Raw genomic sequence first — 55,869 nt, forward strand, 5'->3', positions numbered from 1 at the left:
ATGCCGAACAAGACGATCGCGTATGATCTGGGGATCAGTCCGCGCACGGTCGAGATCCACCGCGCCAATGTCATGAGTAAGATGGGCGCGAGCAGCCTGTCGCACCTCGTGCGTATGGCGTTGATCGCCGGATCCAAGGGTTGACCTATATCGCCAAAGCGTGCGGCGGTTTTCGGATATATCTACAAAAAACAGGAACTTGACTTAAAGCGCATCGCATGAAGCGGTTCAAAACGCGACGTCCTATTAAGGCAGGTCGCGGAGGGACTCTCCAATGTTTGCCGGTGCCGTCCCGGACTCCCAGTCGCGCCAGTGGGTCGGGTGGATGTCGACACGTGCATCGGTGGCGGCATTCCTCCAGCCTTCTCCCCCTCTCACACAAGGAAATATAAGCGCAGTTTGGCCATCCTCGTCGAAGACGGCGAGTTCGAGGTTGCGCCCAAAAGGAGCGGTTGAGATTGGCTTCCACATATTTTAATGGTCGGCGCAAGTGCTAGGCCGCGCCTTGATTTGAATCATTTTTTGAAAATGCTCGACGCAGGATCCCGCTGAGACACATGCGGTGGATGCTTTCGCTTCTTTGCCCGGAAGGCTCAGCTCCTTGATCGTGATCAATGAGCGCCCTCGCGAGCCGCGTATAGTTTCGATCGCAAAGGAGAATTGCGATGCAGGATATCAAGGTCGATGCAGCGCTATGGGCATCCAGCATGGTGCCCGAAGGCATTGTGGAGAGATGGTTCATTGCCAGCGGCGCCGTGATCCGCGTTGGCGAACGAATAGCGGAAGTTCGAATTGAAGACGCACTGCATGAGATCGTCGCCCCGGCAAGCGGACGCGCGACCATTGTCGCCGACGCGAACGCCGTGATCGAACCCGGTTCGGTACTGGCGACTGTGACCGATATCGGGCAACCCGGCTGACCGGGACAACGATCTGCCTGCACCTCAACAACAATTTCGAGGAAATATCATATGCTCACCCGCCATGCGGTCGCTTGGCTCGACCATCGCGAAGCCAAGGTCTTCTTCTTCGATCGCGATGAGGCTGAAAGCGTGAGACTTGCGACCGCGCTCACGCATCGCCAGACTCACAACAAGGCGGGAACCATGGAGGGGAAGCGTGCACAGGAAGACCAGTCCTTCTACCACGACGTCGTCGGCGCCTTGCGGCCGGCAAGGGAATGGCTGATCGTGGGACCGGGCTCGGCCAAGGACGAGCTGGTCAAGCATATCCGCAGCCACCACCCGCAGCTGAAGGACCGCATCGTTGGCATTGAACCCGCGGATCACCCGACGGAAGCGCAGATCGTGGCGCACGCACGGAAATTCTTCCGCGCCGCCGACCGCATGTTGCCGTAAAGCACGTTAATGCATATCGCCCAAAAATGCGCAGCGGTTTTGCGATAACGACATGCATGAAACAAGGACTTAAAGCGCGTCGAATGAGGCCGGTTAAACGCCACGCGCTTTAGGAGCGGAACTCAACAAGACAGCCGAGACCGTCGCAACGATCACGGCTGTTGCAGGCTTTCAATATAGGCGAGGATCGCCTCGATCTGATCCGGGCTGGCAACCACTCTGGCATATCCGGGTGGCCGGTCGAAATACCCTCGGCGATGGCCTCCTCGAGATCAGTGGCGCGCGCAACGAACCGTTTGGATCAAAGCCCTTTTCGGCCATACCGGCTAGCTGTAGCGCGAGGTTTGGGCGAATGCGTTTTCCGATGTGCTCGCCTTGCATTGCGAATTTGCAGCCCGGCCAATGGAGAACTTGATGAGCTATTATTTCAGCAGGACCATCGACATGCCGTTCGACGCGGCGGTCCGCCACGTGACCGAAAATCTCGCAAACAAAGGTTTCGGCATCCTGACGTCGATCGATGTCCAGAAGACGATGAAGGCCAAGCTTGGCGCCGACTTCAAGCCATACGTCATCCTCGGCGCATGCAATCCACATTTCGCTTGGCGCGCGCTGCAGACCGAGGACAAGATCGGAACAATGCTGCCCTGCAATGTGATCGTAACGGAGGTCGCGCCCGGAAAGGTGGAGGTAGCGGCCGTCGATCCAGTCGCGTCGATGGGGGCGATCGACAACCGGAGCCTTGCCGAGGTTGCGAAAGATGTGCGGCTGCTGCTGCAGGAAATGGTCGGCGAACTCTGACGGCAAGCAACCGTCAAGGTCGAGGAGCGGCACATGAACGAGTCGATCCTGCGGCGTGCACTCCTGGCCATCGCCGTACTGGGCCTGGTCGTTGGGATCGGGATTTGGCGAACTGGCTTCGGACCGATCGAGGCAGGCGTGATCTGGACGGCGGCGACCTTGCCTGTCGTGGCGGCGCTCGCCATTTCCATGTTGCGCGATTTCTGGATCGGCCGCGTCGGCGTCGATGCGATTGCGCTGGTTTCAATGTCCGCGGCACTGCTCCTTGGCCAGCCCCTGGCGGCCGTGGTAGTCGCGATCATGTATGCCGGCGGCACTGTGCTCGAGGATTTTGCTCGCGGCCGGGCGGAGCGGAATTTGAGGGCCTTGACCGACCGGGCGCCTCGTTTCGCGCATCGCAAGTCGGCGCAAGGGACAGCCACGATTTTCGTGGACCAGGTTGCGGTCGGCGACGAGCTTCTGGTGCGTGCCGGCGAGCTGCTGCCCGTCGATGGAGTCCTGCTCGACGCTTCGGCCTCGCTCGATGAATCCGCGGTGACAGGCGAGCCGCTGCCGGAACGGCGAAGCGCGGGCGACATGCTGCGCAGCGGCACCCTCAATGCCGGTGAGCCCTTCAGCATGCGCGCTTCGGCCCTGGCGGAACAGAGTACCTATGCAGCCATCGTGCGCATGGTCGCGGCGGCACAGACCGCGAAAGCCCCATTCATCCGCGTGGCCGACCGCTTTGCCTTGCTGCTGCTGCCGGCCACCTTGCTGGTCGCCGGCATTGCCTGGTACGTCTCGGACGATCCCGTCAGAGCCCTCGCCGTGCTGGTGGTCGCAACACCTTGCCCGCTCATCCTCGCTGCCCCTGTCGCTTTCATCGGCGGCGTGTCGCGGGCCGCGCGGGCCGGCATCCTGATGAAGGGCAGTGCGGCCCTGGAAGCCCTCGCGCAAGTCCGGACCGCGATCTTTGACAAGACAGGCACCTTGACCGTTGGTGGCGCCGCGCTCATCGAAATCGAAGCCGCGCCCGGCGATGACGCCGACCGCCTGTTGCGGCTGCTGGCGTCCCTGGAGCAGGCCTCGCATCATGTGCTCACCGACTCGATCATCCGGGCAGCTCGAGCGAGAAAGCTGATGCTCTCGCATCCTTGCGATGTTCGCGAGTATCGTGGGGCCGGCCTGAAAGGCCGGGTCGACAATATATCGATCGCGGCAGGATCACGAGGACTGGTGCTCGCCGACAAATCTCTGCCCCACTGGGCAAGAAGCGGTGAAGAGCGGTACCGGGGCCAGCCGGTGCTCAGGGTTTTCGTAGCACTCGACGGGCGGCTGGCCGGCATATTCACCTTCGGGGATGCGATCCGTGCGGATGCCTGCGAGGCACTTGGCAAACTGCGCTCGGTCGGAGTCGCGCGCACGGTCATGCTTACGGGCGACGACGATGCGGCGGCGAAACGGGTTTCCACCTTGCTCGATCTCGATGCTGTCGTCGCCGATGCGACTCCGGCAAAAAAAGTCGCTACGGTCGAAGCAGAGAAAGCCCTGGCGCCAACGATGATGATTGGCGACGGCATCAACGATGCCCCCGCACTTGCAACTGCAACGGTCGGTGTTGCCATGGGCGCGCGCGGCGCTACGGCCTCCTCGGAGGCTGCTGACGTTGTCGTGCTGACCGACAGGCTGCAACCGGTCGCCGAGGCGGTTGGGATTGCCCGACGAACCCGAACGATCGCATTGCAAAGCATCATTGTCGGGCTGGCGCTCTCGGCCATGGCGATGATTGCTGCCGCCATGGGGCAGATCACGCCGGTGGCGGGGGCATTGCTTCAGGAGGGCATCGACATAGCCGTTATCCTGAACGCGCTGCGCGCGCTCGGCGATGGACATTTCGAACGCGCATAACTGAAAACAGGTTGAATGGCCATGACACAGGAAATCTGGTGGTTTGCAGCAAATGTGGCGGAGTCAACCGCCGGCCGCCAGCGCGAAATGCGGGGGTACGCGAAATGCGGCAAGTGCGGTGTGAGGCTGTTCTCGGGCCACCCGGAAGATGTCGACGCAGAGATTTTCGATCGTCAGATCAGGCGAAGCAGCCTTCCCGTTGTCGTCGATATCTGGGCGCCGTCGTGCGGCCCCTGCAAGATGATGGCACCGGCCTATCAGACAGCGGCCAACGAACTGCCGCCGTATGTTCGCTTGATCAAACTCAATTCCGACAATGAGCAGGCTATCGCTGCAAGCCTCGGCATCCGCGGCATCCCGACGATGATCCTGTTCCATGGCGGGCGTGAGCTTGCGCGCACACCCGGCGCGATGACCTCCTGCGCAGATCGTCAGGTGGGTTCGCGACCGTCTGCCGATGGCCACGGCCTGAAAGCCGCCACGCCATGGATCCGCTCATAGCCAGGCTCGGACTCCGCCCTGGCAATAGGCTTGCCTGTCGGACTGGAGCGCGGTGGCGGGAGCGGGATGCGCCTCGGCGCGTAATCCATTTGAATTGGGCCCGCTGCTGCTTTTTGCCCTGCTTTTCGCAATCGTTTCCACCGCCAGCGCTGCATTGGCCGCTCAATTAGGCAGCAGCGGCTTGCTGGCGAGCTCGGCGATTGCAGGTACGTTCAAGGTCGATGTCTCGGTGCTTAGCGCACTTCGCCTGGTCCAGCATTCGGTCTCGATCGAGGCGGTCGGCCAGGCGGTGCTGGCGGCACTCGCGGCAAACGCGATCGGCCGCCTGTCGCTGGCGGTATTTTCCAGTCCGGTCAGGTTCTGGTTGCCGTTGGCCGGTATGATCGTGATTGCGGCGACCGCGGGGCTATTTTGCCATGCCGTTGCCCAGGCCCTGACGGTGCCTGAGCCCGCAAGCTTCTTTGACGCGGATCAAAGGCCAAATCCGGTCGTCGCGTTATGAACTGCCTCAAAGGAGTTCACCATGACCAGTTTGCAGGAGCTTACCCCAAAATTCAGGCATATCCGCCTGCTGCTTGCCCGCGAGAAAGGCCACCCGGAGGGAGACCGCGAGGAGGGCTACGACGTGCTCGCTCCGCTAACCAACGAAAGCCGGATCGATGCGGACGAGTGGAAATCACATCGGGCCTCCTGCCGTGTTCGCCGCTTTCGCATGGGCGAGGAAGATCGGATCGGCCGGTTGCGGCGCAAGCCAGGCGGGCAATGGTATTTCGACTATGCCGAAGGCGATCGCGACGACGAAATTGGTTTCCATCTTGGCGAAGAACGCTTCGTGACTGGCGAATATGTTTCGATCGAGCGTAACGGAGCCATGCACACCTATCAGGTGGCACGGGTCGAACAGCCTTAGGTTGAGGACTCATCCAGATCCAGGATGAAATGATTGCAGCGAGAGCCAGGGCTGAGAGGTAATTCTGTACATGGTGATCGTATCGTGTTGCGATGCGGCGCCAGTTCTTGAGCTTGCAGAACATGGGCTCGATGAGGTTTCGTCGGCGATATGCCTTGTGATCGAGCGGATAGGGCGTACGCCGTGCGGCGGTTGATGGAATGACCGCCTTCATCCTGGCCCGCTTCAGCCAATTGCGCAGACTGTCCGCATCATAGGCTTTGTCGGCCAGTAGCCTTTTGGACTTGGCCACCATGCCGATCAAGGGAATGGCCATGGTGATGTCGGCGATGTTGCCCGGCGTCAGCGCGAAAGCGACCGGTCGGCCGCGATAATCGGCCAAAGCATGGATTTTGCTCGTTCTTCCACCACGCGAGCGGCCAATCGCTTCGCGGCGAGGCTGCTTGTGGCTCCTGCCTTCCTGGTGATGGCGATCGGTCTGGCAATTGTTCCGGCAATTGCCGGGCTCACGGAAATGCCGTTTGCGGTTTCCGTTGTTTCGGCTTCGGCCGGGGTGATCAGCCCGCTGCTCGCCTACTGGGTGTCGCGCATCGGCGTACGAAGCCAAGGTATGGAACTCGGCATGCAGTCGGCGGCGGTCAGCCTCGGGCTGTCAGTGGGCTCGGCGGCCGCCGGCCTGCTGTTCGGTTCCCACCGTCTGGAAGGCGCCGCCTTCCTCGTCGCTGCCGCTGCCATGGGTCTCGCCGCGATCGCAAGCCTGAAGCTGCTGCTGTCATTGGCGCCCGCGCATCACGAAGCGCGGCCGGCCCCTGCTGACGAAACGGACGCAGCAGTTTGATCCACGTCATTGCGAGTGCAGCTGCCAAGGTGTGAAATATAAAAAATAGGAGATCGCATCGATGCTGGTCCGCACGCTCTCCAATTTGGAATGCACGAAGTTACTGGCGGCTAATCGCGTCGGCCATTTGGCATGCGCGAAGGACGGACAACCCTACGTCGTGTGCTTCAACTACGCCTACGCCGATAATCACCTCTATGCGTTCTCCTTGCCGGGCAAGAAGATCGACTGGATGCGGGCCAATCCCCTGGTGTGCGCCCAGATCGACGAACACACCCAGGGACGCGGATGGAGAAGCGTGATTGTCGACGGCCGCTTTGAAGAACTGCCTGACCGGATCGGCCACAAGGTTCAGCGCGACCATGCGTGGTCAGTGTTGAGCAAGCACACGGACTGGTGGGAGCCTGGTGCGCTCAAGCCTGTCATGCCTCCCGTGTCAGATAGCTTGCCGCAGGTTTTTTTCCGGATCCTCATCGAGCAGGTGTCGGGCCGGGAAGCAAGCGAATAGGCTGTTTCCACCGTTCGATGCATGCGCCGAACGGCCAGTGGCGGACCGGCAGTAGATTGCGCCATCACGATCGGCAGTAATTGATCCTCGAGCATCATCATCCTGCCCTTTCTTATCCCAGTGCGCGCCCATGTCACAGCAGCGCGGGTCGAAAGGCAGTGCCGATTCCGAAAAGCTGATAGGGAAGATGGCGGCGATGGTGGTTTTGCCGTCGATGCGGCGTCGATGCGCATCAATTCGGATTGAGGATGACCCTCGTGGTCCCCGATCGCGAACGGGATGCGAGTGACCTATGGCAAGGGAGAAGCTCTCTGAATCGGGCTCAGCCCGCTTTCGACGGGCCAAGCCCACGCCCAACTCACGCAAGTTTCTCTCTACTTGCCCTGGATGAGGTCCATTACAGGCGGGAAGGTCAGCAGTACACCCACTGCCAACAAGGCGAAGGATACAGAAACGACCTTTCCCATTTCCACGTTCTTTCCGCTCCACCTGCGCGAAAGGACAAACCAGGCAACCAACCAGACGATGACTGCGCTGGTCGAGACGCCGGACAGGCCACCGGTTGGCTTGTAGAACGTGAAGAAGTGGTTGAGTGATGTAAACGCATCGCCGGCTAAGGCGAATATCCCCATCGCGGCAGATCCAATCCCCGCGGCCAGGATGGCGGCCGCACCGGGACCATTGGGAATCTCGTCAGTCTTGATAGGCGTGATATTGGCCATGATTATTGGCCCTCCTGTTCACCAGCGATGATCTCGATCATTGCGCCACCACGAACTGGAGCATACTTGTTGAGAAACGCTCCAAAGGCTCCCGCGACTCCTGTCGCCACGAAAGCAACGACAGCAAAGCCGATGACGGCAGTGCGGATTTGCTTCTGCTTGGCCAAAGCCGGCCCATATTTGGCAAAGACGTAGGCGACCATGGTCATGGCAATCGGAGCAAGCCAGGCCACGTGCTCCTTCCACTCCATCCCCAAGCTATGCCACGCGGACGTCTTCGGGCTGGAGGTCAGCAGGAACTTCGGATAGTCGGTCAGATCGATAACCCCTTCGGGCACGACCGCGCGATACCACGGATATACGATGTAAGCACCTGATAGCACGGCGCCCCAGGCAAGGACGACCATCACCGAAAGGTAAAGCAAAAGCAGATTGTGTTCTCTGGCGCTTGGGACTGATGCGGCTCCAGGCGCAGACATTCGATAAAGCTCGGCAAGTGCTGCTGAAAACGCGAGCATAAAGAGCGCTCCAAACCCCATGCCGTGGAATACTGTCATAAGATCGCGGAAAGAGATTTCCATGATGTCACCTCCTACATCGACACGCCTTCGATTAGAAACCGATGGGGCATTTTGCTTTGACGGGAATCAATTTGCAGTATTCGATGGCATTATTTTGAAGCTTTATTTTGAACAACTTTGCCACTACCTGCTTCGCCATCCAAGACGCCTACGCGCAGTTATTGGCGGCCGGTGCAGGCAAGATGCGTGAGCACGGACCCGATTCCGCATCCGACGAATGCGATTTCCATCGCCGACTTTTTGCTGGCCGAGGCCAGCGCCGAATTGTTCGGGAACGCTTCGCAAAGGAGAGGTCGCGATCACAACGCTCGCCTGTGTCACGGCCTTTGGTTTCATTCCGGCCCAACCGATCAAGCAGCTGGCGTTGACCCTGGTTCAAACTGTTTCAGCCAGCCGCCTTCAAACCCTGCCCGCTGCAGGCCGCTGCGGATATATTGGCACGAGCGCATCAACCGCCACAGGAGGCCGCTACGCTCGTTCTCAATTCGTATCCACGATCCGCGAGCAGGATCGTTGGTGGGAGCAGCGCGCAGAGGAAAACCGAACACAACCGATTGTCGTGCGCTTCACCGGGCGTGAGAGCGAGATGGACCACGATCGCGTGAATCTTGCTCGTCAGGTCCCCCGCGAGCGACCCATAGTGATTGTTGGCCGCGATGCTGGCTCCATCGCGTTCGAAAGACCTCCGAAAAACGAGGCCGAAGAAGTAAGAGGCATCTCCTCGTGCCATTGCTTTGCCTGACTTTACAGGCCCTCCAACACCTTCGTCAGGAAATACTCAGCCTCGTCATCTCCTCGCCGGGAACCGGCTTCAAAACCGAAAATCGACGTTCGCAACTCCAGGACGAGATATTCTGACGGAGAACAAGGAATTGATCTGCGTCCGAGGTGCTGGCGTCTCCGATGTGCTTGTGAACGCGCGCAAATACCCTGCCCATGTTCACCGGACATGCATGACGCTGTGGGTTGTCTTTTAGACTCTTCTAGAAACCGCTTGTCCTTGAAGTGCAGTTCCTGACCATCTCACCCGTCGGGATTGAACCTTGGACGGCAGCCAGTCGTGTCGACGCCGGCGTCATATCGGCGCGTTTCATTCGTCTGCATAGTTGTCAAATTGGATCGACAGCCATCCAACAGGGAATGAGGCCGGCTAACATTGATCCTCGTCAACAAGGGACGAAAACGCGTTTGATGCGCATCAAGGCCGATCGAAAACCTGCCTGCTAGGTGAAACGACAGAATAGGTTTTGGAGACGGTCATGGCCCATAAACAGGTGTTGTTCCGCTCTGCGGCGCGCGAAAAGATCCTCCGTGGCGCAACCCAGCTCGCCGACGCCGTGCGCGTGACGCTCGGGCCGCGCTCGAAGTCGGTCCTGATCGAAAAAAAGTGGGGTTCACCGATCGTCTGCAACGATGGGGTGACCATCGCCAAGGAATTCGACCTGAAGGACGCCGAGGAGAACCTCGGTGCGCGAATGCTAAGACAGGCAGCCGAGAAGACCGGCGACATGGTTGGCGACGGCACCAGCACCTCGACCATCCTTGCTCACGCCATGTTTGCCGACGGCGTGCGCAACGTCGTTGCCGGCGCCAGCGCTATCGACATCAAGCGGGGCCTCGACCGCGCGACCAAACGGGCGATCGAGACACTCAAGCAGATATCTCGGCCAGTCTCGACCCGGCGCGAGAAGGAGCAGGTGGCGACGATCTCCGCGCACAATGACCCGCTGATCGGCGAACTCGTCGGAGAGGCAATGGAGAAGGTCGGCGGCGAAGGCGTCATCACGGTCGAGGAGTCGAAGACCACGGAAACGGTTCTCGAGGTCGTCGAAGGCATGCAGTTCGATCGCGGATTCCTCTCTCCTTATTTCGTCACCGATGCCGAAAAAATGGAGGCGGTCCTGGAAGAGGCGGTGGTGCTTATCGTCGAAAAGAAGATCGCTTCGCTCAACGACCTCATCAAGCTGCTTGAAGCCGTGGCGAAATCGGGTTCGCCATTGCTGGTGATCGCCGAGGAAGTCGAAGGAGAGGCACTTGCGACGCTCATCGTTAACCAGATCCGGGGCACGTTCAAGAACTGCGCCGTCAAGGCGCCGGGCTTTGGGGATCGTCGCAAGGCCATGCTGCAGGACATAGCTGTCCTGACCGGCGGACAGGTCATTTCCGAGGATCTCGGTCTCAAGCTCGAAAATGTCACGATGGCGCAGTTGGGGCGTGCCAAGCGTGTGGTCGTCGACAAGGACAATACGACGATCATCGGCGGCAGCGGCGATCAGAAGGCGATCAAGGGTCGCGTAGAACAAATCCGGCGCGAGATCGACAACACGACCAGCGACTACGATCGCGAAAAGCTGCAGGAGCGGCTGGCCAAACTTGCAGGCGGCGTCGCCGTCATCAAGGTTGGTGCGCCCACTGAGGCCGAGATGAAATCGAAGAAGGAAGCGCTCGAAGACGCCATCAGCGCCACCAAGGCCGCAGTCGCCGAAGGCATCGTGCCTGGTGGCGGGCTTGCCTTGCTGCGCTGTATCGCAGCCGTGGCGGACGAGGAGACGCGTTGCGAGGGCGACGAGCGGACCGGCGTACAGATACTCAAGCGGGCGCTTGAAACGCCGGTCCGGCAGATTGCCGAGAATTCGGCTGTCGACGGCGGCGTGGTCATCGCCAGGATGATTGAAGGCAAGGGAAACTTTGGCTTCGACGCCGGAAAGAAGGAATATGTCGATCTGGTCGAGGCCGGCATCATCGACCCGACCAAGGTCGTGCGCATCGCGCTGGAGAACGCCGTCTCGGTCGCCAGCGTTCTGCTCTTGACCGAAGCGACTATGACCGAGCTTCCGGAACCGTCGAAGGAACGGACGCTGGAACCGGAGATGACGATGTAGGCAACACGCGAGGAGATCGGCGATCCGACGTATCTCCTGGCGATGCATGCCCGCGCCGCGGATCTAATCGCGTCAAGGCGAGATCGGAAGTCTGGGGGGCGGGCATCCGGAGGCAGGCCAGGTCATCACCGAGCTTGCCCACGAAATGGGCGCTGAACTTGTCGTCTCAGGCGGCTACGGTCACAGCCGCACCCTCGAATGGGCTTTCGGCGGCGGCGTGTCTCGCTCCATGCTTAGACAAGGTTCGATCAACCGCCTGTTTTCTAACTGATCTGACAAGGCTCAGTGGTCGTCGATGTCCGAGCCCGACAGGGTCAATTGCGACTGCCTTGACACCCTTCCTCCATCGCCTTCAGTCGCACCGCTGAGACCGAGCAAGGGGCTGAGCCACAGCTTGTGGCCGAAACTGGCCGGACTGGTCGGATGAGCCAGTCGGCGCTCTCGCAACGAACCGGCAAATCTGCGCGCCCTGAGGCTGGTCGACACGCGGTGTGACGCGCAGCATGTTTACTACCGGCTGGCTTCGACCGAGGCTCGCGGCAATCCGACGATCAGCCTTGGCGAAGGCACCCCCTCTCGCCAGAAAATGCCCGACAATGCCGGGCCAAACGCCCATCGCGTGGACGGCATCGACCGGCTGGCGACCGCCCAGCCGTCAGGAGGTGACGACAGCGCTTGCAAGCCAATGGTGCCGCATGCTGTCCAGTGTTTCGGCGATGTCTCCAGCTTCGATCTTGACGAGATCGGTGTGACCGAAGCCGAGGGAATAGTCGAGCACCGAGACGATCGTGGGCCGTACCTTGAACAGCTTCACCGGTGCAGCCTCGGTTGGCTGAATGGCCGAAATCTGCGGAAAGCGCCGCAGCATCAAGCCTCCCACCTCGGTGAGTTCCGAAGGCGCGACGACTTCCGTGGCGGTGGCGGCAATCGACAGTCCCTTGATCTCCAGCCAATTCTGATACGGCGCGGTCATCGCGACCGAAACGCGCGGGTCGCGAGAAATATTCATGGCCTTCTGAGAGCCGGCCCCGCAACCGAAATAGAGGAGCAGACCATCGTGAACGAAGGAGACCACCGTCGCCTGGGGCGATCCGTCGGAGCGGATCGTCGCAATCGTCATGTCCATGCAACGTTCGAGGATTTCGACCATCTTACGTTGGATCTCGTGTTTCATGACACCATCCTCTCTGTTCAACCCCCGGCCGACGCCGCTATCTCCCGCGCTCCGGCGGCGGCCGTCCACGCCGCCGGCGCCAGTTCGACCGCTCGCTGCAACGGCGCGAAGTCGTCGGGGGTCAGGGTTTCCTTTTCGAGCAGCAATACCGCGCCGGCGCGCAGATCGGTGATCCTTTCGCGGAGCATATCCCTGGCACGGGCAAAGGCCTCGTCGATCATACCACGGACTGCTACGTCGACCTCCCGTGCCGTGGCTTCCGAATAGTCTCTCCGGCTTGGCGCGCCGGGGCCGTCACCCAGCCATTGCAGACGCTGCTCTTCGAGAACGGCCTGTCCCACCGTCCCATCCATGCCGAAGCGGGTGACACATTGGCGGGCAATATCCGTAACCTTGGCGAGGTCGTCGGCCGCCCCGGTCGAAACGTCGCCAAATATGATTTCCTCGGCGGCGCGACCGCCCATGAGGACGACCATCCGGTCCTTCAGTTCGCCAACAGTAATCAGAAATCGATCCTCCGTCGGGCGCTGCATTGTGAAACCGAGGGCGCCGATCGAGCGAGGAATGATGGACACTTTGTGCACCGGATCGGCGCTTCGCGTCGTGACCGCCACCAGGGCATGGCCCATTTCGTGGAAGGCGACACGCTCGCGCTCTTGCGGTTTCAGCAATCGGCTCCTGCGCTCCGATCCCGCCACGATGCGCTCGACCGCATTGGTGAAGTCGTCCATCGTGACCTTTTCGGCGCCGCGCCGAGTGGCGATGATGGCGGCCTCGTTGACCAGATTGGCAAGATCCGCGCCGGTGAAACCGGGCGTGATGCCAGCGATCTCTTCTGCCTTGACTTCAGGCGCGGTTGAAACGTTCTTGATGTGCACCCTCACGATCGCCTCCCTGCCCTTGCGGTCGGGGCGGTCCAGCACGACCTGGCGATCGAAGCGCCCCGCGCGCAGCAGGGCAGGGTCCAGGATTTCGGGCCGATTGGTGGCGGCAAGCAGAACGATGCCGACGCGCGGATCGAAACCGTCGAGTTCCGACAGCAGCTGGTTGAGTGTCTGCTCCTTTTCGTCGCCGCCGCCATAACCGGCGAATGGGCTGCGAGCACGGCCGAGCGCATCGAGTTCATCGATGAAGATGATGCAGGGCGCCGCCTGCCGGGCTTGCTCGAACAGGTCTCGAACCCGGGCCGCTCCCACGCCCACGAACATCTCGACGAACTCCGAGCCGGAGATCGAGAAGAAGGGCACGCCCGCCTCGCCGGCAATGGCGCGTGCCATCAAGGTCTTGCCGGTTCCGGGCGGTCCGACAAGCAGGATCCCTTTCGGGATGCGTGCGCCCAGACGACCGTATTTATCCTTGTCCTTGAGGAAGGAGACAATTTCCTGCAGTTCGGCTTTGGCTTCGTCGACCCCCGCCACATCTTCGAAAGTCACCCCTGTCTTGCGCTCCAGATAGATCTTTGCCTTCGACTTGCCGATATTGATCAGCCCGCCCATGCCCTGACGGTTGGCGAAGCCACGAAACAGAAAAGCCCACAGGCCAAAGAAGACAAACGTAGGCAGCACCCAGGATAGGATCGTGGTCAGCCAGTTGCTGTCGGTGGCGCCGGTGATCTGGACCCCGGCCTTCTCGAACAGTTCGGCCATCGCGGGATCGACACGGTTCGTGACAAAATATTGTTTTCCCTCTTGCGGCGCCGAAAAACGACCCTGGATGGTCGTTTCGGTCACCGTGACCGACGCGATCTTGCCACCTCCGAGATAGCGAATGAGGTCGCTGTAGGAGATCGAAGCCACATCGCGATATCCGAGCCAAAGCTGGAAAAGCGCCATGAAGACTAGCGCTACGATGAAGTAGCCGATGTTGAAGGTGTGCTTGCGATCCATGACATCCTATCGGGCGGCTGTGTTTGGTCGCAAGCATGGCACGAACCAGGGACAGGTCCTTGATGCGCATCAAAGATGGCGATGCGGCGGCTGTCACTGTCTCGGCAGTGGCGATCCCAGATCATCGACCGTGTCGGATTCAGCCGATCAATGCGTGCCGATGGTCCGCCTTCAGGATTGCAAGGGTTTCGATGCCAAACTGGCGCCGGGCTGGTAAAGTCCATCGCCGCTTTGTCCGGTCAAATCGACGACAAGAACAGCGCTACCGTGCCGCCTCTGTCGAGGTCTACGCAATTCCCCTTAGGGACATAACCGAATTTCGCGCCCCCCGGATTCGCGCGATTGCTGTTGTCACGGATCAACCGGGAAGACAGCCATGTACTCTCAAGCGACCTCCAAGATTGCACTGCCGTCACACCTCCCTCAGCCGCATCTGCCGGCATTCGATGGCGCGCCGCTGCAACCGGTCAGTTTCTTTCCGGCCGGAGCTGAAATCTATGCCCAGGGCGAGAAGGCCGGAGCTCTCTACCAGGTCGAGTTCGGCGCCGTCCGCGTCTATCGTCTGCTTGCCGACGGCCGCAGGCAGATCAGTGCCTTCCATCTTGCCGGAGAGACTTTCGGCTTCGAGGCGGACACGACACATCATTTCTTCGCCGAGGCGATCAACGCCACCGGTGTCCGCGTCTTCCGGTTCAGTTCCAGGATCGACATGTCCCGTCAGCTTCTTCCCTTGGCGCTGAAGGGACTGACAAGAGCCCAGGAACATCTCCTGGTGCTTGGACGCCAGAACGCCGTCGAACGCGTCGCCGCATTTCTGGTCGACATGGCGGAGCGGCAAGGCGGGCTGCGGCAAGTCGAATTGCCGATGTCGCGGATGGACATCGGCGACTATCTCGGCCTCACCATCGAGACCGTGTCGCGGGTCTTCACCCGCCTGAAGGACAGAGGCGTCATCCGCCTGCTCAACCTGCGCAGCATCGAAATCATCAAGCAGGATGCTCTCAACTATATGAGTGAGTGAATTGCGTTGATTCAGATCTGGCAGGGCATGGCACAATTTCGCAAAAGTCGGATCTGTTGCTTGCCGTGCAGGCCGAACTGGTGCCCGGCCCCCCCCTGGTGACTCGTGCCAAGTGTCGTTGATTGCAGGGATGGGCAACCAATGGTTACTTGCAGTTGGTGAAATCCGCTATTTCGGGCGAGCAGCCTCAGCAAAATTCACCGTTATTGACGACTTTTCTTGTGGCGTCTCATGCAGGCGTTATGCCAGCGCCCCCGTGATTTCGGCGGCCGATGATGTTGCCCGTCATCACGGCAACAGCTGGTGGACAACTCGCGCTCACCGGCTTGGCGAGCTCATGGATCTTGCCGTTGTTCATCAGCTTTGACAGACCTCCGCAGGTCGAAGCTCGCTGACAGCCAATTGTCAGCTGTCTCGTGGGATATTGCGTCCGAAGCGGTTCCAAAGCGGAGCCGCGGGTGCAAGAACCAACGTGGAAATGCAGCTCCAATGAAACAGATTGCCCTGTCGCTTTTCGTGATCGCCGCTTCCGGCGCTTATGTCTGGAACCAGGCCGACAAAAACCCAGCCGACGACATGCTCGATTCCGCGCTCCCGGCTGACGCCGGCGAGGCGCGTGCCGCTCAGCCCAGGGAGCCAGTTCGCAGCGCCGCCCGGCCAGCGTTCCAGAACCAACCGGTTCCCCTCGAAACACCGTTCAGTGCCCCCTTTCCCACTACCAGGGAGACCACGGCCGGCATTGCCGCACCGACCGAAAGGCCGACCCTGCCGGTGAAGCAGGCGGCGGTCTCAATGGTGCAATCTTCATCACCAACACTATCGGAGCAACCAGTCGCGGCTGTGTCCGATGCGCTGTCAACAGCGTCATTCGCCGTGACACCGGCCGTCTATATACCGATCCCGCAGCCGAGGCCCGCATATCCGGATCTGTCAGCGCGCGTGATCCGGGCGGGCATGAAGCCCGCCTCACACGGCCATGCCGACGGCGTCTACACCGGCCCCTCGGCCGATGCCTACTATGGTATTATTCAAATTCAGGCCCTCGTTCAAGGTGGCCAGCTCACGGCGCTGAAAGTGCTGAAATACCCATCCGATCGCCGCACCTCCGTCAGCATCAACAGGCAGGCGCTACCCATGCTGCGCGACGAGGCGATCAGCGCACAAAGCGCCAATGTCGACATAATCTCTGGCGCAACGCTGACCAGCAGAGCCTTCATCCAGTCGCTTGGGGGCGCGTTGAAGAAGGCATCGTTGTAGTCGATGCGTGAAACGCGGATTCTGATGGGCATGCCCATCACGGTCGACGTCTGTGATGCGTCGGGTGGTGCGATTGTCGGCATAGTCTTCGACTATTTCGAACAGGTAGATCGACGATTCAGCCCCTACAGGACCGACAGCGAGATCGCCGCCATCAATCGCGGTGACATTCCGGTCCGCGAGTGGAGTGCCGAGATGCTGGAAGTGCTGGCCCTTGCCAAACAGACAAAAGACGAGACGCAAGGATACTTCGATATCCGCAAGGCGGACGGTTCGCTGGACCCTTCCGGCATCGTCAAGGGTTGGGCCATCCGCAATGCCGCGGGAATCGTTCTCGGAGCCGGGATCAGCGACTTCTTCATCGAGGCGGGCGGCGACATCCAGGCGTCCGGAAAGAACGCATTCAGAAAGGATTGGAGCGTCGGCATCCGCAATCCATTCAAGCCTGACGAGATCATCAAGGTCGTCTACCCGCGTGGCCACGGCGTCGCGACATCCGGCACCTATATCCGCGGCCAACACATCTACAACCCGCATGGAATTGGCAGCTCGATCCAGGACATCATTAGCCTGACCGTCATCGGCGCCGACGTGCTCGAGGCGGACCGCTTCGCCACCGCCGCCTTCGCCATGGGCCGGGACGGTATTTTCTTTCTTGAGCACACGCCGGGCCTCGAAGGCTACGTCGTCGACATCAATGGCCGCGCCACGCCGACTAGCGGCTTCGGAGTCTTTTGCGAACAATGATCAAGGTAGTCGACCGATTTCTGGATCACCTGACCATGTACAGGCTGGTCCTGTATTATCTGATGGTTCTGGTGGCCACAGCCCTTGTGTTCGGATTTGCCGGCCTAGCGCCACATGATCCGATAACGCTCGCGTTCACCACGGCGCTGGCGCTGGCAGCTTGCTGGATCGCCAACAAGGTTTTTGCCCGCATCTTCGAAGTTCCGGCCAACAACGAGTCGGTCTACATCACCGCCCTCATCCTTGCGCTCATCGTCGATCCGGTAGCTGTCGCGGACCCTAGGGGCATCGGGGCGGTGGTGTTCGCCTCCGTCTGGGCAATCTCATCCAAGTTCATTTTCGCGATCGGCAGAAAGCACCTGTTCAACCCGGCAGCGTTCGGCGCCGCACTCTCGGCACTTCTGCTTGACCAGCCTGCGACCTGGTGGGTCGGCGGAAGTCTTGCGTTGCTTCCCGCGGTGATGGCCGGCGGAATTCTCATCGTCCGGAAACTGCGCCGGCTCGACCTTGTCGCGACCTTCGCCGTAGTGACCCTGGCAACTGTTCTGGCGACCGCCGATCCGTCGCAGTACGGGACCGTCCTCATGGAAACCCTGCGTTCCTCACCAATGTTCTTCTTCGCGTTCGTCATGCTGACCGAACCGTTGACGGCGCCAACGATGCGTTGGCCGCGTATAGCCTTTGCCGGCATCGTTGGTCTTTTGTTCGCGCCGAACATCCACATCGGCTCGTTCTATTTCACACCGGAACTGGCCTTGCTCGCGGGCAACCTCTTTGCCTATGCGGCGGGCCCGAAAGGACGCCTCGTGCTGACACTGGAGCGCATCGAGCAATCGGCAGCCGACAGCTACGACTTTATCTTCAGGTCGCCGCGCAAGCTCGCCTTTGAGGCCGGCCAGTATCTCGAATGGACGCTTAGCCTCGACCGTGCGGACAATCGCGGCAACCGCCGCTATTTCACGGTCGCCTCGGCGCCGACCGAGGAGACGATCCGGTTGGGTGTCAAATTCTATCCAGCGGCAAGTGCCTTCAAGCGCGCGCTGCGCACCATGAAGCCGGGCAGTTCCATCCATGCCTCTCAGTTGGCAGGCGACTTCACGCTGCCAACCAATCCCGACACCAAGATTGCTTTCATAGCAGGGGGCATCGGCATCACACCGTTCCGCTCGATGCTGCAGTATCTGCTCGACCGGAAGGAGGCACGGCCGATTATCGTCCTCTACGGGACCGAAAACCAAAAGGACATCGCCTATCGTGACGTGCTCGCAGCTGCCCGGCGGGAACTCGGTATCAAGACGATCTATGCTGTGGCCCGAGATGCCGAGCCTGGCCAGTATGCCGGCAATATCGACGAGCGTCTGGTGCGTGCGGCAATCCCCGACTACCTCGAGCGCACCGTTTACATTTCCGGTCCACAGGCGATGGTCAAGGCGTTGCGCCAGAAGCTGCGCGCCATGGGTATTCATCGTTCAAAGATTAAAGTCGACTATTTCCCCGGCTTTGCCTGACGTGACGGTCAACTGTGTGGTGGCAAGGAAATGGTCACGACCAGGCCGGGATCGGCGTCGGTCATCGCCAGACGCCCGCCATAGGCTTCAACGATGTCTGAAACAATGGCCAGGCCAAGGCCACTGCTGCCGCCTTTGCTATCGAGCTGGACACCACGCGACAGGGCGGATTTCCGGTCCGCATCCGGGATGCCCGAGCCGTCGTCGACGACTGCGATGATCACCTGGCCAGCGGTGACGGATGCGTCGACACGGATTGACGACCTTGCGAAACGCGCGGCGTTCTCGACGAGATTGCCGAGTATTTCCGACAGATCGCCTTCGTCAATCGGGGCCACAAGATCTTCCGCGACATTGATGGTGAATGACAGCCGCTTGCCGCTTGGCGTGCGTTTGACAACGGCGATGACGCCGGCTGCAGCCTCCAATACGCGGCACGATGCCTTGCCGGAGACACCGGGCGCGAGGCGGGCAAGCGCAAGCTCCCGCTCGACATGACGTCGGATCGCTCCGGCGCTTTTCTCGATTTCGTCGGCGAGCTCCGTCTCGCCTTTTTTCCGCAGCGCGCGGATGTCGGCCGACAACACCTGCAACGGTGTCTTGAGGCCGTGAGCGAGGTCGATGGCGCGTGATCGGGCACGCACAAGGGCCTTTTCCTGAGCATCGAGCAGGCGATTGATTTCGTCGGCGAGCGGCTGCACTTCGCGCGGTGCAGCCGCGTCGAGCCGTGCCGCTTGCTGCGCTATGACATTTCGGACAGCGTGGCGCAGGGTTTCCAACGGCGCAAGGCCGACGGTGATCTGGATGAAGAACGCCGCCATGAGAACAGCCGCCAGCAGGAGGAGAGATGGCGCAAGGTCACGAACATATTCGCCTACCGAAGCTTCGACTGTCCGGTGGTCTTCCGCCACGATAGCACGAAACGAGCGGCCGCCGGCGTCGATGATCGTGCGCTCGACCGCAATGCTGAGCTTTCCATCAGGACCTTTGAACTCTTCAACCTTCCTCAGCTCGCCACTCGCCTGTGGACCAGGCAAGACGAGGGTGGCGTCCCACAACGACCGTGAGCGTTGAAGGCTGCCGGTGGCGATGTCCTGGACCTGCCAGTAGTAACCGGACAGCGGATTGGCAAAGCGCGGATCGGTGAGAACCGGCGCCACCACAAGGCGACCATCGGTGGTGAACGTCGTCGCGCCGATCAACTCATTGAGATCAACCGTCAGTTCGCCAACGACGCGCCGTTCAACATGAAGTTCAAACAGATAACGCAAGCCGGCGCCGGCGATGGCGAGCGCGACAAGAATAGAGATCGTTGCTGCCGACCAGAGCCTGAAGCGAATGGAGTTGCCCATCAGTCGGAATCATCGGGCACGAGGTACCCGAAGCCGCGCCGCGTTTCGATCACATCGCTGCCAAGCTTCCGGCGCAGGCGCGCGACAATCACCTCGATCGCGTTCGGGTCGCGGTCATTGCCGGAATCATAGAGATGCTCGGCCAGTTCGGTCGGCGCGACCACACGTCCGGCGTGCTGCATCAGGAACGCCAGCAGCCGGTATTCCAGCGGCGAAAGCGCGATGGGAATGCCGCGGAGCGAGATCCGCATCTGGCGCGTGTCTAGGAAGCAATGGGCCTGACTTCAGCACAGGTGCCGCCTGCCCTGTTGAACGACGCAGAATTGCCCGCAGCCGGGCGAGCAGCTCTTCCATTTCAAAAGGCTTCGGAAGATAGTCGTCAGCGCCGGCATTGATGCCGTCGACACGCTCGGTCCATATACCCCTGGCAGTCAGGATAAGAACTGGGAACCGGCGAGCATTGGCCCGCCAACGCTTCAGGACCGTGAGTCCATCGAGCTTGGGTAACCCAAGATCCAGAATGGCTGCGTCGTAGTTCTCGACGTCGCCTGCAAACCAAGCTTCTTCGCCATCCCTGACGATGTCGACCGCCATTCCGGAGGCTTTGAGGGCAGTCGCTATGTCGGTTGCGATGCGCGACTCATCTTCCGCCAGGAGGATCTTCATCAGTCGCCCTCCCCATCACGCATAATGACACCGGCGCCGGCGTCAACGTCGACAATTGTGCGACGGCCGTCAGTGGCAACGATCTGGAACCGGTAGACCCATTTGTTGCTCTTCCGGATGAGATCGACCGCTATGATATCGCCCGGGGCTTGGGCGCGAACGATGTCGAGGATATTGGAAAGGCCCCTTATTTGGCCATGCTCGTAGAGATTGCGCGCCCGGTCGTGATCATCGTCGTCATCATCGTCAGCGCGAGCGGCCAGTGGCTGGACCAGGACCAGCCCGACCAGGCCCATCACCGCAAGGTGCTTTACAGTGGCTCTCATGAACAAGGCATGTCGCACGCGGAAGCTTTCAATTTGCTGTCAATCATCCTCAGCCGGCAGCAAGCAACGGTTCTCTATCAAGTTCATCGCGTCCAATCATGGCCGCGCTGAGAAGGATATCGAAACCATGCGCAATTCCATGTTCTTGCTTGCAGTATTTGCGGGCCTCACGAGCTTTGCCCTACCGGCGGCCGCTGAATCCGACGAAGGATCGTGTGGAGCACCATCTTCCGTCGTACCTGCCGGGCCAATCGACCTCGAGGCCATCCCCATGAAAGACGCTACCGGCCCGAAGGCCATCAAAGGTGTCGGCGATGACGACGAGTGCGGCAACCGTCACACTCTTGGCAGAACCGTATTTGGCGGCGATGACGAGGACGACGGGCCAGAGAACAACGATTAAGCTACCGGGCCGATCTTTGAAAATCCTTAAGTAGATGTGCTTCACCGTGCCATGAGGATCGGCAGCGAGGGATTCTCAAGCATTGACTTGGTGACGCCGCCGAAGATGCGCTCACGCAACCTGGAATGACCGTAGCCGCCCATGACCATAAGGTCGGCGGCGATGTCGTTGGCGTGCTGGCGAAGAACATCGGCGACGGAATGGTTCGAGCTCGGCAGCCGGTCGATCGTAACCTTCACGCCATGCCGCGCCAGATAGGCAGCGGCATCTGCTCCAGGTTCCGCCCCGTGGTGATACTCGTCCTCAACCGGATCGACCATGACGAGGCGCACCGCGTCGGCGCCTGTCAAAATATCGAGCGACTCGCGGACCGCGCGGGAGGCCTCGATGCGCGAATCCCAGGCGACAAGAACGCGTTTCGGTTCGACGGACGGCCGAGAACCCTGAGGAACAAGCAGAAGCGGCTTGCCGGAGGAAAACAGCAAGCCCTCGATCACTTTGTTCTTCAGCGTCTCGCTGGCAAGCAATTCCGGACCGACCACCGCGATGTCGGCATAACGAGCCCTCCGACCAATCACCTCGTCCGCCCGGGCAGTGTCGGGATAGTCGTCGACGAGATCAGCCGATATGGCGCTTTGGGAGAGAAATGCGGAGACGGACGAAGTTCGTTCCTTGAGCCTCTTGAGGTCGGCTCGACGTTCTTCGAGCCAGGCCGGTGAGACTATGGCGGCATACTCACCACCCGACGGTGGTGCCGCCAGTACAAGAACGAGCACGGAAAGATGAGCATTGATCTGCTCGCATAGGGCGGCGGCGAGTTTGAGATCGTCGTTACCCATATGCGGTCCCGTAACCGTAAGTATCGTCCTGAAGGCCATCGCGGCTGCTCCCGGTTTTGCGTCAAGATTCAAGACACGATAATGTGGCAGGTCGGTGGATTCATTGCGCTGCATCAAACGCATGCGCGATGCCCAATTGATCCGGATCAACGTGCGTGTGCGCTGAAGCAGTAGGCTTCAGCCATTCGATCGGTGGACACACAGATGAAATTCCTGGTCGCGATCGCGGCAGCTCTCACAGTGTTGGCCTGCAACGCATCCACGGCGCAGGAAATGAGCTATGGCGAGGCGGAATACATGAACTCCTGCGCGGTCTGCCACGGTCCCGACGGCAGGGGCGATGGGCCATTGGGGGATTTACTGATGAAGCGTCCGGCCGACCTGACACGTCTTGCCAAGCGGAACGGCGGCAGGTTTCCTTATTCGCGCGTCTTCGCGACCATCGATGGCCGCTATGCCGTACCAAGCCATGGCGACCGCGAGATGCCGGTCTGGGGTCGCCAGTTCCTTGAACAAGACGAAAAACTTTACGGTCCCAGCGGCGGTGAGGTCGTCACGACCGAGCGTATTCACAATCTGGCCGGTTACATCGAGATGCTGCAGCGTTAGACCCTGGCGGAAACTTCAGCTTGCCGGCGCATTTCGGCGCGGTTGCAGGCGATGAACAGAAGGCCTTGAAATGGTCTTGAAAGCCGGGTGACTTTGGCAGCATCGAGGGTTCGCTCAAATGGCTTGCTGTCCGTGGATGGATTGGCGCACGTTCCGGAGTGCCAATCAACTTAGCTTTGGATCGTAATGGTTGACATCAGCCCGAGGTTGAACGACCGCCTTGGCCGGGTTCATGCCAGGCAGCGTCTGGGAATCGAAGAGGACCACGAAGCGCAAGTTTTTGGCCAGGGTCTGAACTTCTTCCATTTGGAAAACTGGTATTCGATCCATGCATTGATCCGCTATGGGCTGCGTTTCATGGGCCTCTATGGGCGAGGTTATCGCAACGCCGCATGCGTCCAGCTTCGCGTCCACAATATTGTGTCGTCCCGTCTGCCAACCGGATTTGATGGGTTCCAGATCCTCCACCTTAGCGATCTTCATGTGGACATGAGCCGCCCTGCAATGGATCGCGTGATCGAGCTTGTCTCTGATCTCGACTACGACATCTGCGTGCTGACCGGAGACTTCCGTGCAAAGACCTTCGGTCCGTTCGACGCTGCCCTGGATGGCGTTGCCCAGGTGCGTGCATCTCTCACGGGGCCGATTTACGGCGTGCTCGGCAATCACGACACGGTTCGAATGGTCCCAGCCCTGGAGGACATGGGCATTCGCATGCTGATGAACGAACTCCAAGCGATCGAGCGAGGTGGAGAGTGCATTTATCTTGCCGGAATAGACGACGCACATTTCTTTAGGGTCGACAATATCGAAAAGGCGGCTGCCGGCGTCCCGGCTGACGCATTTTCCATCCTGCTTTCGCACACTCCCGAGATCTATCGCCAGGCGGCTCACGCCGGGTTCGACCTGCTGCTCGCGGGTCACACCCATGGCGGACAGATTTGTCTGCCGGGAGGAATCCCGATCACCCTCGATTCGAAACTCCCGCGGTCAATGGGTTCCGGCGCGTGGAGGTACCACAGCATGATCGGCTACACTTCGGTCGGCGCCGGCTCGAGTATCGTCGCGGCACGGCTGAACTGTCTGCCCGAGATCACGCTCCACCATCTCGCCCGCAAGGATTAGTAGGGTCTGTCTCTGATGCGCAGCATGTAGAGAAGCCGGGAGACCACGAGTTCGCCAATCCAAAACGCGCCGACACCGATCAGAATGTCCCAGCCTGAAAGCCCCACGAGGTTCTTGACAACGAGAAGGGGCAACAGTGATTCCGGCACCTGATCGAAACCTGGCGCCTCGGCGCTCGGAGCCAATCGCAAGCGACGTTTGAGAAAGCTCGACAGAATGTCGCCGATCATGGCGTTCAAACCGATGAGCGCTCCGATTTTGATGTCGAGCCCCACAAGGGGTCCACCAATCGCAGCAGCCATAATGGCCAACACGACACCCCGAAGCGTCTTTGACCGACCCAGGAACGGCTGTCCATCCCAAAGGCCCCACCCGCCATCAATCGGCCATGCCAGCCACTCGCCAAACACTTTCTTACCGATAACGGGCACACCGTTCGCGAGGGTCAGCAGGATGAGGCACTGAAAAATAGGCCAGAAATGAAGCTCGGTCATAGTGTTCTCATAACACATAGGGTCGGGTGCGTTTACGGACAGTCGCGCTGGCTGGGTGCCAAAGCCGATCAGATCTGGGCTCCTCCGACGGCGCGCTTCGTTACCAGTTCTCAAGAGTTCCCGTTGTCCCCCTTGTCCTGAATCAAGTCAGGTCTGGCTCAAGGGCGACAGGCGTGCATCTGCCACTATCAACGGCTCCAGTGCCGTTCGGCGGAACTCAAGTCTAGGTACGTAGGGACATAACCGAATTTCGCGACCCGCGGGCGGCAAGATCGGTGCCGGCCATGCTCGCTTCCTCCCAGACGGCGGTTTCATTGCAGCCACAGGCCCATTGCGTGGTCGGTCGCCGACCATGCCGGTGGCGTTTTTGCACGACAGCTGCCGCGCAGACGCGCTCTTTCTTGATCGTCGGGGATGCTCGAAGTGTCTACCCGCAGCCAAGCCGTCGCGGCGCTTGCGATCCTTCCCATCGTAGTCCGGGTCCAGTTCCCGCTGCGGACGTGCTCAATCAGCTCCGGGCTGATGCGATAGCTCCGCATTGCGCCCTGAGGCCAACTCCGTCTCGGGTTGATCACTCAATCGCTTCTTGACAATATCGATAAGACTGATGGTAACGGCAATCGCCGCAGGGCCGAGAATGAGCCCAGATGCTCCGAAGAGCACGATGCCACCGACCGAGCCAATAAAGGTCACCACCGTGTGGAGCCGCAACCTGTTCCCGACAAGCATGGGATAGAGCAGATTATCGATCCCCGCTATGATGACGCCGCCCCAGATGGTCAGTATCACCGCGCTGCCCCAGGCCCCTTCCAGCGCGAGGTAGATCGCTGCCGGCACCCAGATCACGAATGCACCAAGTACAGGCACGATGGCCAGGAACCCCATGACAAGGCCCCAGAAGACGGGAGTGGGCAAGCCGAGCCACCAGAACATCAAACCGCCCAGCGTTCCCTGGACTGCGGCCACGAACATGATACCGAAAAGGGTTGCATGTATCGTCTCTGCAAAGCGGGATAACATGTATGCCGTCTCCGGATCGCGCAGGGGCGAGCGGCTCTCGATCTCTCGCAAGGCGTGTTCGCGGTCGCGCAGAAAATAGAACAGCAGATAAAATGTCAGGACGAACATCACGACTTGATTGATCGAGCCGCGCAACAGCGATGTGCTTTGTCCAGTCAGCCATTGCGCAAATGCGGCAACCGAGCCGGCCGGGTCGACCTGGTCCTCGATCCACGCCGCAATGGCCGCAAGCCTGGGATAGCCCGATACGAAGTCATCTGCGTTCCAACCCCGGGTAACCCCCTCCAGATAGGTAGCTCCGTGCACAGCCTCGCGAACGAGTTGCTGTGCCACGAAAATCAGGGGCAGGCCTACGGCAACAGCAGCGACGCTTACCGTTATCAATGCGGCCAGGTTTCGATTTCCGAGCCGTCCCTCAACGCGCCGATGCGCCGGGTAGAGGACGATTGCCAACACGAGCGCCCAGGTCAACGCGGGCAAAAAAGGCAAAGCAAGCAGATAGCAGACATACAGACCGATTGCCGTCGCCGCCAGAAGGCCGAGCAATCTCGATTGTTTCAGGTCAGGCATCTGTTTCAGGTTGGACATCTCTCGCCGTTCCGCAAGCAAGCCAGCCTAATGGATTTCCTGACAAAAGAGCAGCATCCGCAGTCACACCCTCATGGTGGAGGCCTCTCGACCGGGGCGGCATCCCGACGGCACAGTCGCATGGACGCACCCATTTCCCCCGTCCGATTCAGTGCGAGAACAGCACCGGCAGCCTAAGATCGTCGAGCACATCCTCGGTTGCCCCACCCAGCACGAAATCGCGAACAACAGAATGGCCGTAGCCGCCCATCACCAACAGACTGGCTCCCCTGGCAATCGCATGCACCTGCAGGCCGATTCCAACCGGGTAGTCTTCCGTGCTGATGGGAGTTGCCTCGGCGATGAGCCCTCTCTTCGTCAGGCCCGCTGCCAAGCGTTCGGCGCCATTTTCCTCCATAAGCGGCTTCTCACCGACGACGGTGAGCACAGTGATTTTAGACGCCCGCTCCAAGAATGGCTTCGCGTCTGCGACCGCCCGCACTGCGACACGGCTCCCGTCCCAGGCGATCGCGACATGGCTGATCGATCCGATGGCCTGGGTTTCCGGTAAGAGGATGGCCGGGCGGCCGGATCCGAACAAGACGGCTTCCGCGGTGGCCCGCGAAGTCGAATTACCGGCTTCCCATCCAAGCAGTGAGAGATCGAAATAGCGTGCCTCTATTGCCGCGGCTTCGCCAACGAACAGCAGCGCGGCCGATGACAGGCTAGTCGTCAGCTTCACCAGTTTCATTGCGCTTTCTTCCCGAATCTTCTCAAGCAGGTATTCGCCGCGCTGGCGGCTCGCCGCTTCGGCCTTGCGAATGAGCTCCGGTACCTCGAGCAGCAGCCGCGACGTGGCGTTCGAGACATTTGGAATATGGGCGGTGATAACTTCGGCATGAAGTTCGGCGCCCAGATATGCTGCAATCGCCGTCGCATTGGATGCAATCGCATCTGAATTGCTGTCAGGATACGTCACAAGAGGAAGAAATGCCTGCAATTTCACTGGTCAATACCTGGTTGGATCGACCATCAACCGGACACCCGATTGGAAATAGGCCGAAAGCAACACAATTATGCTTCACCGGCCACGAGGCCTTGATTTGGCTCAAACCGACCAACTTCGGTAGCCGTCGTCTCGGTCGCCTCATTGCTTTTTCTCGCGCTGCTTGGCGCAGTCTGAGCAAAAGCCGGAGGCGCAGACATCCTGAAGGCAACGCTGCGCGTTACCTTCTAGGAGCATTCGCGATGGCGTTGACGGCGGGAATAGGCGCGCTGGTCGGCACTGCTGTGTAAGCACTCATATAGTGCGATCAGGTTTTCAGCCGTTCGCGCCAGAAATATTTCAGCAGCTCAAGGCAGACCAGCACCGCCACCCCGGCCGCAAGCGTGACGGCGAGATCGTCGATGTGCAGCGGTCCGAAGCGGAAGAGCTCATTGGCGGGCGACCAGAGAAGGGTCCCGCCCAATGCCGCAGCGACGGCGATGACAACAACACCAAGCGATCGATTTGGCCGCAACAATGCGATCAGCAGTGATTGGCTGAACGTACGGTTGACGAAAATCAGGCCAACGATGGTCAAAACGAGGGAAAAGAACGTCAGCGCGCGAATTTCGTTCTCCGGCATTCTCCAGTGCAAGGCGAGAAGAAAGATCGCAGCGACAAGAGCGAATGCCAGAATGCCCTGCACGAGGCTCCATGCGATCAACGGGCGCGAGAACAGCGCCGCTTCCGGATGCCGCGGAGGACGCTTCATCGTGTCGTCTTCTTCGGTTTCCGCTTCAAAGACCAATGAGCAGACCGGATCGATCACCATCTCCAGAAAGGCGATGTGAATCGGCCCGAACAGGATGGGCAGCCCAAACAGCAATGGAAGAAGGGCTAGTCCGGCGATCGGTACATGCACGGCCATAATGAAACCCATTGCCTTGCGCAAATTGTCATAGATACGGCGGCCAAGCCGGATGGCTTTGACGATCGATCCAAAGTCATCATCGAGAAGGACGATGGACGACGCCTCCCGCGCGACATCCGTGCCGCGACCACCCATGGCGATGCCTATGTTTGCGGCTTTCAGCGAGGGGGCATCGTTGACGCCGTCCCCCGTCATTGCGACGATCTCCCCGTTGGCCTTCAAGGCTCTGACTATTGCCAGTTTCTGCTCGGGCATAATCCGCGCGAATACTGTTGCGGTTTTCACGTGCGCCGACAGGGTCACGTCGTCCAGTGTCTTGAGCTTTTCACCGGTGACGACATCGTTGAAATCGATCCCTGCCTCGCGCGCGATTGCTCTTGCGGTCGCCGGATAGTCCCCGGTGATCATGACCACTCTAATTCCCGCGGAACGGCAATCGCTCACCGCATCCGGAACACCGAGGCGCAAGGGATCAGCCAGCCCGACGAGACCCCGGAATTCGAAGTCGAACCCTGTCTGCATGTCTGGCAGTTGATCACCGGCATGACTGGCGCGCGCCACGCCCAGGACGCGCAGTCCTTCGGTCGCCATTGCGTCCACGGATGTCTTGACCGAAGCGAAACGCTCCGCGCTCAGACGACACAGTCCGGCTATCGCCTCCGGCGAGCCCTTGGCGGCGACCAGGCAGTTGCCGCCGCCAGCCGCCGACCGCCACACATTCGAGATTGCTAGCAGGTCGGGGCGCAGCCCATAGGTGCGAACAAGTTTTCGATCAGTACTGTTCAAGTCTTTCCGTCCGAGCAATCGTTCCAGGGCAAGCTTGTGAAACGCCCTTTCCATCGGGTCGAAAGGGATCTCGGCACTGGCAAGGACGCCAAGCTGGAGCAGGTCGCCATATTCTGTCGGCATCCCGGTATTGGCGTTGTCCAGCACCCGGAGCCGTTTGCCGTCAGGCGTTCTCAGCTCCGCGATCGTCATGTGGTTCTCGGTCAAAGTTCCGGTCTTGTCGGTACACAGAACCGTTGCCGAGCCAAGCGTTTCGATCGCCGCCGCACGACGGGTGAGCACGCGCGCCTGCGATATGCGCCAGGCACCCATGGCCATGAAAATCGTCAGCACCATTGGAAACTCTTCGGGCAGCATCGACATACCCAGCGCGATGCCCGCCAGCACGGCATCAAGCCATCCTCCGCGCAACAGGCCGTAAAGCACGACCGCGAGAATGCTGACTGCTCCGCCGACCAGAGCAAAGATGCCGACGAGGCGCTTTGTCTGTCGCTGCAAACGGGGCGCCTCGGTCTCCATGGCACTCAGCGAGTACCCGATCGCACCGATTTCGCTCAGAATGCCGGTTGCCAGAACTTTGCCAATTCCTGAACCGCGAACGACCAGTGAGCCGGAAAATGCGAGAGGCAGATCGTCACCGCCCGGCCTGCGAACGGTCGGCAAGTCACCATCCTTGGCTGCAATCTTGCGGACAGGGACGGATTCACCTGTCAGCAAGGATTCATCGATCTGGAGGTCCCGGCTATGGATTAGCAGCAGATCGGCTGGCACCCGATCCCCTTCGTCCAGCACGACAATGTCGCCACGCACCACCTCACGGCCAGCAATGCGCCTGCGGTCGCCATCGCGTATCACCAGGGCACGAGGACTGGTAAGGTCGCGCAGCGCCTCTAGGACCCGTTCCGTGCGGGCCTCCTGCACAATCGTTATCCCCACCGACAAGGTGGCAAAGGCGAGCAGGATCAGCGCCTCCTGCAAATCGCCGAGAACTAGGTAGACGGCACCTCCACCCAGCAGCAGCGCCAGCATCGGTTCTCGCATGACCTCGAAAGCAATCCGCAACGGCGTGCGCCGGATGGATCTGGGCAATTCGTTGAACCCTTCGGCCGCAAGTCTAGCCTGCGCTTCGGCCTCGCTGAGTCCAGGCAGCGCAATTGTCGATGCGGTGGATTGAGACATGTCGGCTTCTTCGATCGCCAGCGCCATTTCCTGTTCAACAAGGGTTGTCGCCAGAGGCGCATTAACTCTCTTCACCAAGGTTCTATGCGCCGCTGTCCTCGAGCGCCCTGCGCATTCGTCTGATGATCGCGGCGCGACCCCGTTCGTCGGCGGCAGCATCGACGGCCTCGGTGACGTCGAGGAGAAGCTTTGAAAGATCGTTGTGCCAGTCGAGGCGCGCAATCTTTTCCGCCTTCAGGCGGCGCGGCTCGTTGAGTTCGACCGGCAGACAGCCGTCGGCAGTCAATTGGAAGGCGTCATCCAGCCGTGGCATGATGATCCTGCCTTCAGGAATCGATCCGGCCAATCGCTCACGAAGGCCGCTGAGTCCATCTTCCTCGCCATGCGTGAGGAACACTGCCTGTCTGATCGGAGATCGGGCCAAGGCCCAGGCGACGAGTTCGCCTTGATCGGCATGGCCCGAATAGAGGTCGAACAGACTGATATGCGCCTTGACGTCGATCTCTTCGCCCTGGATGCGCACACGCCGCGCGCCGTCGAGCAGTATCCTGCCGAGCGAGCCCTGAGCCTGGTACCCAGCCATCATGACCGTGGCGTTCCTGCGCCAGAGATTGGCCTTGAGGTGATGGCGAATACGCCCTGCATCACACATGCCGCTCGCTGCGATCACCACGAAGAAGCCGGTCAGGCGATTGATCGCCTTGCTCTGTTCCACGGTCTCGGTAAAGCGAAGTTCGGCTGAACTGAGAGCCTCGCGCAACACGTTGCCCTGTTCGATGTCGCTAGCGTGCCGTTCGAAAATCGCGCTGGCGCGCGTCGCCAGCGGTGAGTCGACGAATACCGGAGCTGTACGCACCTCACCTGCCTGCATGAGTTGGTGGAGATCGACTAGCAGTTCCTGCGTCCGCTCCACGGCGAAAGACGGAATGATCAGCGGGCCATTCTGCTCGGCGGCGCCACGCACAATTTCGCCGAGCAGGGATCGCCGCTGCCCGGGCGAAACGTCAGGACGGTCCCGGTCGCCATAGGTCGATTCGCAGATGAGATAGTCAACGCCGGCCGGGCCTTCCGGATCGGTCTGAAGCAGCTTGTGCCCAGGGCCGATATCTCCCGAAAACACGATGCGCATCGGTGCGTTCTGATGACCTAAGTCGATCTCGAGTTCGACAGACGCCGAACCGAGCAAATGGCCGGCGTTCCAGAAGCGTGCGCGAAGGCCTTCGGCAACGACGATCCACGCGCCATATTCAAGGGCACGGAACAAGGTCATGCAGGCGGCGGCATCCTGCAGACTGTAGATCGGCTCCACCGGCGGCCGCCCGCGCTGCGCATTGCGACGGTTCAGCTGCTCCACCTCCATTTCCTGGATATGCGCCGCGTCCGGCAGCATCACCGAGCAGAGATCGATGGTGGCGCGGGTCGTATGGATCGGGCCGGAAAAGCCGTGTTTGACCAGCTTCGGCAAAAGACCGCTATGGTCGATATGGGCATGCGTCAGGATGACGGCGTCAATCGCGTCCGGCGGAAACGGGAACGCGCCATAGTTCAGTTCCCTCTCAGACTTCGATCCCTGGAACAGGCCGCAGTCGACGAGGATCCGCCAACGCGGTGTTTCGATCTCATAGCATGACCCTGTAACGCCGTGGGTCGCGCCGTGGAAACGCAGGACAGGATCCTGATAGTGATCGCGTCTCATGCCATCGGCCTAGTGCGACATAAGGATAGGTAGGCGCAGATCCGACAGGATACCTTCGGTCGCCCCACCGAGCACGAAGTCCCTGACGCGCGAGTGGCCGAACCCACCCATGACGAGCAGCTCGCCACCGATCCTAAGGGTGTACTCCTGAAGAGCGGCTCCGATCGGACGGTCCCCAGCCTGAATCGACATGGCTTCGGCCAACAGACCACGCGTTCTGAGACCCTGTGCAAGGCGCTGGCCGATGTCTTGTCCCGCAAGCGGCTTTTCATCGGTCACCGTCACAACCGTTATCATCGAGGCGCGCTCCAGAAACGGTCTTGCGTCGGCGACGGCCTTTGCCGCCACGCGACTGCCATCCCAGGCGATGACAACGTGGCCAAGGGCACCAACAGCCTCGGAGTCGGGAAGAAGCACCGTCGGCCGTCCTGAACCGAATACCAGCGCCTCCGCGGTCATCCGCGCTGTCTGATTGTCCGGCGCCCAGCCGACCAGACAGAGATCGTAATAGCGCCCCTCCTTCGCGGCAGTATCGCCCATCAACGCCGGTGGTGCCTTAGTCTCCTGCGTGGTCAAGGTCACATCGTCTCGCGAGGCTTCTTTCGCAACCGCTTCCAGCAGTGCCTTGCCGCCCTTTCGGCTCGTTGCTTCAGCCTCTCGGATCTTTTGGGGAAGATCGAGCAGATAGCTCGACAGGGCGTTCGAAACGTCGGGAATGTCGACGTTGATCGCAACGGCATGAAGCGTCGCTCCGACTTGCGATGTAACCGCGAATGCATTCGACGCAATCTTCGGGGCGTTGGCCTTCGGATAGGTCGGCAAGAACAGAGCTGCCATAAGCCTCATCGGACTTCGCCTCCGGTTCTGAAGCGGCCGGGCAACGGTCACTCCAATGCGTCCGACAACCGTAGAGGCGTCGAGTGAGGGCGGCTTTGATTCACCGCAAACGCCGGAGCTACTGATTGGTGAGGATTTCCCGCGCTCATGCCGCGCGCATCCATCGACACGATCTTGGCGTCGAAGTCCGGAAAGCGGCGCTGATTATCTGGCGATCAGCTTCGGATCGAAGGTGCCCACTCAGTCGCAGGGATCGACAGCGTCACGGCCGACCCCTGCCGCATCTCGCGCACTGTGACAACCGGAAAGCGAGATCACGTTGCTCTTCTGCAAGATGCTGACCTTTCCACGAACATCACCGGCGGTGACTTCGTGGCTTTGTCGTCGCAACGTCTGGGCAGCATGCTGTGCTTCGAGAGATTCGGCTCGCGCGACAGTGAGCCTTTAGATTATTGGATTGACGCGGAGAACACGATCGGACCAAAACCACGGCTGGCGAGCGAATAGCGGAAATCCGGATTGAAGGCGCATTGCATGAAATCGTCGCTTCGAGAAGCGGCTGGCGACGATTGTCTGTTGGCAACCAATTTGCCTGCAAGGCAGGCCTCATTGACGCGCACGAGGTCACCATGAAGCCGCGGAGCACTTGGGGATTGGTCGCAGACGAAGCACGCGCGCGAATCCTGCGCGATGTCCTGTCGGCAGGTGACGAACGCGAAGATCTGGTGTTCCATTCTGAGCGGCGGCAATTCCGCGAGATCATGGCCGACAAGCCGGGTCGCAGCTTCGCTTCAACGGGAGCCCGTCGATCGGCGATGGAATATTTGCTAATCCGGTGCGCGAGGAGGACCGAGCCTTTGCTGCAACACTGGCCGAAACGTTGCACCGTCATCATCTCGCCGGCGATTTTGACCAACTGGTCGTCGCTGCACCGCCCCAGATGCTGGGCGATCTTCGCCAGGCCTTTCCGGAAAACCGTGAGATCACAGCCGAAATCAAGAGCCTATCTGTGGATGAATGAGCAGTTGGTGGCGGTCCTGCCATCGCTCGCCGAGTTGATCGCGGTTTTTCAGCAGTCGCAAGTCCCGCGTTCGCCAAGCTGACCGGCAGGAATCGGGCGCCCCGATACCGAGGCCTCTGCTGCGTTCAGAGCGGTGGCGAAGGATTGGAATCAGCGATAACTCGACGATGGTTCCTTGACCGCGCCGATGCCAGCAATACTTGGAGTTTGATAGGCATCAAGGCGGGAGGCGGGACCTAATGGTTCTCCTATTCAATATCCCACAGGAGGCACGAAGATGATCTTCAACACCATTATAGTTCAACTCGATATCGACTCTCCGGCAGCGCCCCGAACGGCGTATGCCCTGGAACTGGCCCGACGCTTCGAAGCCACACTGATCGGTTTTGCCGCGGCCGATGCATATGTGTTTGCTCCCGGCGACGATGGCGGCATGGCGGCGGCGGAGATAATGCGTCAACGCCGGACGGAGATCGAGGATCGTTTGAAGATCCTGAAGGAAGAATTCCTGAGCATCGTCGGAGACGATGCCTCCTGGCGCGAGGAGATCGGCGATCCGACACGTCTTCTTGCCATGCACGCCCGCGCTGCAGACCTCGTCGTGACCGGAGCACCGGTTTCGGGAGTTGCCGGCGACTATCGCCGGACGGTCGATATCGGAACATTGGTTCTATCGGCCGGACGGCCCGTGCTGCTTGCGGCTGACAAACTTGTTCCGCTCGACCCCAAGAAAGTTCTGGTGGCGTGGAAGGACACGCGCGAGGCCCGGCGCGCGGTCACGGATGCCATGCCCTTTTTGACCGGCGCGCAGGATGTGCTCGTGGCGACGATCGAGGAACAGAACCAGAGGAATGCGCGAGAAAGCATCGGCGACGTCGTCCGGTTCCTGATGAGACATGGTGTCAAGGCGAGATCGGAAGTCATGGGTCTCGGTCATGCGGATACCGGCGAAGCCGTTATCGAGCTCGCCCGTGGAATGAGTGCCGAACTTGTGGTTGCGGGCGGCTACGGTCACAGCCGGATCCGTGAATGGGCATTTGGCGGCATGACCCGCTCCCTGCTCAAACAAGGCTCAGTCAACCGGCTGTTTTCGAACTGACTTCTATCGCTGTATGCAAGGCTTGTTTACCGAAGCGGCGGCCGCCGGGCCGCCGCGGCGACCGAGTCCAGCCGTAAAATGTGACGAAGCACGCGCGCGTCCTTGATGCGTATCAAAGTGGCCATCGTCGGCGGCTATCATTGTGACGCAAATGGCGAGACAGCAGCAAATTGCAGACCTTGCGGCGAAGGTTCGCTTTCTGAGCGATCCGGCGACGTACGGTCGTGGCACCACGCATGTGCAAGCCCGCGAGACGCATATGTCCTGGGTCTTCCTCACCGACGAGTTGGTCTACAAGCTCAAGAAGCCGGTCAGGCATGCGTTCCTGGACTTCAGCTCGATCGGAAAGCGGCACTTCTACTGCGACGAGGAATTGCGACTGAACGCTCGCCTTGCCGCCGAAACCTATCGACGGGTCATTCCTCTTTGCCACGACGCATCGGGCCATTTTGCCCTCGACGGGAGCGGGCGAGTCGTCGACTGGCTGGTCGAAATGAAGCGCCTGCCGCAAAGCGACATGATGGACGAGCGCATCGGCAGTGGTCGCCTGACAACGGCCGAGATCAACAATGTCGGCAAAACGCTGGTGACCTTCTATGCGCAACGCCAGACTGAAACTGCAGGTGGCGGCGCATATCTGCGTCACCTGACAGGAGAGCAGCGGATCAACCGCGCCATCCTGCTCAGGCCCGAATTCGCAATGTGCGACATCGCTTCCGGCCCGCTGGACATAGTGGACGGTCTGCTACAGCGATTGAGGCCCCGGATCGAAGCACGAATTCGCCTCGGCGCGATCGTCGAAGGCCATGGCGACCTGCGACCTGAACACATCTGCCTTTGCCAGCCGCTCCAGATCATCGACTGCCTCGAGTTCAACCGGTCGATGCGCATCGTCGATCCCTATGATGAGATCAACTATCTCGGCCTGGAATGCGAAATGCTTGGCGCGCCATGGATCCGGCCGCTGTTGATTCAGGCCTTGGAAAGCCGATTACCGAACCGTCCCGATGGCAATTTGCTGGCATTCTATGGCGGCTACCGGGCGTTGCTGAGGGCCCGTCTTTGCGTTGCACATCTCCTTGAGGCGCCAGTTCGTCATCCTGAAAAATGGCGTCCGCTGGCGATCCGCTACATCAAGCAGGCGGAGCGAGAGACGTTCAGTCTTCGATCCCGATCAGTTCGGAGATTGACCCCTGTGTGTGGAGACGCCTGATCGCCTCGCCTATCAGGGGACCGATCGGTTGAATATCCAGGCGCGCTGCCGGGCAATCAGCTTTGACAAGCGCCGCAGAGGGCACGCTGTCTGTGACGATGATGCGGTCTATCGCCTGGCTGCCGAACAGCACATTGGCACCCTTGCCAAACAGTCCGTGCGTCGCGATCGCATGAACGGTCCTGGCGCCGCGTTCACGACAGGCAAGTGCTGCGCGCAGCATTGTGCCACCCGTGCCGATCAGATCATCGACAATGAAAACGGCAGCGTCGCCGACGTCGCCGGCAAACAGCTCTCCGGAGACTACGTTTCGGCTGCGACGCTTCTCCATGAAGCCGAATCCGATTTCCATCCCGGTTTCCGCTTCCAGAGCCTCCTTGAGCAATTGCGCGCGCTTCACGCCGCCGCCATCGGGTGAAAAGATGGTCACCGGCAGATCGCCCGCCAATTTGCCAATCAGCGGAGCAAAGAGCTTTCGCGAGTCGAGATGGATGCTCTCGCACCGAAAGGCGTTTTGGAACGCCGCGAAATTGTGGACGACGAGCGTGACAATCCGGTCGGTGCCAACTGCCTCGAAGAGTTGTGCGACATAACGCATGGTGACGGGGTCGCGCGCCTTGGTCTGCCGGTCCTTACGGGCATAGGCGAGATAGGGGACCACCGCCGTTACCCGATTGGCCCCGTTCTCCTTGCACGTCGCCAGGAAGAACAGCAGTTTGCACAGTTTGTCGTTGGCGGACGCGCCTGCACTTCCGGCAAGACTGTGCAGGACATAGACGTCCTCTCCACGCACGCTGACGAGCGGGCGCGCCTTATGCTCCCCATCCTCGAAATCCCTCTCCTCATGCGGGTCAAGTTCGATTGCGAGCGCCCGTGCTGCCGCTGCGCCGAGTTCTTCAGAACCTTTGAGTGCGAAGAAACGCATGCTTCCTGTTATCCAGTTTCGGGCACGGATGGATTGATGCGCATCAAGGATGCGGGCCGTCGAATGGTGTTAGGAGCACCAATCGACAATCTTGACCTCCTGCGCTGGGTGCCATGCCGGAGCTTCAGACCATGACGCCGGACTCCCGCGTCAAGCCAATGACGACATTGGCTATGAAACCACTCCCCGAGAACATCGTGGTGGCAGCAAAACTCCGCGATTTTGCCGATCTCCTCGACAGCCAGGGCGCGGACGGCTTTCGCGCCCGGGCTTACAGATCGGCGGCGGATGTGGTCGCCAGGCTGCAGCAGCCCTTGGGCGAAATCCTGGCAAAGGAGGGTAGAGACGGTCTTGTTGCCCTTCCGGCAATCGGAACAGGCATAGCCGGCGCGATTGCCGAGATGATCGCGACCGGGCGCTGGTCCCAATTGGAAAGGTTGCGCGGCGAGATGGAGCCGGAGGCGTTGTTTCGGTCGATCCCCGGCATCGGGCCACAATACGTGCACCGCCTCGCCGAGGACGCACAGCTCGAGAGCCTCGAAGACCTCGAAAACGCACTCCACAGTGGTGACCTTCATATCAAGGGAATTGGCCACAGGCGCAAGGAGATGCTGGGGGCGACCCTTGCCGAGCGGCTCGGCAGGGCTCGCTTGAGAACGACATACCAACCGCAGCCTCTGCCGCCGGTGTCGATGCTGCTCGATGTCGATCGCATGTATCGCGAGAAAGCAGCGTCCGGCGAGCTGCGCAAGATTGCACCGAGACGCTTCAATCCGAAGGGCGAAGCGTGGCTACCGGTCCTGCATGCGCGACACGACAACTGGCATTTCAGCGCGTTCTTTTCGAACACCAGGCTGGCGCACGAACTGGCGAAGACGCGCGGCTGGGTCGTGATCTATTTCCAGGCCGAGGGTCAGCCGGAAGGGCGCTGCACAGTCGTCACCGAAACACGTGGGCCGATGGCAGGCAGACGCGTCGTCCGGGGGCGGGAAGACGAAAAGCAACTGAAGGAACCGGTATGATGGAAAGAGCGAGCAGAATTGGCGACGGCGAAACGGAACTCGAAGTTCCGCTCGAAACCGTATGCTTCATCATCATCAAGGCGCGCGAATTCGATGCCAAGGATCCGGTTACCGAATCCAGCCCCGCGTCCAATCCGTCCGATGATCATTCCGCCGCGATCCTTGAGGATCATGACGACGATCCGGTCCTTGAAGAACTGCAGTCGCTGATTTCCGATCTTTCCGCCGACGCACAGATCGACCTGGTGGCCCTGATGTGGTTGGGCCGCGACGATCATTCCGCCGACGAATGGCAAAGTGTCCGTCTGGAAGCGGCTGACGCGCACAATGAGCATACGGCCGACTATCTTTGTGGGACACCCCTGCTCGCAGACCATCTCGCCGACGGTCTTTCAACACTCGGCTACTCCTGCGCCGAGTATGAGGCCGAGCACCTTTAGCCATCGCAGCGCCCTACGCTTGCTGACGGATTGCGTTTTGCACGGAGATGATCGCCGTTGCACATCCCTTGATGATCGCGCATCTCCACCGCTCCAGCGGAAAACATTTTCTGTCGCCATTGATGTCAATCAATGAGCCTGCTCTCTGCAAAGGCTTTGATGCAGTTCTTGTCGGGCTGAGCCGAATTTGGCGACGCGGGCGCGATGGACCGTGGCAAAACCGCGGATTCGCGAAGCAATGGACCAGTTCGGCGACGACACTTGGCAAGCGGGTCCGCTGACCTCCAGCTCTAGCGCCTCTTGGGAGACCTAAAGGTGGAAGGCGGAGGGGGCGGTACCTGTCGATCAACTCAATTCCGAGGAGAAGACCCATGGCCGAAGCTGCCACAAAACTGCCCGTCAAAACAGAGAAGAGCACTGCGCCGGCGCCAGCCGCCAACTGGACCACTCCGTTCGAAAGCCTGCGTCGTGAAATCGACCGTCTGTTCGACGACTTCCATCCGTTCGATTTTCGCCTGCCATCGACCCGCTCCATATTCGGCCGTGAACTGCCAACGCTGCGCCACGCGGATTGGCCGGTCGCGCCGGCGATGGATCTTGTCGAAAAGGGCAAGGAGTATGAAATCACGGCCGAACTGCCCGGCATCGACGAAAAGAACGTCGAGATCAAACTCGCCAACCGCACGCTGACGATCAAGGGCGAAAAGACCGAAGAGAAGGAAGAGAAGGACAAGGACTATTACCTGTCTGAGCGTCGCTATGGCTCCTTCCAGCGTTCGTTCCAGTTGCCCGGGGGCGTTGACGCCGACAAGATCGAGGCGAGTTTCGCGAAGGGTGTGCTGACGGTGAGGCTGCCCAAGACCGCCGAAGCTCAGAAGGCCGAGAAGAAGATCCCCGTCAAGGGCGCATGATTGGCCGCTTGATGATAGCCCTCAGCGCGCCAGTCCGCGCTGAGGGCTTCCAGGGTGCCTGCAGCACTTGTCGAGGCTGGCGATAGAACCAACTCACCGCATCCGTTCCAGGGCCAACAAGCCTTCGATGATACGCCGCCGTGCCGGATCGGTCTCGCGTGCAAGCAGATCCTCAAGATAAGCGATATTGGCATACAGAATGAACCGGTCGACGGCATACCTCCGAAAATATTACTCCCAACATTGGAGCAGTCCCGGCTGCTTTGACGCAGGTCAATGCTACCCCCCGCAATCGCGTGATTTGTGAGCACACGAGGCAAACCGTCTGAATGGAGAATCCTATGCTCACCTGGCGCAGAACTTTAGCAGCGGGATTTATGGTGGTCGTGGCGGCAACGCCTGTCATGGCCGGATCTGAAGATGGCGACGCCGGCTGGTGGCCCCGGTGGGGCATGGGCCGAATGATAATGGGCCAATGGGGCGTGGGCGGGCCGATGGGCGGTTATGATTCGGACGAGATGCTCGATCGAATTGACGGACGGCTCGCCTTTCTGAAGACCGAACTAAAGATTACCGCCGAACAGGCATCGTCTTGGCATGAGCTTGCTGCCGTCGTCCGCAGCACGGCCGAGGCACATAACGAATTGATGCGTGGCATGATCAAGGAATTCCACGAGGGTGACTTCCTGAAGAAGCCCTTGCCAGAGCGGCTTGCCTATCAGCAGACCCATCTCGAAGCGCGCCTCGAACAGGTGAAATTGGTCAGGGCTGCGGTCGAAAAACTGTACGCAACACTGAGCGACGAGCAGAAGAAAGCAGCCGACGAGATCGTCTTGCCGATGATGGGCATGGGCATGGGGCGCTCGGGCGACTTCGGTCCTGGAATGATGCTCAGATAGTCTCCATTCGCTGTGTCAAACGCCAGCGCATCGCTCGTGGCGGCGCACCCGACAGACGCCTATATGTGGCCTGTAGGTAAAGTGACAACACGGAGGTTGTCCACTACCCGAACGGTGCCCGGCGTATTTTCAGCTGCCACACGTACTGCTTCACGCACGTTTTCATCCGTGACCGTTCCGTTCAGTTCGACGATACCGTCACGAACGACGATGTCGATCGTGGCGCCAGGTGTCCAAGCCTTGCTTTCGATTTCGTCCATAATGCTCTTGCGGATTGCCAAGTCGCTGACGACCGATGAAGGGATTTCACCTGCACGTCGCGACAGCGCCAATAACAGGTTGGAGCGGCTCACGACGCCGATCACTTTGCCGTTGCTGACGACGGGCAACCGCTTGATGCCGCGCTCTTCCATCAGGTCGACGATCTCGCGGACGGGCGTATCCGGTCCGACGCTCGCGACCTCGCGGCTCATGACGTGTTCGACCTTCCGCCCGTGCTCCTGCGCATATTCCTGTGCCAGCCGTCCCGCACTCAGCCAGACTTCGAGCCATCGTGGACGGTGACGCTCGGTCCCGATCTCCTCCCGGCGCAACAGGTCGCGCTCGGTAACAATGCCCAGCAGCTTTCCTTGTGCGTTGACGACCGGCAGGCCGCTGATGTGGTGCGCAAGCATGACACGCGCCGCATGCTCGATGGTGGTGTCGGGACGGACCGTCGTCGCTCCCATGGTCATGATGTCACTGGCTTTCATGGTTTCTTCTCCCACCGCTTTTCGTTGCCGCTTCCGCCGTGGCGACCTTCCGCTTCACCGCGATGAAGCTGTCGGGACTGACCGAGATCGAGTCGATACCGCACTCGACGAGGAATGTTGCGAATTCGGGATGATCGCTTGGCGCTTGCCCGCAGAGGCCAATCTTGGCGCCAGACTTGCGGGCTGCACTGATGACGTTTGAGATCATCCATTTGACCGCGGCGTCCTGTTCGTCGAAGAGGCCCGCGAGCTCGGCGGAGTCCCGGTCGACGCCGAGAGTAAGCTGCGTAAGGTCGTTCGAGCCGATCGAGAAGCCGTCGAAGCGTTTTGCGAATTCCGCCGCAAGAATGACGTTTGACGGGATTTCGCACATGACGAAGACTTCCAATCCGTCTTGGCCGCGCTTCAACTCGTTCTCGGCCATGACTTCGAGCACCAGGTCGGCCTCATGCGTCGACCGGCAAAACGGGATCATTACGATGACGTTGCGGAAACCCATTTCGTTCCGCAGCCGGCGGATGGCTCGGCACTCGAGTGCGAAGCCTTCTCGGTAACGCGGGGAGTAGTAGCGGGCTGCGCCTCGGAACCCGATCATCGGGTTTTCCTCTTCTGGCTCGAACTGGGCGCCACCGATCAGCCCGGCATATTCATTGGTCTTGAAATCGCTCATGCGCACAATGACGGGCTTCGGGTGAAGCGCCGCCGCAATGCGTGCCAGCCCGCGCGCCAGCCGGTCGACAAAATACTCCGTCTTGTCCGCATAGCCGGCTGTCAATTCCGCGATCTCGCGCTTGGCTGCCTCGTCCTTGAGCTGGCTGAAGTGCACCAGTGCCATCGGATGGACGCGGATGTGGTTACTCACCACGAACTCCATGCGCGCGAGACCGACGCCGTCGGCAGGAAGACGCCACCAGTGCAGCGCGGCGGCCGGATTTGCCAGGTTGAGCATAATTTCTGTGCGCGTTTGCGGAAGGTTGGTCATGTCGACCATTTCCGTTTCGAAGTCGGCGGTCCCTTCATAGACAAATCCCTGGTCGCCTTCGGCGCACGACACCGTCACCACCTGCTCGCCATGCAGCACTTCGGTCGCATTGCCGGTGCCGACGATTGCTGGCAGGCCGAGTTCGCGACTGACGATGGCAGCATGCGATGTGCGCCCGCCGTGATCGGTGACGATCGCCGCTGCCCGCCTCATGATCGGCACCCAGTCCGGATCGGTGGTCCCGGTGACGAGGATTGCGCCGTCGACGAAGTTGGCGATATCGCGGGCATTTTCGATCAGGCAAACGCGGCCTGCGACGACCGCATCGCCGATGGCAAGGCCCGTGATGAGCTTTCTGCCCTTTCGGGTGATTGTGTAAGACCTGAACGCTGCCGCTTCGCGACGTGACTGGACCGTCTCCGGCCGTGCCTGGACGATGAAGGTCTCGCCCGTCTCACCGTCCTTTGCCCATTCCATGTCCATCGGGCAGCCGTAGTGGGCCTCGATCGCAGTGGCCCACCGCGCTAGCGCCAGGATATCCCGATCCTCAAGCACGAAAGCCATGCGCTCGATCTTCGAGGTCGGCACGTTGCTGGTTGGCTTGTCGCCGGCGGCGTAGATCATCTTCTGCGCCTTGCCGCCGCACTTCTTGCCGATGATGGGTGCGAGAGCGGGAGCGGAGAGCAGGGGCTTGAAGACCTGATATTCGTCCGGATCGACGGCGCCTTGGACGACGTTTTCGCCCAGTCCCCAGGCGGCGTCGATCACAACGACATCCCTGAAGCCGGTTTCGGTGTCGATCGAGAACATGACGCCCGACCCGCCAAGATCCGAACGGACCATCTGTTGCACGCCGATTGAAAGGGCGACGCTCATGTGGTCGAAGCCTTTTGCCTGGCGATAGCTGATGGCTCGATCGGTAAAGAGCGAAGCATAGCAGCGGCGGCATGCCACCAACAGCGCCTTGTCACCGCGAATGTTCAAGAAGGTCTCCTGCTGTCCGGCAAAGCTGGCGTCGGGCAGGTCCTCGGCGGTCGCGCTCGAGCGGACGGCAACGTCGACCTCTGCCTTTCCAGTGCGCTGGCAAAGCTCGCGATAAGCGGTCGTGATCGCGGTCGCGGTTTCCGCGGGCCAATCACCATGCAGAAACAATTCTCGAATCGCTTCACCGGTCTCGGCAAGAGCCGCCTTGCCTGCGACCAATTCGCCGAGCAACTCTTGGATACGCTCCTTCAGCCGGTTCGCTTGCATGAAGTCCCAATAAGCGTCAGCCGTCGTCGCAAAACCAGGCGGGACACGAATGCCTCTTGGCGCCAGAGCCTGCACCATCTCGCCGAGCGAAGCGTTCTTGCCACCGACACGCCCGACATCACCGCGTCCGATTTCTTCAAACCAGACCGTTAGCCTACCGGGCCGCAGCGGTTCTCCGCTCATTCAATTCTCCCTTGGGCGTTTGCAATCAGTCTGCCGATCAGGCGGTCAGAAGCCTTGATCTCGGTCAAGAATTATTTTGATGAATGCTGTCACCCGCAGCTTACAGATGCGCAGATCCTATCATCTTGTCGGGCGGCATGGCAGGTTTCGAACGTCCACCGGCGGAGTTGATCGTGCGCGAGAAAAAAGTCGTATCTACCGTTCAATATAGTCGACCTGACACGGAAGTTCCTTTCACGCATTTCGGCTCGCATCAAGGCGTAGAATTCGGCTGAATTCGTCTAGCCGGCGCGCTCGACGTCGCCTTCAAGCGCATGGGCGGGATGGAGCTGGAGGACATGGACCTGATCGATCGCGGCCTGCCGCCGATGCGCTCCGGCGGCTGGTAGGGTTGAGGCGCGTGAACGCCACGCGACGCGAACTTGCGCGTCGAACGTCAGCATTGCAGATGCTCGCATCGAGAGCAACCACCTCCCCACTCAACCTTCACTTGATCTCCACTTGACCTCCACTTGGCCAGCCGAGAGGTTTTAGATAGGCTTCGCACCTTCAAGAATAGGCGGTGACATTCGCCGCTGTCGCCTGCACCTCGCGGCCGATGCTTGAAATCACATCGGCCCAACCTTTGCGTCCGCGGATTCGGGCCGGCGGCCGGGAACGCTGAAACCGGTCTGCAGCTGCGGACAGATCAAGACGAGACGCCTGTCCGTGGCCTCGCATCAAGGGGGACGCGTGACCATCCTGGGTGAGCTATTGTAGCGGATGCGGCGGCGAGAGCGCTTCGGCGCTCTAATGAGCGGCCATGTCGTGGATGCGCTGGGCGGGCCATCTGCTGCCCGGACAGCGGCTAAGCGCGCGGAGAGAAGGCCTTTGGTGCCACCCCGCCAACTGAACGCAAATGTGCCAAAGTAGTGCTGTTAAGACTAGGCTCCTTCTGTGGCCAGCACGAAATCGTGCTCGACGTCCCAGAAAGGATTGGCGAACTCATAATCCTTCGCGCGGCCTGGATCATCGATGCGCTTGAATTCGGCCAGCAGGCTCTCCTTCACTCCGAACACGGCGTCCGAATTGATGTAGATGTCGTCGGGATCGAAGATATGGGTGGTTAACGTCGCGAACCCCTCGGCCTTCAGGATGTAATGCAGATGCGCCGGACGGTAGGGATGCCGGCCGAGCTTATGGAGCAGCTTGCCGACGGTGCCGTCGTCCGGGATCGGGTAGAATTTCGGCTTCACCGCCCGGAACCAGTAGCGACCGTCGGCCCCGGTGCGGAACACGCCGCGCAGGTTGAAATCGGGCTGGATGCCCTTCTGCTGCACGTCGTAGAAACCCTCGTCATTGGCCTGCCAGACATCGAGCACCGCATTGGCGATCGGTCTGCCCTCGGTGTCGAGAATGCGGCCATGGATGAACATGTCCTCGCCCTTGTGGTCGAGGCAGATGTTGGCGCCCATCGGCAGTTCCGGCGCGTCGGCGAGATGGAATGGCCCCAGCACCGTCGATTCCGAGGCGCCTGACGGTTTGCGGTTGTTGATGGCGTCGACCAGCATCGAGACGCCGAGCACGTCCGACAGCAGGATGAACTCCTGCCGCCAGTCGGTGCACAGCTGCCCGGTCCTGGTCAGGAACTGGATCGCCTCGAACCACTCGCCCTGCGTCGGTTCGATCTCCTTGACCGCCTCGTGCAGCTTTCGGGTGATGACTTCCATCACCGCCTTCAGCCGCTCATCCCGGGCGTTCTTGTTGCGGCCGGTGACGACCTCGGCCGAGTTCTCTTCGGTGAAGAAGCCTTTTTCGTGCGCTTTCATGTCCATCCTCACCTGTCCAGGATTGCTGTCAGTGCCCGCTGCAAATCCACCACCGGGTCCGAGGTCATCGCGTCCTTGCGCCAGCCGACATGCTGGTCGGGGCGCACCAGCAGAACGCCGCTGTCGCGCACCTCGCGGGCTCGTGCCCAGTCGCCGGAGAAATCCTGCCAGCACTGGCGCGGGCCAATCAGGTGGCCGGCAATGTCGATGCCGAGTTCCTTGCCGATCGCCTTGGCCGCGTCGAGCCAGGCCTGCCCGCCAATGCCGGTCAGCACGGTGAACTTGCCGTGCCCGGTCAGGTCGAGGGTGGAGACCTTGTCGCCCTTGTCCGAATGCACCCAGACGTGCGGCAGCCTGGCGCCGGGCCAGGATGTCGGCTGGTGGTGCAATTCGGCATCCTTCTCGAACGCCGGCTCCTTCTGGCCGTCGGTAACGACGGCGTTCGATCTGTAGCGCTGGTTCATCTCGACGCCGTGTGCATCGAACTCGTAGACCTTGAAGGCGATCGCCTCGCGAATTTTCGCGCGCTGCGCCTCGGCTGCCGCCGTGTCGTCGCAGCGCGCATCCATGTTCGACTGCATCTTCACCGGGTCGATGGAATCGAGCAGGCCGAGCGCCTTGAAGATCGGGCCGAATTCCTCGATCGATTTGTTGGCGCGGGTGACGATCTGCTTGGCGACCGGCGCGCGCTCCTGCGAATAGCTGTCGAGCAGTCTCGGCCCGGCCTTGCCCTTCAGCACATGGGCGAGCTTCCAGGCGAGGTTGAAGCCGTCCTGGATCGAGGTGTTGGACCCCAGCCCGTTCGACGGCGGGTGGCGATGCGTGGCGTCGCCCATGCAGAACACGCGCCCCTTCGACATTTCCGTGGCGTACATGTTGTTGACGGTCCAGGTCGATACCGACTGGATGTCGATCTCCAACTCAGGATCGCCGACCAGGTCGCGCGCCACCTTTTTGGCGAAGGCGTCGTCGACCTTGGGCGCCGGCTGGTTGATGTCGTAGCCCCAGACGATCAGCCACTCGTTCCACGGCCGGATCATGCGCACCAGCCCCATGCCGATGCCGCCGACATCGGCGCCCGGCTGCACCACCCAGTAGAGCACCGACGGACGATGGGCGACGTATCTTGAGAGATCGGCCTTAAACAGGATGTTCATCGAGCCACCGACACCCATCTTGCCTTCGAAGGGCAGGCCGGCGTGCTCGGCGATAAGCGAATTGCCGCCATCGGCGCCGACCAGATACTTCGAGCGGATGGTTATGCCCCTGCCGGTCAGCCGGTCGCGGCAGGTGGTGGTGACGCCGTCGGCGTCCTGCACATGCGAGAGGTATTCGGTCGACATCCGCGACTGCGTGCCGCGCGAACAGGCAGTCTTGAACAGCAGCGGCTCCATGAAGGTCTGCGGCAGGTCGTTCATGTGCGAGGGCGAGGACAAGAGATGTTCGGCGCGGGAGAGCGGGTGCTTGCCCCAGCTGCGCATGCGGCCGATCTCCTCGCCGGCAAGCGAGGTGCAGAACACGTTCTCACCCATCAGATCCTGCTCGGTGGCGTGCATGTAGGCCTCGGCCTCTACCTCCTTGCCGAGGTCGCGCAGCACCTCCATCGTGCGCTGGTTGGTGATGTGCGCGCGCGGCGTCGAGGCCAGCCAGCGGTAGCGATTGATGACCATGTTCTCGACGCCATAGGTCGAAAGCAGCGCAGCGGTGGCCGAGCCCGCAGGCCCGGTGCCGATGGTCAGCACGTCGGTGGTGATGTCAGCCATGCGGCCCTCCCTTTTTGCTTGGTGTAACAGTTCCACCGGTCAGCCGGCGGCGAACCGGGAAAAGCTGGATGCCGGTGCGCTCTGCAAACAGGCCCCACAGACCGCGCGGCGCAAAGAGCATGATGGCGATACCGATCAACCCGAGGATCAGGAGATACCAGGACCCGTAGTCGGCAAGCAGGTTCTGCAGGATGTAGAAGACGATGACGCCGACGATCGGTCCCTCGATGGTGCCGATGCCGCCGATGACAACGATGAAGATGACATAGGCCGTCCAGTCGACGACGGAGAAGGCTGCATCCGGCGAGATGCGGGCCTTCTGCACGTAGATCAGAGCGCCGCAGAGCCCGGTGCCGAAGGCCGCCGCCAGATAGACCAGCGTTTTCATGCGGCGTGCATCGACGCCGACCGAGCGCGCCGCTTCCTGGTTGTCACGCACGGCGGCCAGCCCCAGCCCCTGCTTCGAGCGCAGCAGGCGGTAGACGAGGCCGATGGTGGCGATGGCCAAGAGCAACGCCAGCCAGTAGGTCAGTATGTCGCCGGCGCCTGAGGATTTGACGCCGAACAGCTCGCCAACCAGCTTCAGCGCCGGCATGTCGCGGGTTGCCTCCCGTGGCAGCGAGGTGCCGGTGCCGCCGCCCAGCATCTTCAATTGCGCCAGCGCCAGCCGCACCACTTCGGCGATGACCCAACTGCCGATGGCAAAATAGGCGCCTTGCAGGCGAAACAGAAAGAAGGCGGTGGGGACCGCGAGCAGGGAGCTGGCGATGCCGGCGAGCAGGATGGCGGCCAGCGGGTCGAGCCCGGCGAGGATGACAAGCGCGAACATGGCATAGGCGCCAAAGCCGACAAAGGCCTGCTGTCCGACAGAGACCAGCCCGGCGTAGCCGGCGAGCAGGTTCCAGTTCTGCGCCAGCACCAGCATGGTCAGGATGAAGAACAGGTCCTGCAGTACGCTGCGCGAGACGAACAACGGCGCGGCGAAAGCAAGCAGGATGATCAGCGCGGCGACGATGGCGAACGTCGCCGACGCTTTGGCTCGCGTCTCGACTTTCCAGGGTGTGAGGGAAGCGTCGGTCATCGCACTCAATCCACAGCACGCGGGAACAGGCCGCGCGGCTTGAGCAGAAGCACGAGCAGAAACGCCAGATGCCCAGCCAGGATCTGCCATTCCGGATTGACCGCCGCGCCAAAGGTCTGCGCGACGCCGATGACGATGCCGCCGAACAGCGTTCCCCACAGCGAACCGAGGCCGCCGATGATAACCGCCTCGAAGGCGTAAATCAGCCGCGCCGGTCCGATGGTCGGATCGAAATTCGCCCGCGTGCCGAGATAGAGCGCGGCGATCGTCACCACCACCATGGCGATTCCCGTCGCTGTGGCGAAGATATTCTTCGGCCGAATGCCCATCAGCCCGGCGGTGACCGGATCGTCCGAGATGGCGCGGAATGCCCGGCCGAGCGATGTGCGGTAGAACAGCTGGTTGAGCCCGATAATCACCGCGACGGCCGAGGCCAGGGTCAACAGCGGCATGACGCCGACATTGATCGGCCCGAGCGCCACCGAGGCGGAGTCGAGCCCGCCGACCGGGATGCGCCGGCTGTCGGCGGTAAAGCCTTCGAGCAGGCCGTTCTGGATGACGATCGACAGGCCGAAGGTGACCAGCAGCGGCGGCAGGATATCGGTGCCAAATGTTCGGTTGAGCAGATAGAACTGCAGCGCCCAGCCGATGGCGAACATCAGCGGCATCGCCACCAGGGCCGCCACGAAAGGATTGAGCCCGAGCGCCGAGACCATTACCAGGATCAGGAAGGCGGCAAGCACGATGAGATCGCCATGCGCCAAGTTGACCAGCCGCATGATGCCGAAGACGAGGCTCAAGCCCGCCGCAAACAGCGCGTAGAGGCCGCCCAGCAGAATGCCTTGGACGATCGTGTCGATCCACATCATGCGCCGGCTCCGAAATAGGCGGAGTGGATCTTTTCGCGCGTCAGATCCGATGGTGCGCCCGAGAGCGTGATGCGACCTTCCATCAGGCAGTAGACGCGGTCCGAGACCTTCAGCGCCTGGCCGATGTCCTGCTCGACCACGACGAGCGAAGCGCCTGCGGCACGAATGCGCGGAAAGGCAGCGTAGATATCCTTGATGACGACCGGCGCCAGGCCAAGGCTGATCTCGTCGCACAAAAGCACGCGCGGGTTGGACATCAGCGCCCGGCCGATCGCCACCATCTGCTGCTGGCCACCGGACAGCGCGGTGCCGGGATTTCCGCGCCGCTCCTTCAGGATCGGGAACAGCTCGTAAACGGTCTGAAGGCTCCAGTGCCCGGCAACGGCGCGGCCATAGCGGCCGATCAGCAGGTTCTCCTCGACGCTGAGCGAGGGAAACAGTTTTCGCCCCTCCGGCACCATGGCGATGCCGCGCGCGACGATGTCGGGGGCCGGCAGGGCACCGATCGCCTCGCCGTCGAACAGCACGGCGTTCGGCTGGTTGGCCAATATGCCCGCGATCGAACGCATCAGCGTTGTCTTGCCGGCGCCGTTGGCGCCGATAATGGCGATCGTCTCGCCTGGATCGAGCGCAATGTCGACGCCGAATAGCGCCTGGAAGTCGCCGTAGCTCGCCGTCAGTCCCTTGGTTTCGAGCAGCGCCATCAGACTTCGATCCCGAGATAGATCTCGCGGACCTCGCGCGACGCCATGACGGTGTCGGGCGTGCCCATACCGATGATCTTGCCGAAATTGAGCACCAGCAGCCGCTCGACCACCGAGTTCAGCGCGTGCAGCACATGCTCGATCCAGATGATCGACATGCCGCCTTTGTGGATCGTGCGGATGGTTTCCACCAGCAGGCCGCATTCGCCTTCAGTCAGGCCGCCTGCGATCTCGTCCAGCAACAGCACCTTGGGCTCGGTCGCCAGCGCGCGTGCCAGCTCCAGCCGTTTGCGCTGCAGCAGGCTCAAGCCTCCGGCCGGATGGTTGGCGCGCTCGATCAGCCCGGTCTCGAGCAGGATTTCGGCGCACCGGTCGCCAACCTCGGCCTCCGTCTTTCGCGCCCCGAAGGCGCCGGCCACCAGCAGGTTCTCGAACACGGTCAGCTTCTCGAATGGCTGCGGGATCTGGAAGGAGCGGCCGACGCCGGCAAAGCAGCGTTGCATCGGCGGCAGGCGGGTCACGTCCTGGCCGTCGAAGCGGATAGTGCCGGCGTCGACAGCGATGTTGCCGGTGATCAGGTTGAACAATGTCGACTTGCCGGCGCCGTTCGGCCCGATGATGCCGAGCGCTTCGCCCTGCCGCAGCTCGAACGAAACCGCTTCGGCGACCGTCAGTGCGCCGAAGCGTTTCGTGACATTGGAAAGTGCGAGGATGGACATGGGTCAAGTTACTGCGGTTGCGGGTTCACTCCCCACCGGTAAACAAACCGGCGAGGAGCGGCCTTCGTTCAAACAGCTCAGCTTATCGTTTCCATCGTCCCGCCTGTCGGAATGTCAGGCGCGGTCTTGTTGTCGGTGATGACGAGATCATAGCCGCCATCGTCCTTCAGCCGCCACTGGCCGCCGACCAGGGGCGTTTTGGCGACGTTTTTGGCGGCAAAGGGCGGCAGCTTGCCACCGTCCCAGGCGATCGGCCCGACCAGCGTGTCGAGCTTGGTCGCGGCGATTGCCGCCGCCACCTTGTCGCCGTCGCCGGCTTCCTCAGCTCGTTTCATCACATCGACGGCGATTTCGAACAGCGCATGGACGAAGCCGATCGGCTGCGTCCACTGCCGGCCGGTGGCCTTGGTGAAGCCTTCGGCGACCTGCGCCGAGCTTTCGCCGGTCAACGACGACTTGAACGGATGGTTGGGCGTCCACCAGACTTCCGACGACAGATTGTGGCCGGATTTGCCAAGCGCCTCGACCGACTGCGGGAACAGGATTGCCTTGCCGATCGACGCCACCTTGGGCGTAAAACCCTGCTGCTTGGCCTGGTTCCAGAAGGTGGTGAAGTCGGGCGGGATCATCACGCCGGTGATGATCTCGCAGGAGGCGCCCTTGAATGCGTTGATCTGCGCCGAAAAATCATCGGTCAGATTCTGGTAGCGGCCGGTGTCGGTCAGCCCGTAACCGCCCTTGGCCAGCACCGGAGGGAAGCCCACCGTGCCGTCGCCCCAGGCGTTGCCGTCGCCGTCATTGGGGAACAGGCCGCCAACCTTTTTGTTGGTCTCGACCTGCGCCCACATGTTGGTGAACACGGCGATGACGTCCTCCAGCCCCCAGAAGAAATGGTAGGCGTAGTTGAACAGCTTCCACGAGGCCGGGTCGCCGGGATTGCCTTGCTGGCCGATGAACCAGGGTTGCCATGGCGCCACTGTCGACAAGCATGGCACCTCCTCGGCCTCGCAAGTGGTGGCGACCGGGTTGGTGGTCTCCGGCGTCGAGGCGACAAGCATCAGATTGACCTTGTCGTTGACGATCAGTTCCTTGGCGACTTCCGCCGCGCGGTTGGGGTTCGACTGGCTATCCTTGACCACGACCTCATAGTTGAGGCCGGCAGCCTTGGTGGCGGCAAGGAAACCATCGATGATGAACTTGTCGGCTTCGGCGAAGGCCGCCAGCGGGCCCGACTGCGGGCTGACATAGCCGAGCTTGATCGGCGCATTCTGCGCGATCGCCGGCATGGCGAGGCCCGATGTGCCGGCAAGCACACCGGTCGCGGCGGTGTTCCTGATGAATTCGCGTCTGGTGATCATTGCTGTTCCTCCCTTTGTTACCTTCAGCTTTGCTCGTCTTCAGTCCTGCGGGCGTCTTCCCTCCCACGCGTCCTGCAACAGGGCGCGGATTGCGGCGCGGTCGAAGGGCCGCGGATTCCAGTATGGATTTTGCGTGGCGATCCCGGCGGCGCGGTCGAGGTCTGCCTGCTTGAGGCCGAGTTCGCTCAGTGTCAGCGGCGCGTCGATGGATTTGGCGAAATCGTGGAGGCCGCCACCGGCGCTGCCGCCGAAAATGTCGGCGACCGGCTGGAGCAGTTCAGGCACGGCGGCGGCGTTGAAGCCGATCGTGTGCGGCAGCATTACCGCATGGGTCTCGGCATGCGGCATGTCGAAGGAACCGCCCAGCGTGTGGCAGATCTTGTGGTGCAGCGCCATGCCGACGGTGCCGAGCACCGTGCCGCACAGCCAGGCGCCGTAAAGCGCGTCGCCGCGGGCATCGAGGTTCTTCGGCTCCTTCACCAAAGCAGGCAGCGCGGCCTTCAGCGCGCGCAGCCCTTCGGTCGCCATTAGCGTCGACACTGGATTGCGGTCCTGCGCATAAAGCGCCTCGGCCGCGTGCGCCATGGCGTTGAGGCCGGAGGTGACGCTCATCGCGACTGGCAAGCCTACTGTCAGCTCCGGATCGTAGATCACCACTTCCGGCAGGATCTTTGGGTCGCGCAGCGTGGTCTTCACGCCACCTTCGGTCTGGCCGAGGATAGGTGTCACCTCGGAGCCGGCATAGGTGGTCGGGATGACGATTTGCTGCAGATCTGTGCGCCAGGCGATCGCCTTGCCGAGGCCCGTGGTCGAGCCGCCACCGAGCGCGACGACACAGTCTGCATCGACTTCCTTCGCCTTGGCCATCGCCGCTTCGGTCACTTCGACCGGCGTGTGCATGGCCGCACCCGAAAAGGTGCCTGCCGCCAGCGTTCCAAGCGTCTTCGCCAGCGCCTCGCCATCGGCCGCCTGGTGCGGCGTCGACAGCACCAGCGCGCGTTTGCAGCCGAGTTTTTCGACCCAGCTTGCGACATCGGCCGAGGCGCCATTGCCGAACACGATATGCGCCGGGCTGCCGGAATAGGTGAAGGCTTGCGTCATGCCGCCCGGCTCCCCTTGCGGGCCATAACCATGACGAAGCCGAAGTCGAGCGCCCAGCTTTCGCGGCCTTGCCCAGTGACGTGGTTGAAGTCGCCGACCAGTTCCGGCTTGACGCCGAACAGAGCGTCCTCATCGAGGCGCGGGTCGCCACGCTCGAACACTTGCGTTGTCAGCGTCTCGAAATTGTCGGCGCGGATGAGGAAGTGCAGATGTGCCGGCCGGCTGAGCGGATAGCCGATGCGGCCGAGCAATTGGCCGACCGGCCCGTCGTCGGGCACGCCGTAGCCAGCGGGCTTGACCGTGCGGTAGTGGAAGCGCCCCTCTCGGTCCGTGGTGAAGACGCCGCGCAGGTTGAATTCCGGCTGCAAATCGGGCTGCTGGTTCTCGTAGAACCCTTGCGAATTCGCCTGCCAGGTTTCGACCGTCGCGCCTGCAATCGGCATGCCGTCGAGATCGGCGACGCGCCCTGAGACAGTCAGCGGCGCACCGACGCCGTCGAGGCAGATGTCGGCGCCGAGCGGCAGCCGTGGCGCATCGGCGCGATAGAACGGCCCGCGCCCGGTGTTGGGCGTCGCACCCTTCGGGCGGCGTGAATTGATCTCCTCGACGAGCGCGGTGACGCCGAGCAGATCTGAGAGCAAAACCCATTCCTGCCGCTTCTCATCGCTGGCGTGGCCGATTTCGGTGAGGAAGGCGATGGCTTGCCGCCAGTCAGCAGCGGTGGGGCGGGTTTCCCGAACGATCTGGTGGAGATGGTCGACGACGCTGGCCAGGAATTGCGGCAGAGGCCCGGCCTTGGCCCTGAGCAGGCGCTGGGCGACCAGTTCTGACGAGTTGGTCTCATTGAACGATGATGTGCCGGCCTGCGCCATGGTCCTCCCCGGTTTTTACCTCGTGGGGAACCATAACGCAGGCCGTGCAGGAAGATGATGATTTCTCCTCAGATTAACATATCATATCGTTATGAAGCTTGACGAAAGGCATCTAATTCAGCTCGCGGCGGTGGTCCAGGCCGGTGGGGTCACCGAGGGCGCGGCGTTGATCGGCCTGTCGCAGCCGGCCGTCTCGCGCACTTTGTCGATGCTGGAGAAGCGGCTGGGCGAGCCGCTGTTCCTCAAAGGCCGCCGGCCGTTGCAGCCGACGCCGCTCGGCCGGGCGCTCGCCGATCATGGCCAGGTCATGCTGGCGGCATCGCGCAAGGCTTCGGATATCGTCGCCAATTTCAGCCAGGGACGATCGGGCGTGGTGCGGGTCGGCGGCACGCCATTCTTCATGGATGCGCTGATCTCCGGCATGATCGCCGATTTCCAGAACGCCTATCCGGATGTGCGTGTCGACCAGAGCTACGGCTATCTCTCGGATTTGCGCGCCGCGATCAACGCCGACCGCATCGATCTTGCCGTGTGTCCGATCGACATCTTGGAAGAAGGGTCGGGCATGGAATTCCGCGAGATCCTGCCCGGCCGCAATGTCGTCGCCTGTCGCGCAACGCATCCGTTGCTGCTGCGGCGCAAGTTGAAGACCGGCGACCTGCTCGACTATCCCTGGATAGCGCCGCCGCCCGGCAGCCCGCTGCTCGAGGATCTGCGCAGCTTGCTGCTGTCGCTCGGCGCCACGGAGATAAAAATCCGCTATTCCGGCGGCTCGCTGACCAGCGCCATCAACTACATGAAGGAAACCGACGCGCTGACCGTGCTGCCACATAGCGTCGTCTTCGCATTTCGCAAGGAGAAGTCGATTACGGCGCTTCCGGTGGCCATTCCGCATCCTGAGCGGGCGCTCGGTCTGCTCAGGCTTGCCGATACGCCGCGTGCGCCCGCCGTAGATGCTTTCGCCCGGCACATCCGCCAGAGCTTCGACAATCTCAAGCACCTCATCAAGCGCCATGAGCAGGCGGTTGTCTGGGGCGCTTAGAGTGCTCAGCCACTATCTAGAAAAGGTTTGAGTTTCTGGTTGTGCTCGACGAGGAAGCGGTTGATTGCCGCCTGAAGGTCGACGACGGAGTGGAAGACGCCTCGCTTGAGACGACGCTTCGACAATTTGGCGAAGAAGCCTTCGACCGCGTTGAGCCACGAGCACGAGGTCGGCGTGAAGTGGAAGGTGAAGCGCTGATGGCGATCGAGCCAGGCACGCACTTTGGGGTGCTTGTGAGCGGCGTAGTTGTCGAGGATGACGTGGACGGCCTTGCCGGCCGGCACTTGCGCGTCGATGGCGTTGAGGAAGCGGATGAACTCCTGATGGCGGTGTCGCTGCATGTTCTTGCCGATCACGGTGCCGTCGAGCACGTTGAGGGCGGCTTTTTGTTGGCAATCATATACGTGAAATAACCGACCGTGATGGCACACCCTATCGAAATGATCGGCGGGACGAATAGGATTGTCGCCCGAGCAATTGCCTGCCAGCGTTTAAATAGGCTGGCTTTGGGAAGTTCATCCTCCTCAATAAGGTCAGCCATTCCACTCTCCCCGAGCGTTTGTAGGACGCTACTAACGATGCCCTACATTAGTTAAAATGCGGATACAGCTCTATCGGAGGATTGAGGATAGATGCGCCGGCCTAACCCGCGGCGCGCGGTCGCCGGCTGAGGAAACCTGGGGGCGTGTCTATGAGGCGGTCCTAAAAGCGATCGTTCACCGGCGTGATCCGGGCATGTCCGAACAGGAGAGATGAGTTGCGCTCCAGCCGCACGATCGAAGGAGGCTTTATGCGCATCCTCTGGCCCTCCGCGAAGGCTAGGGCGAAAGATTTCAGTGCGAAGGAGTAGGTGCGCTCTTCGTCATCTTCGACCACGTGCACGAACCATTCGCCGTCGGCCTCAAACAGTTCAACTCGGGTTCCCAAGAGCCCGCCATAGCTGACCAGATAACCACGGACATCGCGTTGGGGATTAGGCACTGCTTTCCTCCCTTATGTCGAAACGGAACGATGGTACCTTTTCTCCTCAATACGAAACTATGACATACCTCACATGGCTTTCGCCTGCCAGCAGCAATGGGCGGCGCCGCACAAATGGGAAGGGAAAGGCGCAGCGCCAAAAACCTCCCGCGGGCCGTCCGGCGCGGGCAGCGGGATTGCCGCGAAGCCGGACGTTGAAACCCACGCAGAAATGAGCCACGGTCTTCAGGCTTGCGCCCTCGACATTGTCGTGTCGTCCCTGGCCATTGGGCGGCTGGTAAGGTTGAGGTGTGAACGCCTCGCCACGCGAAGTTGCGCGTTTAACGTCAGTATTGTAGATGCTCGCATCGAGTGCAATCACCTCCCTACTTGCCCTCCACTTGGCGAGCAGAGAGGATAGCCTTCGCACCTTCAAGAAATAGGCGGTGACATTCGCCCAGTCGCCTGCACCTCGCCGCCGATGCTTGAAATCACATC

Annotated in this window: 53 protein-coding genes and 6 pseudogenes; 27 read left to right on the top strand and 32 right to left on the bottom strand. The window is 61.0% G+C overall.

Features of this window, described 5'->3' with window-relative positions; translation table 11 throughout:
- The 8 genes and pseudogenes from EN859_RS22845 to EN859_RS22890 form a co-directional block, all read left to right on the top strand.
- A partial coding sequence (locus EN859_RS22845) for a LuxR C-terminal-related transcriptional regulator (protein ID WP_245525675.1) occupies positions 1 to 144 on the top strand: 144 nt, incomplete at its 5' end.
- Between the two features lie 521 nt (positions 145 to 665).
- On the top strand, positions 666 to 920 hold the full coding sequence (locus tag EN859_RS22855) for a lipoyl domain-containing protein (protein WP_127855105.1): 255 nt from the start codon (positions 666 to 668) through the stop codon (positions 918 to 920).
- Between the two features lie 51 nt (positions 921 to 971).
- Positions 972 to 1,358, top strand: coding sequence for a translational machinery protein (locus EN859_RS22860; RefSeq protein WP_127855104.1), 387 nt, complete (start codon positions 972 to 974; stop codon positions 1,356 to 1,358).
- Between the two features lie 414 nt (positions 1,359 to 1,772).
- Complete coding sequence (locus EN859_RS22870; RefSeq protein ID WP_127855103.1) at positions 1,773 to 2,159, top strand: DUF302 domain-containing protein; 387 nt, start codon at positions 1,773 to 1,775, stop codon at positions 2,157 to 2,159.
- A gap of 33 nt (positions 2,160 to 2,192) precedes the next feature.
- Positions 2,193 to 4,046: a heavy metal translocating P-type ATPase gene (locus EN859_RS22875; protein ID WP_127855102.1), complete on the top strand. Its 1,854-nt coding sequence runs from the start codon at positions 2,193 to 2,195 to the stop codon at positions 4,044 to 4,046.
- Positions 4,047 to 4,057: 11 nt separating this feature from the next.
- A pseudogene (locus EN859_RS22880) lies at positions 4,058 to 4,518 on the top strand (thioredoxin domain-containing protein).
- 105 nt (positions 4,519 to 4,623) lie between these two features.
- A pseudogene (locus EN859_RS22885) lies at positions 4,624 to 5,049 on the top strand (DUF4010 domain-containing protein); the annotation flags it as partial.
- A gap of 21 nt (positions 5,050 to 5,070) precedes the next feature.
- Positions 5,071 to 5,457 carry a hypothetical protein gene (locus EN859_RS22890; RefSeq protein WP_127855101.1) on the top strand — a complete coding sequence of 129 codons (387 nt, stop codon included), beginning with the start codon at positions 5,071 to 5,073 and terminating at the stop codon, positions 5,455 to 5,457.
- Between the two features lie 19 nt (positions 5,458 to 5,476).
- On the opposite strand, the pseudogene EN859_RS22895 reads toward EN859_RS22890, so the two are convergent.
- Positions 5,477 to 5,887, bottom strand: a pseudogene (locus EN859_RS22895) (IS5 family transposase); the annotation flags it as partial.
- Here EN859_RS22895 and EN859_RS39520 point away from each other — a divergent pair.
- Positions 5,843 to 6,295 carry a hypothetical protein gene (locus EN859_RS39520; protein WP_245525664.1) on the top strand — a complete coding sequence of 151 codons (453 nt, stop codon included), beginning with the start codon at positions 5,843 to 5,845 and terminating at the stop codon, positions 6,293 to 6,295. The pseudogene EN859_RS22895 and the gene EN859_RS39520 sit on opposite strands and share 45 nt — an antisense overlap.
- A 61-nt stretch (positions 6,296 to 6,356) precedes the next feature.
- The gene (locus tag EN859_RS22900; RefSeq protein ID WP_127855100.1) at positions 6,357 to 6,803 is read left to right on the top strand and encodes a pyridoxamine 5'-phosphate oxidase family protein; all 447 of its coding nucleotides are present in this window, start codon (positions 6,357 to 6,359) and stop codon (positions 6,801 to 6,803) included.
- A 374-nt stretch (positions 6,804 to 7,177) separates the two neighbouring features.
- Here the strand turns inward: EN859_RS22900 and EN859_RS22905 are convergent, their stop codons facing one another.
- The 3 genes and pseudogenes from EN859_RS22905 to EN859_RS39525 all read right to left on the bottom strand — a co-directional run.
- Positions 7,178 to 7,525, bottom strand: coding sequence for a hypothetical protein (locus tag EN859_RS22905; RefSeq protein WP_127855099.1), 348 nt, complete (start codon positions 7,523 to 7,525; stop codon positions 7,178 to 7,180).
- A gap of 2 nt (positions 7,526 to 7,527) precedes the next feature.
- Positions 7,528 to 8,106 carry a hypothetical protein gene (locus EN859_RS22910; protein WP_127855098.1) on the bottom strand — a complete coding sequence of 193 codons (579 nt, stop codon included), beginning with the start codon at positions 8,104 to 8,106 and terminating at the stop codon, positions 7,528 to 7,530.
- Positions 8,107 to 8,590: 484 nt separating this feature from the next.
- Positions 8,591 to 8,731 (bottom strand): annotated as a pseudogene (locus tag EN859_RS39525) (IS5/IS1182 family transposase); the annotation flags it as partial.
- A gap of 634 nt (positions 8,732 to 9,365) precedes the next feature.
- Between EN859_RS39525 and groL the strand changes: the two are divergent.
- Entirely contained in the window at positions 9,366 to 10,988 is a 1,623-nt protein-coding gene (groL, locus tag EN859_RS22920; protein ID WP_127855096.1) for a chaperonin GroEL, read from the top strand.
- Between the two features lie 655 nt (positions 10,989 to 11,643).
- On the opposite strand, the gene EN859_RS22925 is transcribed toward groL, so the two are convergent.
- Together EN859_RS22925 and ftsH are read right to left on the bottom strand one after the other, a co-directional pair.
- Positions 11,644 to 12,231 carry a pyridoxamine 5'-phosphate oxidase family protein gene (locus EN859_RS22925; protein ID WP_210237713.1) on the bottom strand — a complete coding sequence of 196 codons (588 nt, stop codon included), beginning with the start codon at positions 12,229 to 12,231 and terminating at the stop codon, positions 11,644 to 11,646.
- Complete coding sequence (ftsH, locus tag EN859_RS22930; protein ID WP_127855095.1) at positions 12,180 to 14,048, bottom strand: ATP-dependent zinc metalloprotease FtsH; 1,869 nt, start codon at positions 14,046 to 14,048, stop codon at positions 12,180 to 12,182. Before ftsH ends, EN859_RS22925 begins: the two co-directional genes overlap by 52 nt.
- Positions 14,049 to 14,424: 376 nt before the next feature.
- On the opposite strand from ftsH, the gene EN859_RS22935 reads away from it, so the two are divergent.
- The 5 genes from EN859_RS22935 (at position 14,425) to EN859_RS22955 (ending at position 18,581) form a co-directional block, all read left to right on the top strand.
- Positions 14,425 to 15,069: a helix-turn-helix domain-containing protein gene (locus EN859_RS22935; protein ID WP_127855094.1), complete on the top strand. Its 645-nt coding sequence runs from the start codon at positions 14,425 to 14,427 to the stop codon at positions 15,067 to 15,069.
- A 112-nt stretch (positions 15,070 to 15,181) separates the two neighbouring features.
- A complete protein-coding gene (locus EN859_RS22940) occupies positions 15,182 to 15,436 on the top strand; it encodes a hypothetical protein (RefSeq protein ID WP_127855093.1) in 255 nt (84 codons plus the stop codon).
- A gap of 122 nt (positions 15,437 to 15,558) precedes the next feature.
- Positions 15,559 to 16,326 (top strand): FMN-binding protein, encoded by a 768-nt coding sequence (locus EN859_RS22945; protein WP_127855092.1) that lies wholly within the window; start codon positions 15,559 to 15,561, stop codon positions 16,324 to 16,326.
- Positions 16,327 to 16,350: 24 nt separating this feature from the next.
- Positions 16,351 to 17,073, top strand: coding sequence for an FAD:protein FMN transferase (locus EN859_RS22950; protein ID WP_245525665.1), 723 nt, complete (start codon positions 16,351 to 16,353; stop codon positions 17,071 to 17,073).
- Positions 17,070 to 18,581 carry a hypothetical protein gene (locus EN859_RS22955; protein ID WP_127855090.1) on the top strand — a complete coding sequence of 504 codons (1,512 nt, stop codon included), beginning with the start codon at positions 17,070 to 17,072 and terminating at the stop codon, positions 18,579 to 18,581. Before EN859_RS22950 ends, EN859_RS22955 begins: the two co-directional genes overlap by 4 nt.
- An 8-nt stretch (positions 18,582 to 18,589) precedes the next feature.
- Here EN859_RS22955 and EN859_RS22960 read toward each other — a convergent pair whose 3' ends face one another.
- The 3 genes and pseudogenes from EN859_RS22960 to EN859_RS22970 form a co-directional block, all read right to left on the bottom strand.
- On the bottom strand, positions 18,590 to 19,933 hold the full coding sequence (locus tag EN859_RS22960) for a HAMP domain-containing sensor histidine kinase (RefSeq protein WP_127855089.1): 1,344 nt from the start codon (positions 19,931 to 19,933) through the stop codon (positions 18,590 to 18,592).
- Positions 19,933 to 20,599, bottom strand: a pseudogene (locus EN859_RS22965) (response regulator transcription factor). Before EN859_RS22965 ends, EN859_RS22960 begins: the two are co-directional and overlap by 1 nt.
- Positions 20,599 to 20,925, bottom strand: coding sequence for a PepSY domain-containing protein (locus EN859_RS22970; RefSeq protein WP_127855088.1), 327 nt, complete (start codon positions 20,923 to 20,925; stop codon positions 20,599 to 20,601). Before EN859_RS22970 ends, EN859_RS22965 begins: the two are co-directional and overlap by 1 nt.
- Between EN859_RS22970 and EN859_RS22975 the strand changes: the two genes are divergently transcribed.
- Positions 20,924 to 21,328, top strand: coding sequence for a hypothetical protein (locus EN859_RS22975; RefSeq protein WP_127855087.1), 405 nt, complete (start codon positions 20,924 to 20,926; stop codon positions 21,326 to 21,328). The two genes, EN859_RS22970 and EN859_RS22975, sit on opposite strands and share 2 nt — an antisense overlap.
- A 41-nt stretch (positions 21,329 to 21,369) precedes the next feature.
- Here the strand turns inward: EN859_RS22975 and EN859_RS22980 are convergent, their stop codons facing one another.
- The gene (locus EN859_RS22980) at positions 21,370 to 22,206 is read right to left on the bottom strand and encodes a universal stress protein (RefSeq protein WP_127855086.1); all 837 of its coding nucleotides are present in this window, start codon (positions 22,204 to 22,206) and stop codon (positions 21,370 to 21,372) included.
- Positions 22,207 to 22,371: 165 nt separating this feature from the next.
- Here EN859_RS22980 and EN859_RS22985 point away from each other — a divergent pair, with 165 nt between their 5' ends.
- Complete coding sequence (locus EN859_RS22985; protein ID WP_127855085.1) at positions 22,372 to 22,776, top strand: c-type cytochrome; 405 nt, start codon at positions 22,372 to 22,374, stop codon at positions 22,774 to 22,776.
- Between the two features lie 186 nt (positions 22,777 to 22,962).
- The gene (locus EN859_RS22990; RefSeq protein ID WP_127855084.1) at positions 22,963 to 23,901 is read left to right on the top strand and encodes a metallophosphoesterase; all 939 of its coding nucleotides are present in this window, start codon (positions 22,963 to 22,965) and stop codon (positions 23,899 to 23,901) included.
- Here EN859_RS22990 and EN859_RS22995 read toward each other — a convergent pair.
- The 6 genes from EN859_RS22995 to EN859_RS23025 all read right to left on the bottom strand — a co-directional run bounded on the left by EN859_RS22995 (position 23,898) and on the right by EN859_RS23025 (position 32,405).
- Complete coding sequence (locus EN859_RS22995) at positions 23,898 to 24,395, bottom strand: CDP-archaeol synthase (protein WP_127855083.1); 498 nt, start codon at positions 24,393 to 24,395, stop codon at positions 23,898 to 23,900. The genes EN859_RS22990 and EN859_RS22995 overlap by 4 nt on opposite strands.
- A gap of 504 nt (positions 24,396 to 24,899) precedes the next feature.
- Positions 24,900 to 26,003 carry an AI-2E family transporter gene (locus EN859_RS23000; RefSeq protein ID WP_127855082.1) on the bottom strand — a complete coding sequence of 368 codons (1,104 nt, stop codon included), beginning with the start codon at positions 26,001 to 26,003 and terminating at the stop codon, positions 24,900 to 24,902.
- A gap of 148 nt (positions 26,004 to 26,151) precedes the next feature.
- The gene (locus tag EN859_RS23005) at positions 26,152 to 26,988 is read right to left on the bottom strand and encodes a universal stress protein (protein WP_127855081.1); all 837 of its coding nucleotides are present in this window, start codon (positions 26,986 to 26,988) and stop codon (positions 26,152 to 26,154) included.
- Positions 26,989 to 27,295: 307 nt separating this feature from the next.
- Positions 27,296 to 29,863, bottom strand: a complete 2,568-nt coding sequence (locus tag EN859_RS23015) for a cation-translocating P-type ATPase (protein ID WP_127855116.1) — start codon at positions 29,861 to 29,863, stop codon at positions 27,296 to 27,298.
- 82 nt (positions 29,864 to 29,945) lie between these two features.
- Positions 29,946 to 31,559 carry an MBL fold metallo-hydrolase gene (locus EN859_RS23020; RefSeq protein ID WP_127855080.1) on the bottom strand — a complete coding sequence of 538 codons (1,614 nt, stop codon included), beginning with the start codon at positions 31,557 to 31,559 and terminating at the stop codon, positions 29,946 to 29,948.
- A gap of 9 nt (positions 31,560 to 31,568) precedes the next feature.
- A complete protein-coding gene (locus EN859_RS23025) occupies positions 31,569 to 32,405 on the bottom strand; it encodes a universal stress protein (RefSeq protein ID WP_127855079.1) in 837 nt (278 codons plus the stop codon).
- Between the two features lie 521 nt (positions 32,406 to 32,926).
- On the opposite strand from EN859_RS23025, the gene EN859_RS23030 reads away from it, so the two are divergent.
- The 3 genes from EN859_RS23030 (at position 32,927) to EN859_RS23040 (ending at position 35,729) form a co-directional block, all read left to right on the top strand.
- A complete protein-coding gene (locus EN859_RS23030; protein ID WP_127855078.1) occupies positions 32,927 to 33,499 on the top strand; it encodes a host attachment protein in 573 nt (190 codons plus the stop codon).
- 195 nt (positions 33,500 to 33,694) lie between these two features.
- The gene (locus EN859_RS23035) at positions 33,695 to 34,516 is read left to right on the top strand and encodes a universal stress protein (RefSeq protein WP_127855077.1); all 822 of its coding nucleotides are present in this window, start codon (positions 33,695 to 33,697) and stop codon (positions 34,514 to 34,516) included.
- Positions 34,517 to 34,667: 151 nt separating this feature from the next.
- Positions 34,668 to 35,729 (top strand): hypothetical protein, encoded by a 1,062-nt coding sequence (locus EN859_RS23040; RefSeq protein ID WP_245525676.1) that lies wholly within the window; start codon positions 34,668 to 34,670, stop codon positions 35,727 to 35,729.
- Here the strand turns inward: EN859_RS23040 and prs are convergent.
- A complete protein-coding gene (prs, locus tag EN859_RS23045; protein ID WP_127855075.1) occupies positions 35,674 to 36,654 on the bottom strand; it encodes a ribose-phosphate diphosphokinase in 981 nt (326 codons plus the stop codon). The two genes, EN859_RS23040 and prs, sit on opposite strands and share 56 nt — an antisense overlap.
- Before the next feature lie 131 nt (positions 36,655 to 36,785).
- Between prs and EN859_RS23050 the strand changes: the two genes are divergently transcribed.
- The 4 genes from EN859_RS23050 (at position 36,786) to EN859_RS23065 (ending at position 39,926) form a co-directional block, all read left to right on the top strand.
- Entirely contained in the window at positions 36,786 to 37,676 is an 891-nt protein-coding gene (locus EN859_RS23050) for a DNA-binding protein (protein ID WP_127855074.1), read from the top strand.
- Complete coding sequence (locus EN859_RS23055) at positions 37,676 to 38,116, top strand: DUF3775 domain-containing protein (RefSeq protein WP_127855115.1); 441 nt, start codon at positions 37,676 to 37,678, stop codon at positions 38,114 to 38,116. Before EN859_RS23050 ends, EN859_RS23055 begins: the two co-directional genes overlap by 1 nt.
- Positions 38,117 to 38,487: 371 nt before the next feature.
- Positions 38,488 to 39,027, top strand: coding sequence for an Hsp20/alpha crystallin family protein (locus EN859_RS23060; RefSeq protein ID WP_127855073.1), 540 nt, complete (start codon positions 38,488 to 38,490; stop codon positions 39,025 to 39,027).
- A 341-nt stretch (positions 39,028 to 39,368) separates the two neighbouring features.
- The gene (locus EN859_RS23065; protein WP_245525666.1) at positions 39,369 to 39,926 is read left to right on the top strand and encodes a Spy/CpxP family protein refolding chaperone; all 558 of its coding nucleotides are present in this window, start codon (positions 39,369 to 39,371) and stop codon (positions 39,924 to 39,926) included.
- 59 nt (positions 39,927 to 39,985) lie between these two features.
- On the opposite strand, the gene EN859_RS23070 is transcribed toward EN859_RS23065, so the two are convergent.
- The 12 genes from EN859_RS23070 to EN859_RS23120 all read right to left on the bottom strand — a co-directional run bounded on the left by EN859_RS23070 (position 39,986) and on the right by EN859_RS23120 (position 53,369).
- Positions 39,986 to 40,678, bottom strand: a complete 693-nt coding sequence (locus EN859_RS23070; RefSeq protein ID WP_127855072.1) for a CBS domain-containing protein — start codon at positions 40,676 to 40,678, stop codon at positions 39,986 to 39,988.
- Positions 40,665 to 43,094, bottom strand: coding sequence for a phosphoenolpyruvate synthase (ppsA, locus tag EN859_RS23075; RefSeq protein ID WP_127855071.1), 2,430 nt, complete (start codon positions 43,092 to 43,094; stop codon positions 40,665 to 40,667). Before ppsA ends, EN859_RS23070 begins: the two co-directional genes overlap by 14 nt.
- 281 nt (positions 43,095 to 43,375) lie before the next feature.
- Entirely contained in the window at positions 43,376 to 43,537 is a 162-nt protein-coding gene (locus EN859_RS38265) for a hypothetical protein (protein ID WP_189502179.1), read from the bottom strand.
- Positions 43,538 to 44,017: 480 nt separating this feature from the next.
- The gene (locus EN859_RS23080) at positions 44,018 to 44,902 is read right to left on the bottom strand and encodes an intradiol ring-cleavage dioxygenase (RefSeq protein ID WP_127855070.1); all 885 of its coding nucleotides are present in this window, start codon (positions 44,900 to 44,902) and stop codon (positions 44,018 to 44,020) included.
- A gap of 8 nt (positions 44,903 to 44,910) precedes the next feature.
- Positions 44,911 to 46,665, bottom strand: a complete 1,755-nt coding sequence (locus EN859_RS23085; RefSeq protein WP_127855069.1) for an FAD-dependent monooxygenase — start codon at positions 46,663 to 46,665, stop codon at positions 44,911 to 44,913.
- The gene (locus EN859_RS23090) at positions 46,658 to 47,746 is read right to left on the bottom strand and encodes a branched-chain amino acid ABC transporter permease (RefSeq protein WP_127855068.1); all 1,089 of its coding nucleotides are present in this window, start codon (positions 47,744 to 47,746) and stop codon (positions 46,658 to 46,660) included. Before EN859_RS23090 ends, EN859_RS23085 begins: the two co-directional genes overlap by 8 nt.
- Before the next feature lie 5 nt (positions 47,747 to 47,751).
- Positions 47,752 to 48,615: a branched-chain amino acid ABC transporter permease gene (locus EN859_RS23095; protein WP_127855067.1), complete on the bottom strand. Its 864-nt coding sequence runs from the start codon at positions 48,613 to 48,615 to the stop codon at positions 47,752 to 47,754.
- A complete protein-coding gene (locus EN859_RS23100; protein WP_127855066.1) occupies positions 48,612 to 49,319 on the bottom strand; it encodes an ABC transporter ATP-binding protein in 708 nt (235 codons plus the stop codon). The genes EN859_RS23095 and EN859_RS23100 overlap by 4 nt, the downstream gene beginning before the upstream one ends.
- Entirely contained in the window at positions 49,319 to 50,038 is a 720-nt protein-coding gene (locus EN859_RS23105; protein WP_127855065.1) for an ABC transporter ATP-binding protein, read from the bottom strand. The genes EN859_RS23100 and EN859_RS23105 overlap by 1 nt, the downstream gene beginning before the upstream one ends.
- A gap of 77 nt (positions 50,039 to 50,115) precedes the next feature.
- On the bottom strand, positions 50,116 to 51,396 hold the full coding sequence (locus EN859_RS23110) for an ABC transporter substrate-binding protein (RefSeq protein ID WP_127855064.1): 1,281 nt from the start codon (positions 51,394 to 51,396) through the stop codon (positions 50,116 to 50,118).
- 39 nt (positions 51,397 to 51,435) lie between these two features.
- Positions 51,436 to 52,497 (bottom strand): maleylacetate reductase, encoded by a 1,062-nt coding sequence (locus EN859_RS23115; RefSeq protein ID WP_127855063.1) that lies wholly within the window; start codon positions 52,495 to 52,497, stop codon positions 51,436 to 51,438.
- On the bottom strand, positions 52,494 to 53,369 hold the full coding sequence (locus tag EN859_RS23120; protein ID WP_127855062.1) for a dioxygenase: 876 nt from the start codon (positions 53,367 to 53,369) through the stop codon (positions 52,494 to 52,496). Before EN859_RS23120 ends, EN859_RS23115 begins: the two co-directional genes overlap by 4 nt.
- A 91-nt stretch (positions 53,370 to 53,460) precedes the next feature.
- Between EN859_RS23120 and EN859_RS23125 the strand changes: the two genes are divergently transcribed.
- Positions 53,461 to 54,411 carry a LysR family transcriptional regulator gene (locus EN859_RS23125; protein ID WP_127855061.1) on the top strand — a complete coding sequence of 317 codons (951 nt, stop codon included), beginning with the start codon at positions 53,461 to 53,463 and terminating at the stop codon, positions 54,409 to 54,411.
- Between the two features lie 17 nt (positions 54,412 to 54,428).
- Here the strand turns inward: EN859_RS23125 and EN859_RS23130 are convergent.
- The 3 genes and pseudogenes from EN859_RS23130 to EN859_RS23135 all read right to left on the bottom strand — a co-directional run.
- Positions 54,429 to 54,794, bottom strand: a pseudogene (locus EN859_RS23130) (IS630 family transposase); the annotation flags it as partial.
- A complete protein-coding gene (locus EN859_RS38270) occupies positions 54,764 to 54,952 on the bottom strand; it encodes a hypothetical protein (RefSeq protein WP_189502185.1) in 189 nt (62 codons plus the stop codon). The gene EN859_RS38270 and the pseudogene EN859_RS23130, both read right to left, overlap by 31 nt.
- A gap of 161 nt (positions 54,953 to 55,113) precedes the next feature.
- Positions 55,114 to 55,392 carry a hypothetical protein gene (locus EN859_RS23135; protein WP_127855060.1) on the bottom strand — a complete coding sequence of 93 codons (279 nt, stop codon included), beginning with the start codon at positions 55,390 to 55,392 and terminating at the stop codon, positions 55,114 to 55,116.
- Between the last annotated feature and the right edge of the window lie 477 nt (positions 55,393 to 55,869).

This window comes from Mesorhizobium sp. M00.F.Ca.ET.216.01.1.1 (assembly GCF_004010325.2).
Lineage (GTDB): Bacteria > Pseudomonadota > Alphaproteobacteria > Rhizobiales > Rhizobiaceae > Mesorhizobium.

What these genes read in the sequence shown, in the direction of transcription:
- EN859_RS23125 (WP_127855061.1), top strand. Translation starts at nt 53,461, where the DNA reads ATGAAGCTTGACGAAAGGCATCTAATTCAGCTCGCGGCGGTGGTCCAG.
- EN859_RS22960 (WP_127855089.1), bottom strand. Translation starts at nt 19,933, where the DNA reads ATGGGCAACTCCATTCGCTTCAGGCTCTGGTCGGCAGCAACGATCTCT.
- EN859_RS22905 (WP_127855099.1), bottom strand. Translation starts at nt 7,525, where the DNA reads ATGGCCAATATCACGCCTATCAAGACTGACGAGATTCCCAATGGTCCC.
- EN859_RS38265 (WP_189502179.1), bottom strand. Translation starts at nt 43,537, where the DNA reads ATGCTGACGTTCGACGCGCAAGTTCGCGTCGCGTGGCGTTCACGCGCC.
- EN859_RS22980 (WP_127855086.1), bottom strand. Translation starts at nt 22,206, where the DNA reads ATGGCCTTCAGGACGATACTTACGGTTACGGGACCGCATATGGGTAAC.
- EN859_RS23120 (WP_127855062.1), bottom strand. Translation starts at nt 53,369, where the DNA reads ATGGCGCAGGCCGGCACATCATCGTTCAATGAGACCAACTCGTCAGAA.
- EN859_RS22955 (WP_127855090.1), top strand. Translation starts at nt 17,070, where the DNA reads ATGATCAAGGTAGTCGACCGATTTCTGGATCACCTGACCATGTACAGG.
- ftsH (WP_127855095.1), bottom strand. Translation starts at nt 14,048, where the DNA reads ATGGATCGCAAGCACACCTTCAACATCGGCTACTTCATCGTAGCGCTA.
- EN859_RS23105 (WP_127855065.1), bottom strand. Translation starts at nt 50,038, where the DNA reads ATGTCCATCCTCGCACTTTCCAATGTCACGAAACGCTTCGGCGCACTG.
- EN859_RS23025 (WP_127855079.1), bottom strand. Translation starts at nt 32,405, where the DNA reads ATGAGGCTTATGGCAGCTCTGTTCTTGCCGACCTATCCGAAGGCCAAC.
- EN859_RS22950 (WP_245525665.1), top strand. Translation starts at nt 16,351, where the DNA reads ATGGGCATGCCCATCACGGTCGACGTCTGTGATGCGTCGGGTGGTGCG.
- EN859_RS22995 (WP_127855083.1), bottom strand. Translation starts at nt 24,395, where the DNA reads ATGACCGAGCTTCATTTCTGGCCTATTTTTCAGTGCCTCATCCTGCTG.
- EN859_RS22970 (WP_127855088.1), bottom strand. Translation starts at nt 20,925, where the DNA reads ATGAGAGCCACTGTAAAGCACCTTGCGGTGATGGGCCTGGTCGGGCTG.
- EN859_RS22910 (WP_127855098.1), bottom strand. Translation starts at nt 8,106, where the DNA reads ATGGAAATCTCTTTCCGCGATCTTATGACAGTATTCCACGGCATGGGG.
- EN859_RS22945 (WP_127855092.1), top strand. Translation starts at nt 15,559, where the DNA reads ATGAAACAGATTGCCCTGTCGCTTTTCGTGATCGCCGCTTCCGGCGCT.
- EN859_RS23090 (WP_127855068.1), bottom strand. Translation starts at nt 47,746, where the DNA reads ATGACCGACGCTTCCCTCACACCCTGGAAAGTCGAGACGCGAGCCAAA.
- EN859_RS23110 (WP_127855064.1), bottom strand. Translation starts at nt 51,396, where the DNA reads ATGATCACCAGACGCGAATTCATCAGGAACACCGCCGCGACCGGTGTG.
- EN859_RS23100 (WP_127855066.1), bottom strand. Translation starts at nt 49,319, where the DNA reads ATGGCGCTGCTCGAAACCAAGGGACTGACGGCGAGCTACGGCGACTTC.
- EN859_RS23020 (WP_127855080.1), bottom strand. Translation starts at nt 31,559, where the DNA reads ATGAGACGCGATCACTATCAGGATCCTGTCCTGCGTTTCCACGGCGCG.
- EN859_RS23085 (WP_127855069.1), bottom strand. Translation starts at nt 46,665, where the DNA reads ATGGCTGACATCACCACCGACGTGCTGACCATCGGCACCGGGCCTGCG.
- EN859_RS23060 (WP_127855073.1), top strand. Translation starts at nt 38,488, where the DNA reads ATGGCCGAAGCTGCCACAAAACTGCCCGTCAAAACAGAGAAGAGCACT.
- EN859_RS22935 (WP_127855094.1), top strand. Translation starts at nt 14,425, where the DNA reads ATGTACTCTCAAGCGACCTCCAAGATTGCACTGCCGTCACACCTCCCT.
- ppsA (WP_127855071.1), bottom strand. Translation starts at nt 43,094, where the DNA reads ATGAGCGGAGAACCGCTGCGGCCCGGTAGGCTAACGGTCTGGTTTGAA.
- EN859_RS22860 (WP_127855104.1), top strand. Translation starts at nt 972, where the DNA reads ATGCTCACCCGCCATGCGGTCGCTTGGCTCGACCATCGCGAAGCCAAG.
- EN859_RS39520 (WP_245525664.1), top strand. Translation starts at nt 5,843, where the DNA reads ATGGATTTTGCTCGTTCTTCCACCACGCGAGCGGCCAATCGCTTCGCG.
- EN859_RS23095 (WP_127855067.1), bottom strand. Translation starts at nt 48,615, where the DNA reads ATGATGTGGATCGACACGATCGTCCAAGGCATTCTGCTGGGCGGCCTC.
- EN859_RS22870 (WP_127855103.1), top strand. Translation starts at nt 1,773, where the DNA reads ATGAGCTATTATTTCAGCAGGACCATCGACATGCCGTTCGACGCGGCG.
- EN859_RS23000 (WP_127855082.1), bottom strand. Translation starts at nt 26,003, where the DNA reads ATGTCCAACCTGAAACAGATGCCTGACCTGAAACAATCGAGATTGCTC.
- EN859_RS23065 (WP_245525666.1), top strand. Translation starts at nt 39,369, where the DNA reads ATGCTCACCTGGCGCAGAACTTTAGCAGCGGGATTTATGGTGGTCGTG.
- EN859_RS23070 (WP_127855072.1), bottom strand. Translation starts at nt 40,678, where the DNA reads ATGAAAGCCAGTGACATCATGACCATGGGAGCGACGACGGTCCGTCCC.
- EN859_RS23015 (WP_127855116.1), bottom strand. Translation starts at nt 29,863, where the DNA reads ATGTCTCAATCCACCGCATCGACAATTGCGCTGCCTGGACTCAGCGAG.
- EN859_RS23055 (WP_127855115.1), top strand. Translation starts at nt 37,676, where the DNA reads ATGGAAAGAGCGAGCAGAATTGGCGACGGCGAAACGGAACTCGAAGTT.
- EN859_RS23040 (WP_245525676.1), top strand. Translation starts at nt 34,668, where the DNA reads ATGGCGAGACAGCAGCAAATTGCAGACCTTGCGGCGAAGGTTCGCTTT.
- EN859_RS23080 (WP_127855070.1), bottom strand. Translation starts at nt 44,902, where the DNA reads ATGAAAGCGCACGAAAAAGGCTTCTTCACCGAAGAGAACTCGGCCGAG.
- EN859_RS22900 (WP_127855100.1), top strand. Translation starts at nt 6,357, where the DNA reads ATGCTGGTCCGCACGCTCTCCAATTTGGAATGCACGAAGTTACTGGCG.
- EN859_RS22985 (WP_127855085.1), top strand. Translation starts at nt 22,372, where the DNA reads ATGAAATTCCTGGTCGCGATCGCGGCAGCTCTCACAGTGTTGGCCTGC.
- EN859_RS38270 (WP_189502185.1), bottom strand. Translation starts at nt 54,952, where the DNA reads ATGGCTGACCTTATTGAGGAGGATGAACTTCCCAAAGCCAGCCTATTT.
- EN859_RS22890 (WP_127855101.1), top strand. Translation starts at nt 5,071, where the DNA reads ATGACCAGTTTGCAGGAGCTTACCCCAAAATTCAGGCATATCCGCCTG.
- EN859_RS23050 (WP_127855074.1), top strand. Translation starts at nt 36,786, where the DNA reads ATGACGCCGGACTCCCGCGTCAAGCCAATGACGACATTGGCTATGAAA.
- EN859_RS23035 (WP_127855077.1), top strand. Translation starts at nt 33,695, where the DNA reads ATGATCTTCAACACCATTATAGTTCAACTCGATATCGACTCTCCGGCA.
- prs (WP_127855075.1), bottom strand. Translation starts at nt 36,654, where the DNA reads ATGCGTTTCTTCGCACTCAAAGGTTCTGAAGAACTCGGCGCAGCGGCA.
- groL (WP_127855096.1), top strand. Translation starts at nt 9,366, where the DNA reads ATGGCCCATAAACAGGTGTTGTTCCGCTCTGCGGCGCGCGAAAAGATC.
- EN859_RS22855 (WP_127855105.1), top strand. Translation starts at nt 666, where the DNA reads ATGCAGGATATCAAGGTCGATGCAGCGCTATGGGCATCCAGCATGGTG.
- EN859_RS23115 (WP_127855063.1), bottom strand. Translation starts at nt 52,497, where the DNA reads ATGACGCAAGCCTTCACCTATTCCGGCAGCCCGGCGCATATCGTGTTC.
- EN859_RS22875 (WP_127855102.1), top strand. Translation starts at nt 2,193, where the DNA reads ATGAACGAGTCGATCCTGCGGCGTGCACTCCTGGCCATCGCCGTACTG.
- EN859_RS22975 (WP_127855087.1), top strand. Translation starts at nt 20,924, where the DNA reads ATGAACAAGGCATGTCGCACGCGGAAGCTTTCAATTTGCTGTCAATCA.
- EN859_RS22990 (WP_127855084.1), top strand. Translation starts at nt 22,963, where the DNA reads ATGGTTGACATCAGCCCGAGGTTGAACGACCGCCTTGGCCGGGTTCAT.